Genomic DNA, 57,671 nt, shown 5'->3' on the forward strand with positions numbered 1-57,671 from the left:
AGAGCTCCAGCCTTCCAAGCTGGTTGTCGCGAGTTCGAGCCTCGTCTTTCGCTCTTTGAAGCCGAAACGTAATTGTTTCGGCTTTTTGTATTCAATTTTTCACCATTATTTTATAAAATTCAAATCGGTTCCAGTCTCTAATTCTTCAGGTTCATGATTTTGCCTAAAGAGTCTGGCGGTCAGATTGCCTTTCAAAATAATTGTATCTCCTTTGACATCCAGCCAACTGCCTTCTCTCAACCCTAAAACAGGGACGGAATTAAAAGCATGGTATTCCTTGATGCGGGTTTCTCTGGTTTCGCCCATGTGGTTGGAATTAGTGTCGGGATCTAAATAATGGGGATTTAGATTAAAAGGAATAAGTCCTAGAGTTTTAAAACTTGGCGGATAGACAATGGGCATGTCATTTGTAGTTTGCATGGTAAGTCCACAAATATTGCTTCCTGCGCTTGTTCCTAAATAAGGGGTGCCGTTTTTCACAACTTCAGAGAGGATTTCCATAACATTGTTCTTATGCAATTGCGATACCAGTACAAAAGTGTTTCCACCTCCCGTGAAAATTCCTTCTGCATTTTTTATACCCTGCGCTACATCTTCAAATTCATGAATTCCGATTACTTTTATATTTATTTTGGCGAAAGCCAATCCAACGATTGCGGTATATTCCTGATGTGAAATTCCTCCTGGTCTAGCATAAGGAATAAAAAGAATGGTCTTGCAATTTTTAAAATGTGTTGTTAACGTGGGTAACAAATAATCCAAGTAACTTTCGTTTGCAAGCGTGGAAGTACTTGCGATTAATATGTTTTTCATTTTTAAAGCATGATTTTTGCTAAAGGTATTAAATTGGCCATTTTTATTTCTACTTTTTAATTAACAATTTTTTACCAAGTCATTAGTAATTAATTTGCAGTGCATTAAGATACTTTTACGAGGCGTCTATAATAGATTTTAAAGAGATGATTAAAATTATATATTTATTTTTGGCTTTTACAGTTACTAAAGCCATGTCTCAGGAAGGTTTTCGAACGCGATTGAACGGAAAAGTGACTGCTGAGGTTTCGGCTTTGGAGGGTGTTTATGTAATAAATATAGCAACAGAAAAAGTGGCAATTACGGATCATGAGGGTGATTTTTATGTTCAGGCTGCTGTTGGAGATACGTTGCTGTTTAACGGCACACAGTTCAAAGAAACTAAAATGGTTTTGGTTCAAGATCATTTTGAACACGGAATTCTCTCTGTGAAACTAGCGCCTATCATAAATCAATTAAGGGAAGTGATTATTCGAAACGGTATTAATGCAGTAGCATTAGGGATTGTTTCTAAGGGTCAAAAAGTCTATACCCCAGCGGAGCGAAAGTTGTATACTGCCAGTAATCTTAATGCTACTGCTAATGTGGGTAGTATGATGGGAGGGTCTATCTCAGCAGATCCATTAATTAATTGGATTTCGGGAAGAACTAAGATGCTAAAAAAAGAAGTTGAAGTCGAAAAGAAAGAAGCGTATTTGAGGCAATTAGAAAATATGTTTACCATTGACTATTTTGTGGGTAAACTGAAAATTCCAACTGAATATGTAAAAGGATTTGAATATTACAGTGTGGAAAATGAACAATTTGTAGCAGTTCTAAAATCTAAAAATGTTGCTTTGACTACATTTTTGATAGGAGAATTAGCAGCTAAATATAAAGAAATAATTGCAAGTGAAAATTAAAAGTACCCTACCGTTGCTGTTTTTTTTATTAGTCCAGGTCGCTTTTGGACAGGAAGTAATGGTAAAGGAAATTCGAGGAAAAATCACTGCAGATTCTGTTGCAGTTGACCGCATTACTATTGTGAACATATCCTCTGAAAAAGCAACCGTTTCAGATATTGATGGTTTTTTTACAATACCTGTAAAGGAAGGAGATGTTTTGGTATTTACGGCCGTTAATCTGGAAATACTTCGCAGGAAAATTAACAAACAGGATTTGGTAGGCGTTGTTTTGAATGTGATAATGAATCCTAAAAGTATCGTTCTAAAAGAGGTTGTAATAAGTAAATCTTTGTTAACGGCAGAAAGTTTGGGAATTATTCCATATGGTCAAAAAAAATACTCCCCCGCTGAACGGAAATTATACACTGCTACATCTGGAGGCGGAATAGATGGATTGCTAAACGCGATCTCTGGAAGGAAAGCCATGCTCAAAAAGGAAATTGCAATTGAGAAAAAAGAGAGGTTACTTGCCAAAATTGATATGCTGTTTGATAATCAGTATTACACTGAAACGTTAAAAATCCCATCAAATTATATCAAAGGATTTCAATATTATTGCGTTGATGATGTTGATTTTGCGATTGCACTACACTCAAAAAATAAGACATTAATGATGTATTTAATTGTCAAACTTGCTGAAAATTATAACGATATAATAGTCCTTGAAAATAAATAGTATTTTATCAGGAATGTTGTTTTTTTTATGCAACATTTTTTTTGGACAAACTCCCGACGAAAAGTTATTTTCAGGAAAAGTCAGTGTAGATTCTATTGGTGTAAACGGAATAAACATATTAAATTTAACAAACGGTAAGGCAACGCAAACAAATGAGGCAGGAGGATTTTTTATTTTGGCGAAAGCCAATGATGTACTCCTCCTTACTGATGTAAATCTTAAACCATACAGAAAGATAGTTAGTTCTAATGATTTTAAATTGGAGGTATTGTTAATTCAAATGGTTTCAAAAGCTACAGAACTTAATGAGGTAATTGTCAATACGCATCCAGCAATAAATGCGAAGAACTTAGGGATAATTTCAAAAAACCAGAAAAAATTTACACTTTATGAAAGACGGTTAGCAACTGCGGGGGATTTTAAACCTATTATGCTATTGAGCTTGTTGGGGGGATCAATGCCCCTTGATCCGCTAATAAACGAGATTAACGGAAGAACAAAACGAATTAAAAAATTGGTTGTTCTGGAAAAAAAAGAAAAGTATATCAAATTGATATCTGAATTGTATGGTCAGGAATATTTCACAGACAAACTAGGAATAGCGAGGGATTATGTAAGTGACTTTAAATATTTCATAGTGGAAAATGAAATTTTTTTAAAAACTTTAGAATCCAGAAATGAACAAAGAATTTCTTTTTTTATGGTAGCTTTGGCACAAGAATACAAGGCTATACTAATTAACAAAAATTGATAGCCGAGTTTAAAAAAATAATACTTAAAAAATAATATGAAAACTACAATAAAAATTATTAGTTTACTTTTCTTTTTCCAATTGAGCTTTGGTCAAAATGAAAACAGGAAATCGATGCATGGTCAATTTATAAATGAATCCGCGTTGGTCGATAATGGATATGTTTTTAATTTAAATTCGAAAACGCGAACTTTTATTAGCGATCAAGGATTCTTTGATATTTTGGCCAAAGCCGAAGATACGTTGCTTGTTTCTAGCGCCTCTTTCAGATCTAAAAAAATTGTGCTTCAGGAAAAAGATTTTTTAAAATCATTGTTTGTAGTTGCTTTAGAGTCGCAAACTACCTTGTTGAAAGAAATTATTGTAAAAGGGAAAAAAGAAATAAAGCCTGCTATTGTAGGTTCTCAGAAAATTGTAGACATGCAATTTACTGACGATGCAAAATCTTCTCCCATAAACAGGACGATGCCCTCAGACGGAACCATAGAAAACGGAATGGATTTTGTAAGAGTATTCAAAATGGTTTCGAAATTGTTAAAGAAAGATTCATCAGAAAACGCGAGTTTGAATCAGAATAAGGATTTTTCTGAAGCAGTTTATAAAGGAATCGATGCTTATTTCTTTACCAATACATTGAAGTTAAAAAGTGAAGAAATCAGTCTTTTTCTTGATTATTGTGAGAGTGATCCAAAATCAAAAAACCTTTTGAAACAAGAAGACGAGTTTTTACTGATTGATTTTTTAATAACCAAGAACGAAGAGTTTAAAAAAATCACTACTATTAAAAAATGAAAAAAATAATCTTACTATCTTTTTTTGGGCTATTGTTAGTAACGCTAACATCCTTTGGGGTGCATAAATTTTATGTGGCATTGTATCAGGTTAATTATGCTTCAGATAAAAAAATGCTCCAAATAACAAGCCGAATATTTGTAGACGATTTAAATAGTGCAATTGAGAAAAAATACCAAAAGAAAATCAATTTGGGTTCAGAAAAGGAAACTCCAGAAGACTTAATTTTTTTAAAAAAATACTTCAGCGAAAAATTTTACATTAGGATAAACGGTGAGGCTAAGCCAATACATTTTATAAGCAAAGAAATGGAAGGTGATGTGTTAATTTGTTATTTCAAGATGAAAGAAATTCAAAAAATTAATTCCTTAGAAATTTACAATGCGGTAATCACTGAAGGCAATTCGGAGCAACAAAATATAATGCATTTTAATGTAAGAGGAACCAAAAATACATTGCTCTTTACCGAATCTACCTCCAGTGGAATGTTAAAATATTAATTAATTTGGATACATCTATATAAAATTATTATTTTCACACATTGAAATAACCAGATTTCCACCTATGAAAAAATTATCTTTATTATTATTTCTTCCAGCATTGTTATTTGCACAAGAAAAAACAACACCGGTAACACCAAAACAAACCGGTAAGTACGACACCAATAAGTTTAGCCAAATGTATGATTTGTTAGCCACGCCTAACATGTTTCGGACGGCTTCAGGAGCACCAGGGCCAGCTTATTATCAACAACAAGCGGATTACAAAATTAACATTGAGCTTGACGACAAAAATTCTAGATTAAGTGGTTCGGAAACTGTTACTTATTATAATAATTCTCCTGATACTTTGGAATATTTATGGGTACAGTTAGACCAAAATCAAGCCGCTAAAAACTCCCAAACTCCATTGGCTGAAAGCCAAAGAATGGAGCAGGTTTTTCCGGCGGGTAACTTCACTAATAAGTTTTTGAAACAAGAATTGGAACGTGGATTCAATATTGAGTTTGTTAAAGATGCAAAAGGAAATCCTTTGTCTTACACGATTAATCAAACCATGATGCGTATTAATTTGGCCACGCCAATGAAACCGGGTGAAAAATTCTCTTTCGCAATAAAATGGTCTTATAATATCAACAACTACAGACAAGATGGTGGTCGCTCCGGATATGAATTATTCGAAAAAGATGGAAATAAATTATATGTAATCGCTCAATTCTATCCTAGAATGGCGGTGTATAATGATGTTGAGGGATGGCAGAATATGCAGTTCTGGGGAACAGGAGAATTCACATTGCCTTTTGGTAATTTTGATGTAAACATTACAGTTCCTGCGGATCACGTTATGGAGGCAACAGGAGAGTTGATGAACAGAAGCGAGGTGTTTACTCTAGAACAAGTAAAAAGATATGAATTGGCCTTGAAATCATACGATAACCCAGTCGTTATTGTTACACAAGCGGAAGCAGAAGCAAACGAAAAAGGATTTTCTGATAAGAAGAAAACATGGAAATTCAGTGCTAAAAATGTAAGAGATTTTGGTATAGCCACTTCTAGGAAATTCATTTATGATGCAATGGCCGTTAAATTAAGTAACAAGACGGTACTGGCAATTTCAGTTTATCCTAAGGAAAGTAATCCTTTGTGGGGAGAAACTTCAACAAGAACTGTTGCACATACTTTGAAAAGTTATTCAGCACATACATTTGATTATCCTTATCCAAAAGCAGTATCAGTATCTGCAGAAGATCAGGGTATGGAATATCCAATGATTTGTTGGAATTACGGACGTCCTGACGAAAAAGGAGTGACTAGTGAGCGAACTAAAAATGGCATGATTGGAGTAGTGGTACACGAAGTAGGACACAATTTCTTTCCTATGATCGTAAATTCGGATGAGCGTCAATGGTCATGGATGGATGAAGGATTGAATACCTTCATGCAATACATGGCGGAGCAGGAAATGGGAACCAATTTTCCTTCCAGTCGAGGTCCTGCAAGTAAAATTGTTCCTTACATGAGTGGTGATCAAAAGTTTTTGGAGCCGATTATGTCCAACTCTGAAACAATAGTGCAGTTTGGAGCAAATGCCTATGGTAAACCTGCTACAGGACTCAATATTCTTAGAGAAACTATCATGGGGAGAGAGTTGTTTGACCATGCTTTCAAAGTATATGCCAATAGATGGAAATTCAAACATCCTACACCTGAAGATTTTTTTAGAACTATGGAAGATGCGTCAGCAGTCGATTTAGACTGGTTTTTCAGAGGATGGTTTTACTCTACTGATTTTGTAGATATAGGAGTAAAAGAAGTAAAACAGTATTACGTTTCTGAAACGGCTACTAAAGAATTAAAAGATGCAGTGGTTAAAAGAGGGCGTTTTGGTCAGGAAAAAGGGCCTTTTGTATATTTAGTGCCTGGAACAAGCGAAGAATTATCTTCTAAAGATAAAAAAGCGTTAGCGATTGCAGAGGTAAATTTATTGTCAGATTATGTGAATAAAAACTTTACTGCTGATGAAAAAACAAAATTAAAAGCACCAAAATATTTCTACGAAGTAGAGTTCAATAAACCTGGAGGTATGTTAATGCCAATTATTGTTGAATTGACTTACGAGGATGATTCAAAAGAAACATTCAAATACCCAGCTCAAATTTGGAGAAAAAATAACGATACCGCTAAGAAGGTTTATGCTACTGCAAAGGCAATCAAAAAGATCCAAGTGGATCCAAAATTAGAAACCGCTGATATTGATGTAACCAATAACACGTGGCCTAAAGAAGAAGTAAAATCTAAATTTGATTAAATAAAGATAAAATTTTAAAAAAGACTCTGAAGAGAGTCTTTTTTTTATGAAATAATTAAAAGTCCAAGATTCAAAATTTGATATCTTTGTAGCAATAAAAATAAAAAATATATGTTTGGCATAGGAGGAGGCGAATTAATTTTTATCATGTTTATAGTACTGATGCTTTTTGGGTCAGACAAAGTTCCTGAAATAGCCCGAACAATGGGCAAAGCAATGGCGCAATTAAAAAATGCTACTAACGACATAAAAAGCGAAATTCAAAAAGGAGCTGAAGCGAATGGATTTGACACAAAATCATTGAGCGATATAAGAGGGAATATTACGTCTGAAATCAACAAAGCAAAGGATAATTTATTGGGAGACACTTCTCAATTTAGCGATATAACGGGAAACATTACTTCAGAGATCAATAAAGCGAAAGACAGTTTGCTTGGAGAGGCAACTGCTCCAATAGAAACTACTAAAGAAGTGATTGAAGACATTACAGGTCCGATAAAACGTCAGGTGTAATGGTAGAAAAATTACTCTCTCTAGATACGGAATTGTTTGTTTTTTTAAATGGTTTAGGATCTGAAACGTTTGACGGACTATGGTCATTCATTACGAGGCAAAGCAATTGGATTCCACTTTTTTTACTTTTGCTGTATGTCATTTTTAAAAAACTAGGCGCAAAACAAACACTATACTTACTTTTATTTGTCGCAGTGTTAGTAACGTTTACAGATCAATCTACAAATTTATTCAAAAACGGTTTTCAGCGGTTACGTCCCTGTAATAATCCGCAAATCAATTCCTTCATACGCATTGTACAAATCCGGGGATCTTTTAGTTTTTTCTCAGGGCATGCGTCAAATTCAATGGCTGTTGCAACGTTGGTTTATTTTACGCTAAGACAGTATTTTAACTATTTTTGGTTGTTGTTTTTATGGCCTTTTGTCTTTGCATACAGTAGAATTTATCTCGGATTGCATTACCCATTAGACATTTTATCAGGTTATTTATTTGGTTTTACTTTTGGTTTTTTGATGTTTAAAGTTTACAGAATGGCACAACATAAGTATTTCCCGCAGCAATAATTTTAGAATTGGTTTGGAGGTCTTTCCGGTTCTGTTCTGTATCTTTCTAGTAAACTTGTTTTCGATTCCGAAATGAGTTTTATAACTGGAAAGGATGTCGCTTCTATAAGGGCTAGGAATTTGTATATAAAAAACATTAGAAATTATAAGATTCGGCTAACTGTCAATCCATCCCGAATAGGCAATAGTACTGTTTCTACTCTAGGATCACTTGCTAATATTTTATTGTATTCCAGTAATACTTTTGTGCTGATGTCATTGGGTTGTAAGGGTTCTAAAATTTTTCCGCTCCACAGGACATTATCTGATAAAATAATTCCGCCTTTGTTCATTTTTGGAACAATTAAATGAAAATAGTTGAGGTAATTCTCTTTATCGGCATCGATGAAAACCAAGTCAAATTTCATTTTTAAAGTTGGAATTATGGCAGTTGCTTCTCCTAGATGCTGAAAAATGTGTTTTCCCCAAGGCGATTTGTTAAAGTGCTTACGCTGGAAATCCACCAACTCTTCTTTAATGTCAATAGTATGCAATTGTCCCGTTTCCTGCATGCCTTCGCATAAGCACAACGCTGAATAGCCAGTATACGTGCCAATTTCCAGAATATTTACAGGTCGGATCAATTTAGATAACATACTCAAAACTCGACCTTGAAAATGACCGCTAAGCATTCTTGGCAATAGAATTTTTTGATATGTTTCTTTATTCAACGCTGCTAATAAAGCGGGCTCTTTTTCAGAATGTTGCTCGATATAATCTTCTAATTCTTGGGAAATAAAATGCATTTTTGGAATTTTTTTCAATTGAGAGCAAAGTTATCAAATTATCAAATCAACAAATCAACAAATTGTCATTAAATTTGCACCATGGAAATAGAGAAAAAAGACATACGATCTTTATCAAAAGAACAATTACGTGATTTTTTTGTTACAAATGGAGACAAGGCTTTTCGTGGAAATCAAGTCTATGAATGGTTGTGGAGCAAAGGTGCGCATAGGTTTGAGGATATGACTAATGTTTCTAAAGGAACACGTACTGTGCTGGAAACACATTTTGTCATCAATCACATTAAAGTGGATACGATGCAGCGCAGTGAGGATGGCACCGTTAAAAATGCAGTACGTTTGCACGATGGTTTGGTGGTCGAATCGGTTTTGATACCTACAAATACAAGAACAACAGCGTGTGTTTCGAGTCAAGTGGGTTGTAGTTTAGACTGCAACTTTTGCGCTACAGCGCGATTAAAAAGAATGCGGAATCTGGAGCCTGCTGAAATCTATGATCAAGTAATTGCCATTGATAAAGAAAGCCGTTTGTATTACAATCATCCGTTATCGAATATTGTTTTCATGGGAATGGGAGAGCCACTCATGAATTATAATAACGTATTAAAGGCCATAGAAATGATTATTTCACCGGAAGGCTTAGGGATGTCACCCAAGCGAATTATGCTTTCAACCTCTGGTGTACCAAAAATGATTAAAAAACTCGCGGATGATGAAGTGAAATTTAAACTCGCTGTTTCGTTGCATTCTGCAATCGATGAAATTCGTTCTCGGATTATGCCTTTTAGTGCTAATTTTCCATTAGCAGATTTACGCGAGTCATTAGAATATTGGTACAAAAAGACTAAAAGTAAAATTTCCTATGAATATGTAGTTTGGAAAGATATCAATGATAATAAAGCCTCAATAGATGCATTAGTGAAGTTTTGTAAATATGTTCCCTGCAAAGTGAATTTGATCGAATACAATCCAATTGACGATGGAGAATTTCAACAAGCTTCAGAAGAATCTATAAATGATTATATAAAAGCATTAGAAGCAAGTGGGATTGTGGTAAAAGTTAGACGTAGCCGAGGAAAAGACATAGATGCTGCTTGCGGGCAATTGGCCAACAAAGAAGCATAAAAAAAGCATTAAGATTTTAACGTTAATCGTAATGCTTTTAGTTTTTATTTTTCTAAAACTATTTCTTTAGTAACTCCGCCAATAGTTATAGTTGCAAGATTATCACATTCACCAGTGCCGTAGTCTAATATTCCTTCTGAATCATTTTTAGTAATTTTAATAATACCTTGAACTGGAAAAGGTAATTTGCAACGCATTACATAACGTAAAGGTGCCGTAATTAAAGTGCTAATTGTAGTCCCATTTGGCAACAAAGTACTACCATTACCAGTAACTAGAAAAACATTGTCTTCCCAACTAAGAGGGGTGTTATATCCTTCAATCATTTCTTTGATTTTAGTTCCTGTTCTGGTATAAGTTTTACCATCATCAAAAGTAATTTTCATGTCAACTGTAAAAGTTGACACCGGATGAATCGAAGCCAGTAATTCAGTACTTTTTAAAGAGTAATTAATGGATTTATTACCTTGCAAGAGTTTGTTGTTGTGATAAAAATTCACAAAACTGTAAGACAAAGTTCTTGACATACTCGTGAAATCATTTGAAAAACTAATTATAATTTTTCCTTTCAACACGTTTCCGTTTGGAAGAGCACAGCCCTCTGATCCAAAATCGATAGTTCTGGTCCAAGTTCCGCTTACTAGTACTGTGGTAATAGTTGTACACGCCGGGAGAATGCTCTTGATCGCTACGCTTGACTTATTCGAAGCGCTTTGTTGAACGGAATATTGATCTTCAACAATGTACATAACATCATCTACGGATGCATCAATTTTAGAATCTACTGTAATTTCTTTAATAGACAAAGCTGTAGTATCATCGATTTTTTCACTTGTGTCACAGCTGCTAAAAAACGACAAAGATAAAAACGCAGTAATAAATAAAAATTTTGTTTTCATAATTAAAATTTTAAGTTAATTCTCTTTTTTTTGTGTAAAAATACAATATTATTAGGTTTAATATGCATTGCATCAATTGTTTATGTAAAATTTTTTAATATTTTTTGATTATTGAATTTTAAAGAATTCTACACTTAGGATAAAATACATAACGTTCTTTTATTTAAAATAGTATCTTTGAATTCTAATGAATGTGACTTCTCAAATTAAACAGCCTATTTTCGATGAAATGGAACTTTTTGAAAAAAAGTTCTATGAATCGATGACTTCAAAAGTGGCTTTGTTGAATAGAATTACTTATTATATAGTTAATAGAAAAGGAAAACAAATGCGTCCTATGTTTGTTTTTCTAACTTCAAAAATGGTTTCCCAAGGAATGATCAACGAGAGAACGTATCGGGGCGCCTGCGTTATAGAATTAATCCATACTGCAACATTAGTTCATGATGATGTGGTAGATGACAGCAACCGACGTAGGGGTTTTTTCTCGATTAATGCACTTTGGAAAAATAAAATAGCCGTACTTGTTGGGGATTATTTATTATCTAAAGGTTTATTACTCTCTATTGATAATGGTGATTTTGATTTACTTCGAATTATTTCAGTCGCTGTACGCGAAATGAGTGAAGGAGAATTGCTTCAAATAGAAAAAGCCAGAAGACTGGATATTACCGAAGCTATTTATTATGAAATCATTCGAAAAAAAACAGCCACACTTATTGCTGCTTGTTGTGCTCTTGGGGCTAAATCCGTTATCGAAGATGAAACTCAAGTAGAAAACATGCGAAAATTTGGAGAGCTGATCGGGATGGCTTTTCAAATAAAAGATGACCTATTTGATTACACCGAAGATGCAATTGGTAAACCAACGGGAATTGACATCAAAGAACAAAAAATGACTTTACCACTTATTCACGTTTTGAATACATGTACTTCAAAAGAAAAAAAATGGCTTATCAATTCCATTAAAAACCACAATAAAGATAAAAAACGTGTTAAAGAAGTTATTGCTTTTGTGAAAAACAATAATGGATTACTTTATGCAGAACAAAAAATGGTTGATTTCCAGCAAGAGGCACTTTTACTGTTGAATAATTATCCTAATTCAGAGTTTAAAGAAGCGCTCATTTTGATGGTTAATTATGTAATTGAAAGAAAAAAATAGTTCCGTAATGTCGTTCTAACAAAATAAAAATCTTATTTTTTTATTCATTATGCAACCTTTTTAGGTTGTAACTCGTCTATGATAATAGTAACAGTTTGTAAAGATTTCAAAATTAATTGCCTTACATCCAGCGGGAAAATAAATTTAGCCAGTTAGTTGTCGAGAATAATCGGCAGATAGAACAGTAAATGTACTTCAAATTTTCTTCAAAAATGTAGCGCGTTTGTCATGACTATCATTACTGCTTAAGTCAAAGGCCGTATTTTTATACAATGGTAAAAATATTTTTATTGTTGTACCTTCATTTTCTTTCGAAATTATACTAAAAACACCTTCTGATTTTTTTATAATAATCTTACTTAAAAAAAGTCCTAATCCTAATCCTTGTTGCTCTCTTTCTTCTCGATTGAATTGTTGAGCCGCCCCAATTTTTTTTAATTCTTGTTCATTGAATCCAATTCCAAAATCGCGAATGATTAATTCATAGCTTTCGTCATTATACCGTTCCCCAGAAATAATAACAATTTTATTATTTGGCGAAAATTTCATCGCATTATCGATTAGTTCAAAAAGAATAAAATACAAGTGTGTATCACTTATTTTTAGGTTAGCTTCGTCAATTTCAAAGCTTATTCTTTTCTCTTTATTTTCATAAATTTCAAAAAGTTTTTCTTTTACACTAGAGAAGACATTTGATATTTCACAATGGGATTCAGTGTTAAATTCGAGTGTATTGTTTTTTAGATTTTGATAGAGAATTATATTTTGCATTGTTCTATTTAATCGTTCTCCTGATGTTTTGATAGAATCGTAAAACTTTAAAACTTCCTTTTTGCCAAGGTTTTCTTCATAATCTATTAAAAGTTCAATTGATCCTAAAATTCCACTTAGCGGCGTATTTATTTCATGTAAAAAAGATTTTTTTTCGCCTATGTATAAATTATTATAAGCACTTTTAATTTTTTCGAAGCGCTTTATTTTTGTTTCGATTACCAGTGTTAATTCTTTTATTTTAAAAGGCTTAGACATGAAGGCATCAACACCTTCTAAAAGAGATTTTCTCTTTAAATTATTTTCTTTTTTGGCTGTCAAAAAAATAAAGGGTATTGGACTCAAAGACAGCGTTTCTTTAATTATTTCATATAGGGTATTGCCATCCATGATAGGCATCATTATGTCACATATAATTAAGTCAGGTATCCAATGTTCTAATAAATTTAATGCTTCTTGACCATTATTTGCGGTCCTAACTTCATAATTTTGGTACGTAAGAAGTTCTGTAATAGTTTCTCTTAAATTTAATTCATCGTCTACTAAGAGAATTTTATTTTTGTTCATAAGCAAAGATTAATTTATTTTTGTTTTAGAGTTTTCGTAAATTTATAATTATATTCTTGTGTTAGAAATCTAAAAAATATTTATTGATAGGAAATCCTCTATCTTAATTTTTGTGAGCTCACTGTGCAGCTCTTAAAAAAGAGTATTGCATTCTATTTATTCTGACTCAAAACCGATTTATTTTGAAATAGGCTTAATCTTTCATCTATTCTAACAAATAAGAGACTTTTATGTTTTCAGCACGTAACCTATTTTATTTAATAACTTTTTTATTTTGTAAGTTATAAATGAGCTTTTTATTTATTTTAAACAGAAATGAAAATAATCTACAAAAGTATTTTTAATAAGAATTAAAACATCTTTACTTACTGATAATTTAAAATAAAATGAGGTTTGATTAAAACAGAAAGTATTAATTTAGTAAAATGGAAAAGTACAAATTAAAAATAGTTTTAATAGAAGATGATTTAGCTTTAGGAAGCTCAATTTTGGAATTATTAACTATAAGTGATTTCCAAGTAGAATGGTTGAAAAATGGGATTGAGGCTTTAGAATATTTTCAAAAAAACATACCGGATCTTATCATAAGTGATTTAATGATGCCAATGATGGGGGGGGAGGAATTATTTTTAAAGATTAGAAAAAACATTAAATTTAAAGCCATACCGTTTATAGTAATTACTGCAAATGTAGATGATGAAATTAAATTTAAGCAATTAGAAAATGGAGTAAATGATTTTATAATGAAGCCTTTTAAAGTAAAGGAATTGATTTATAAAATTAAAAATGTAATTGACCTTAAAAAAAATATAGAAAGAAAATATACCCCTGATCCGTTTTCAAAAGTTACAATTAAATTATCAGAGAAAGATTTTATAACTTCACTAAATGAAATTCTTGTAAGGAATTTAAGAGTTAAGATCGACATGGACGAATTGTCCAGTCAACTTTGTATAAGTAAATCTACATTAGATAAAAGAGTAAGGAAACTTACTAATAAAAATGGTAGTAAATACATTAGGGAGTTTAAATTGGATTATGCAGTTAAATTAATTCATTTAGGCGAAAAAAACATTCAATACTTAGTAGATGAAACCGGATTTAGTTCATTTTCTTATTTCTCTACTAGCTTTAAATCATATCTTAATCTTACTCCGAGGGATTATATTAAACTAAGCCAAGCTGAAAAATAATTTTGTTTTAAATAGTGGAGGTTTTATAGGTCATTCTTAAGTTACTTGCTAATTTGTATTGTTGTAATTGAGTCATTTCTAAAACACAAATTATTAGTATTTTTTTTTAACTTACAGCCTAAAATGAGTCTAATCTGATTCTAGGTTTATAATTTTATAAAACAATTTAGGTAATTCTTACCATACAGCTTACTTAAATATTTTGTTAGAATGATAAATTATGATTTGGTAAGGGTAAGCTGTTTTGGATAAGATTTTTTTAATTAATTGGAAAATATGAATAATAACTTCACAAATAAACCTGTAAGAGAAGAAATTTTGGAGGAAAACGTCCTTTATCAAGTTTTAGAATCAAAAGTTATTTTTAAAAATGATAAAGAAAAAGTTAGCTTTAATATAGACCAAATTTCAGGAGTTAGATTAGTCAAAAATAAAGATTTTTCTGGGAATATTATGTTGCTACTTTTTTTGATTTTACTTGACATACTAGTTTTATTTCCTATAAATTCTGTTTTTGATTTCATTAAATTATTTTTCATCACAGTATTCTTAATTTTAGTTTGTAGGATTAAAAAACATTCACATAAAATTCTTATCAATATAGGCTCGTATGGTTTTAACGAAATATTAATTTCTAAAAAAAATCTTTCTTTTGCTAATGTTTTTATTTCTAAGTTTATGATTGATAATAATAAAAATATTAAATTAGAAATCTAATTAGTCTAAAAAATGAATTTTAAATTATCTTAAAATTATTTCAATATAATAGATTACGATTAATTTATTTTAATTTGAATAAGAATAGGTTTGGTATTTTTAATGACCTTCAGTAGCTGATTCTTAATTATTTATTAAAGTGTTTTAATAATTTGTAAAGGAAACTCCATAGTTATTTTAGTTCCTTTTCCTAACTTGCTCTCTAATCGTATAGAGCCAGAATTTTTTTCTATAAAAGTTTTTGCTATATAAAGGCCTAGTCCCGTACCTTGTATTCCATCAGTGTTACTCGCTCTAAAAAAAGTATTAAATAGTTTTAGTTGATCTTCTTTAGGAATACCTATGCCAAAATCAATAATTTCTAGATAAATTACATTTTCTTTAGTGAAAAGATTAAGTGTTACATCTTCACGTTCTTCAGAGTATTTAAAAGCATTATTTAATATATTGAAAATAGAATATTCCATTAATTTTTTATCAGCATTAACAGTGAAAACATTGCCTATAAAATTTGTTATTACCTTAGGATGATTTACTTTGTCGATATAGTAGATGTCTATTACTTCAAGGCAAATTTGTTTTAAATCGAATAGTACAGGATTAAAATCCGTTTTTCCGGAATCTTCTTTTGAAATTGTCAATACCGCATTCATTAATTCAACTATTCTATCAATTTCTTCAGTAATTATAGTAACTCGTTTTTGTAAACGATCCCCATTTACTAAATTCTGATTTTCTAAATACATAGAAATTAACTCAGCACTAGTCCTTATAGTAGTCATAGGAGTTCTGAATTCATGCGAGATAGTTGAAACTAAATTGGTGCGTAATTCATTTAGTTCACGTTCTCGTGTCAATGTATTTATGATTATTCCTTCGGCTTCTTTTTGTTGAGTTATATCACGACTACTGGATTGAAATCCAATTGTAATATCATTATCTGTTATAATGCTAGCCTTAATTTCTAACCAAAGATAATCCCCTTTTTTAGTTAAAAATCTACATCGTACGGGCTCATCTATTTTTTTTTCAAGGAAGTTGTAAAATTTCTCTAGCAGTTCTTTTAAATTTTCTGGATGTACATAATCTAAAGGTGATTTGCCTATTAACTCTTCAGGCGTATAGCCTAAGAGTTTTTTTATGGAGGGAGAAATGTATTGAAAAGTAGTGTTCGGATTATGTACACAAACTAAATCGACTGTATTATCTGCTAATAAGCGATACATGTTTTTGGCTTCGTTAAGCTGAATAGTTTTATTTTTATTTTTTTCCTCTATTAATAATTTATTTTCCTCTTCGATTTTTTTTCTTTCTGTAATATTAATAATTTGTGGAATATAATGCTGAATTTCGCCAATATTATTTCTTACCAAAGAAACGGATAAATGCACCCAAACTAATGATTTGTTTTTATGGATATACCTTTTTTCCTTACTGAAATTCGATATTTCTCCTAAAACTAATTTTTCTTTATTCGCTAAATCTTCAGCTAAATCTTCAAAATAGGTAATTTCTTCAAATGTAAATGTTTTAAATTCTTCTCTAGAATACCCTAACATTTCACACAAGCGATCATTCACTTCTATCCAATAACCATCAATATCAACGATAGCCATGCCCACAGCTGAATGTTGAAAGGCTCCTTTAAATTGCTCTTCACTTTGTTGCAATTCATCTTTTAATTTTTTTTCTTTGGTAATGTCTTGCATGGCACCAATTACACGATTGGCTTTTCCTTTTTCATCTCTGATAATTACAGCTTTATCATTTATATAAGCATATGTGCCGTCAGATTTTAAATAGCGATATTCTGTTGACCATCTATTGTTATCGCTATTTAAGGCATTTGTAAGCGATTCAATATAATATTCTTTATCTGATGCGTGAACAAAGTTTTGGTATTCTTTTACTTTTATAATATTGTTCTCAAATTGATGTCCAAAAAAACCAGAGTAACTTTCTCCTACAAAAATTTCATCTGTCGCTATATTCCAATCCCAGAGCGCATCAGATGTGGCTTCACTAGAATATGTAAAGCGTTCTTTACTTATTTTTAAAGCATCTTCTGCATTTTTTTGTCCGGTAATGTCATTAAAAGAACATATTATATACAGTAATTCATCATTGTTGTCAAAAACAGGTATTGCATCAACCAATAACCAAACTAAATCGTTATACAACGGGCGATGTACTCCCATTACAATATCATTTATTGGTTTTAATTCTTTTACTGCGCGAGGTACTGGATGTTCCTCTGCTGTAAAATCAGATCCATCAAGATGAATAACTTTCCATTGATCATCAAATGATGTTCTTCCAAGCAATTGATCTTCAGTGAGACCAAGCATTTTACATGCAGCTTTGTTATTTTCTAATATTTCAGATTGCTTTCCTTGAACCAGAATACCTACAGCCACGTTATGAATAATACTTTTGGTGAGTTGTCGACTTTTAAGAATGTCTTCTTGAATCCTTTTACTTTCTGTAATGTCAATACCAAAACCTACCATCATTTCAAGAGTTCCATCTTCACGAAATACCGGTGTTAATTTTCGGGTGTGATTTGTTATTTGACCATCGAGACTTACAATTGTATCTTCCCATTCTATAAGGTTTTTAGATTTTAATGCCTCTAGAAATTTAAGCCGTCTGTTTTGTGCAAATGCTAAACTTCGTCCGGTATGTTCTGCATATTCAAAATCATTTTTCCCTATAATATACTTTCTTAGTTCATCATTTTTAATGGCGGCTGGATTTAGATACGAGTATCTATAATCACTGTCAAAAACAGCAACGTCAGTAGGAAGTCTGTCTAATATTTTTTCATAAAACTCTTTTTGAATTACAATTTTTTGTTGTGCTTCAACATATTCAGTGATATCCCTACAATTCCCAACATAAATTTTTTCACGATCTTTTATTAATAGTTTCAAACTCGTTGCATGCCAAACATAATGCCCGTCTTTATGTAAAACTCGGTAGGTCATTTCGTTGGTAACTCCTGTTAAATCGATTGCATTAAAAAGCGCAACAATCCTTTCTACGTCATCTGGGTGTAAGAATAAGAGGTTTTTTTTTCCTATGACCTCTTGGGGATCATGGCCTAAAAGAGTTGTCCAGTTTTTAGAAACATAAGTGATTATTCCATCGGAATTAATTGCATAAATAATTTCTTTTGAATTTTCAATAAAGGAATTAAATTGAGTTTCTTTGGCATTAATTTCTTTTTCTAAAATATAATTTTGTTGCCATAATTTGATCGTAGCTTGAATTTGTGAAACGGAATAATCTAATGTTTTTAATTCTGTTTCGGATAGTTCTTTGGCATTAGAATCCATGATGCAAAGCGTTCCTATGCAATCCTTATTGTTGCTAGATATAGGTAATCCAGCTAAAAATGAGAGATTATTTAATATAGTGTTGTTATCTGGACTTACATTTATATCGGGAAAGATACAAATCCTGTTTTTTCTAACTATTTCGTCATTGTAAAGCTGTAAACCTTTAGGAATAGTAGATGTATAATCTAAGCCTATTTTAGCAATAAAAGAGGGTGTGTCAGTTTTAGTCAGTGTAATAGCAACAAAAGGAACTTTACACAGTTCTGCTATAAACGATAGGATAGTATTTAATTCTTGTTGAAGATTTTTATTGTTAAACAAAATGGATTAGTTTTTTTATTTAGAATTAATGATGCCAATTTACCTGTAATAATGGTTTGTAAACAATAAATTAAATGCTTTATTAGCAATCGAATGTGCAAAATAACGCTTATTTTATTGTAAATAAAAATGTATCAATTGTTAATAATGGATTTAAAAAAAAGAAACATAATTTTCAGTAACTTTTATCGGGCATTAGTACCATAATTTTAAGAATTACAACTGTAAAACATTGTTCTTTTTATTGTATTTTAATTGTTTTAATGAATAATTAGTCTAACTAAACGTTGTAACTTTGGATTTTTAAAATAAATAAATTGATTTCAAAAGCTACAATAGATACTGTTTTCGAAACTGCTCGAGTAGAGGAGGTAATTGGTGATTTTGTACAATTAAAACGTGCCGGAAGCAACTGGAAAGGCTTAAGTCCATTTTCTGAAGAGCGCTCTCCGTCCTTTATGGTTTCACCTGCCAAAGGAATTTGGAAAGATTTTAGTTCTGGAAAAGGAGGGAACTCTGTGGCTTTTTTAATGGAGCACGAAAAGTTCACCTATCCGGAGGCGATTCGCTATTTGGCCAAAAAATACAATATCGAAATTGAAGAAACAGAGCAAACCGATGAAGAAAAAGCCAATACTGATGTTCGGGAAAGCATGTATTTGGTCTCGGAATTTGCAAAAATCTATTTTCATGATACACTTTTAAACTCCGAAGAGGGTAAAGCTATTGGGTATTCTTATTTTAAAGAACGCGGTTTTACGAATGAAACCATAAAGAAATTTGGATTGGGGTATTCTCCTGAAACTTGGGATGCTTTTACAAAAGAAGCTTTGGGTAAAGGATACAAATTAGAGTTTCTCGAAAGTACAGGTTTGACAATTGCACGAGAAGACAGGCCTTTCGACCGTTTCAAAAGCCGTGTAATGTTTCCAATACAAAGTATGTCTGGAAGAGTACTTGGTTTTGGAGGTCGGATTTTGACCAACGATAAAAAAGCCGCAAAATACCTAAACTCCCCGGAGAGCGAAATTTACCATAAAAGTAAAGTGCTGTATGGTATTTTTCAAGCCAAACAATCAATCGCTAAGTTGAATAATTGTTATCTGGTTGAAGGATATACAGATGTGATCCAGTTCAATCAATCTGGAATTGAAAATGTAGTTGCCTCTTCCGGTACTGCATTAACACCAGATCAAATCCGATTGGTCAATAGATTGACAAAGAATATTACCGTTCTTTTTGACGGGGATGCTGCCGGTTTGCGCGCTTCTATCCGAGGAATCGATTTAATTCTTGAAGAAGGGATGAATGTAAAAGTATGCACATTTCCTGACGGAGAAGATCCGGATAGTTTTGCTAAGAAAAATTCTTATGAAGATTTAGTATTGTACTTGGAGAACAATGCAAAAGATTTTATTCAGTTTAAAGCCTCGCTTTTGATGAATGAAGCCAAGAATGATCCAGTAAAAAAAGCGGATTTGATTCGGGATATGGTCGTGAGTATTTCTAAAATACCGGATAGAATTCAAAGAGAAATTTACATTCAGGAATGTTCTCGGATTATGGATATTTCGGAACAAGTTTTATTAAGTACTTTAGCGCAATTAGTTCAAAAAGATGTTGCTGAAGTTGGGAAAAAACAAAAACAAGAACAAAAAGCTTTTGAAATTGTAAAAAATGAAGACCCAATTGAAGCTGAAAAAGTAGATATTTTATATCGATTAGAAAGAAAAATAATTGAGATTCTTTTACTTTATGGAAATAAAAATGAAGAGTTTGAAGATACTTTTTTAAAAACAAATAGCGAAGGGGAGATCGAAACCCTCACAGAAAAAAAAGAATATAAAGTATACCAACGAATCTATCTGAGTTTACAAGAAGACGAGGTTGAATTGGCAAATCCATTATTTCGAGACATATTTAATGATTTAATTAATTATTATCATCAAAATGAGCGTTTCACTTTAGAACAGTATTTGATGCACCTGAACGCTGACTTTGCGCAAGAGGTAACCGATATTTTGATGGAAGATGAGCGGGTTGTTTTACACGATTGGGTGGGACAGAATATTTTTCCGAAATCAAAAAATGATACGATAGGGCAAGATGTTTCAGAAACTATTTTAACCTTGAGATGGTATTTAGTGGGTAAAATAATCGAAGAATTAAAAAGCTCTCTGTCATCTGAACCAAATTCAGATAACACAGAGCCTTTGTCAATGGTAATGGACTATAATACACTAATCCATTCTTTTTCTAAAAAATTAGGAAGGGTAATGTCTAGATATTACTAAACAATTTCTAATTTTTTAGCTTTGTCTACTAAATCCACAAGATTAGTAACATTTAATTTTGTAAGCAAACGCAATTTGTAGGTACTAATCGTTTTTTCGTTAAGGTTTAAAATATCAGCTATTTCATGATTCTTTTTTCCTCCGCTTAAATAACGTAATACTTCTACCTCGCGATTAGATAGTTTACGATACAAGCGCTCACTCTTACTTTGTTTCGCAATCAAGGCTAAGTTTTTCTTTACGGTTTCATTCATGATTATCTTGCCTTGGAAGACTTTGATAATTGAAATACCTAAAGTTTCTAACTTTTCTGATTTATGCACAAAGCCAGATACTCCGGCTTTTATGGCATTTGGCGCATAAATCTGTTCTGAAAGCCCACTGAAGATAATGATTTTTGTTTTTGGAAAATTTTTCAAGACCGCTTTGACCTCAAAAATACTGGAAAGACCTTCCAGCTCCAAATCTAATACTAATACATCAATGTCTTTTGTTTGAAGTATATCCCGTACCATCAAGAAATTGCCCACATTGGCAACTATTGAGATGTCTGCATTATCTTTAAAATAAGATTTTACTCCAAAATGCACAACAGGATAATTATCGGCTATACATACTTTAATCATAATTTTAAATTTTTAGAATTGTTTGTAATTGGAAATGTAAAATTAATAAATAAATTCTGTAATTAATTGTAAATCAATATAAAATGTTGTTACTTTATTCTTTTGTAATTAAACAAACGGGAATTGCTCTCATCTTATGTTGATTGACGGTGTTTAATCGTTTGTAAGTTTCAAAAACAATTTTTTCTCTACCTGAAAAATTATCAGCAGAGTTTCCAGATTCATCCTTTAACATCGCCCATTCTAATTCATCATAACTAGCTCCTAATTGTTGCTCATCAGTTCTGTCATCACCAAATAATCCATCTGTGGGACTTGCTTCTAAAATAGATTTAGGGATTTTTAAATAATTTCCTAAAAGATAGACTTCAGATTTCATTAAATCTGCAATTGGACTTAAATCTACTCCACCGTCACCATATTTTGTGTAAAATCCTACACCAAAATCCTCCACTTTATTGCCTGTCCCAGCCACCAATAGACCGTGAATGCCCGCTAAGTAATACAATGATGTCATCCTCAATCGAGCACGTGTATTGGCAAGGGATAGATGTAATTTTGCTGTATCAGAATCATCAGGTACGGCTTTTTTGAAAGTTTCAAACACAGTAGTCAAATCAGTTACGATACTCGTTACATTAGGATATCTTTTTTTTAACTGTTCAATATGTTCTCGTCCACGGGTTACATGACTTTTGGCTTGATGTATGGGCATTTCTACACACAATACTTTAAATCCTGTTTGGGCGCAAAGTGTGGAGGTGACTGCTGAATCGACTCCACCGGAAATGCCTATTACAAATCCATTTACTTTTGCATTTTCAGCATATGTTTTTAACCAGTTTACAATTTGAGTATTTACTTTTTCAACTTGGATTGTACTTTTTTTAGTCATAATAGTTTAGGTATTAAAACCAGGAATGTATATTTGCAAAATCAATTCGTTATGCATTGGTTTCCTAGGATTCTTTGGTAACAAATTTAATTAATATATATGAAAAAATATCTGTTTCCTGTAGTCTTTTGTCTCTTTATTTTGTCTTGTGATAAGAAAAATAAAGTTGAAAGCACCGTAGCAGCCATTCCTTTGGATATAAAAGTAGAGCGTTTTGATAAAATATTTTTTGAAACTGCACCGCAGGATTTAGAGAATGTAAAAAAACAATTTCCATTTTTTTTTCCTGTTGGAAATGATGACAGTGTCTGGTTGAATAAAATGCAAGATCCCATTTGGAGGGAATTATATTCAGAAGTTCAAAAAAAATATACTGATTTTGAACCTGTAAAAATTGAGTTAGAACTTCTTTTTAAACATATCAAATATTACTTTCCACAAACAAAAACGCCAAAAATAATTACTATAATATCTGAAATGGATTATAATAATAAAGCTATTTATGCGGACAGCCTCGTGATCGTTTCACTTGAATTGTATTTAGGAAAGAATCATAAGTTTTATCAGTTTCCCAACTATTTAAAACAAAATTTTGAACAAAGGCAAATTGCTCCAGATGTGGTTTCCAGTTTTTCCATACGTAAAATCCCCGCTGTAACGGACAAAGATTTATTGAGTCAAATGATTTATCATGGAAAGCAATTGTATTTAAAAGACTTACTTTTGCCGGACTATACGGATGCTGAAAAAATGGGCTATACTCCGGAACAAATAATATGGTGTCAAGAAAATGAGAGCTATATGTGGCGTTATTTTATTGAAAAAGAAATGCTGTACAGCAATGATCAAAAATTAATCCCACGATTTATTAATTCAGCCCCATTTTCTAAATTTTATTTGGAAATCGATAATGAATCCCCAGGACAAGTAGGAGCCTGGATAGGTTGGCAAATCGTACGATCGTATGCTAAGAATAATGAAGTGCCTGTTGCTGATTTACTTCAAAAAAGTGCCAAAGAAATATTTGTTAAATCAAAATACAAACCCAAAAAATAATGTCAGATAAAAACACATCAGAAATTAAATTTCTAATTGAATTAGACGAAAATCGTGTTCCGGAAAAATTAATGTGGTCCGCTCAAGACGGCGGAGTTAAACTAGAAGAGGCTAAAGCCATCATGTTGTCGATTTGGGATAGTAAGGCTAAAGAAAGTATGCGAATTGATTTATGGACCAAAGATATGCCAGTTGATGAAATGAAAATTTTCTTTCATCAGACTTTAGTAGCGATGTCCGAAACATTCAAACGTGCTACAGATGATGAAAAAATGGCGGACACTATGAAGGATTTCTGTGATTATTTTGCCGAAAAATTGGAGTTGACAAAATAACTGGTACCAAAAAATCCCAAAAATTAAATTATTAATTTTTGGGATTTTTTATTTAACTCTAAGATAAGTCGGTTTTTTAAAAACTAGCTGTTGTTTTTGAAGACTTCTTGATTTACTTCGTCTATATAACTCAATAATTCCTCTTTACCAGTAGATTCAGTAGCTGAGGTCACAAAATAGTGAGGCATTTCGGCCCAGTTATTTGCAAACATTTTCTTTTTGTATGCAGCAACATGTGAATCTATTTTTACTTTACTAATTTTATCAGCTTTGGTGAAAACAATACAAAAAGGAATTTCGCTTTCTCCCATATAGGACATGAATTCAATATCGATGGTTTGCGCTTCATGTCGAATGTCAATCAAAACAAAAGCACACACTAATTGTTCTCTGGTTTCAAAATAATCAGTGATGAATTCCTGAAAAATAGATTTTGTTTTTTTAGAAACTTTAGCGTAGCCATATCCAGGTAAATCGACTAGAAACCAATTGTTATTAATCAAAAAATGATTAATAAGTTGAGTTTTTCCAGGTCTTCCAGATGTTTTTGCTAGTTTCTTCTGGTTCGTTATCATGTTTATCAATGAGGATTTTCCAACATTTGATCTACCTATAAAAGCATATTCAGGCAAAAAGTCTTTAGGACATTTAGTTACATCAGAATTGCTGATAACAAATTCGGCGGTATTAATTTTCATTTTTTAGGGGTATAAAATTCTCCTTTTTTAGTTTAGTGTACGGCTAAATGGGTATGGGTTAACCAGTCTTCTAGTAATCGATTAAACTCATCAGGATGTTCCATCATGGCCGCATGCCCGCATTTGTCAATCCAGTATAAGGTAGAATTGGGTAGTAATTTATTAAACTCTTCTGCGACATCCGGTGGAGTAACTTTGTCATTTTTTCCCCAAATAATGCAGGTTTGAACATGCATTTTTGGCAAATCTTTTGCCATATTATGACGAATAGCGCTTTTGGCAATTGTCAGTGTTTTTATCAATTTTATCCTGTCATTTACAGATTCGTATACCTCATCAATAAGTTCCTTGGTAGCTACTTTTGGATCAAAAAATACATCTTCCGCTTTTTTCTTGATATATTCATAATCGCCTCTTTTGGGATAACTGTCACCCATGGCACTTTCGTAAAGTCCTGAACTACCGGTAATAACTAAACCCGAAACTTTTTCTGGATACATTTTAGTATGGTACAAGGCAATGTGACCTCCCAATGAATTTCCTAAAAGTATTACACGTTCTAAGCCTTTGAATGTGATAAAATCCTTAACATATTTTGCGAAACTTTTTACATTCGTTTTCAAAATATTTTGAGTGTATATTGGTAAGTCTGGGATGATTATTTTATATCCTTTCGTAGAAAAGTAACTAGCAACAGCGTCAAAGTTGCTTAGTCCTCCCATCAGTCCATGCAAGATGACTATTGGGGTTCCCTCTCCAGCTTCATAATAACTGTATCTACCTTCTTTTTTATAGTATTTTTCCATTTTTTTGAATCCAGATTTTCAATTTTGACAAATATAGGATTTAATATATAAAAATGAATTTTTACAACAATTTTTAATTGTAAAATTCTCTTAGTTTGTTTATGAATAGAATGGTTTTTTTGAATTAAAATAGATTATTTTAATTCGTTTTAATCTTTATTCATACTCTTTAAAAGACAAAAAAACTTCTGTTTTATTGTCTTTTTTTTATAACATTATGTTTCTTACAAATTAAACAAACTAGAGCTAATGTTCTGACTGTACATAAATTAAGGGTTTTTATCTAAAAGTGGTTAAACTTATTAACAAAGTGGTATATAGTGGTAAATTGTGGTAATATTTTTTATATTTTTGCTTTATATCATTTAATACTTTTTGCTTGGATACAATTGTTGGGACATATGAATGTAAAGTCGATGCTAAAGGAAGGCTGCTTATACCAGCGCCCTTAAAAAAGCAGTTGGCAGCTTCACTTCAAAACGGGTTCGTTTTGAAGCGTTCCGTTTTTCAGCCTTGTCTGGAATTATATCCGATGCAGGAATGGGATTTGATGATGCAAAAAATTAATAAACTAAATCGGTTTGTTAAGAAAAACAATGACTTCATTCGCAGGTTTACCGCTGGAGTCAAAGTAGTTGAAATTGATGCGTTAGGGCGATTATTAGTGCCGAAGGATCTAGTTGCATTTGCTAGTATACTAAAAGAGGTAGTGTTTTCATCAGCCGTAAACATCGTAGAGATTTGGGACAAAGACTTGTACGAAAAATCAATAAGTGGTGAAGATGTTGATTTTGCTGACTTAGCTGAAGAAGTAATGGGAAATATAAATGACGACGACAATGGAATATCATAATCCGGTTTTGCTTCAAGCATCAATAGATGGTTTAAATATTAAGCCTGATGGCATTTATGTAGATGTAACTTTTGGTGGCGGCGGTCATTCAAAAGAAATTTTGAAAAGACTTGGACCAAATGGGAAATTATTTGCTTTTGATCAAGACGAAGATGCTTTGGCAAATGCTTTACCAGACGAAAGATTTACACTTATTAATGAGAATTTTAGATTCATAAAACGTTTTTTACGCTTTTATGGGGTAAAAAGTGTGGATGGAATTTTAGCTGATTTGGGAGTATCCTCACATCAATTTGATGTTGCTGAAAGAGGCTTTTCTACTCGTTTTGATGCAGGATTGGACATGCGAATGAGTCAGAAAAATGATTTAAACGCCTTTCGAGTGGTAAATGAGTATGATGAGGAAAACTTAAAAAGAGTCTTTTTGGATTACGGCGAATTGAAAAACGCACCTGCTTTGGCGCGAACAATTGTAGAAGCCAGAAACGAACAGCCCATCAAGACAACAGATGAATTGAAAGCCGTTTTAGCGAAATATTTGCCGGAAAGAGTTAGGAATAAAATATTGGCACAAATCTATCAAGCTATCCGAATTGAAGTAAATCAAGAAATGGATGTTTTGAAAGAGTTTTTGGAGCAATCATTAGAGGTGTTAAATCCTAATGGGAGATTAAGTGTAATTTCATATCATTCTTTAGAAGACAGATTAGTAAAAAGGTTTGTAAAAAATGGCCTGTTTGAAGGAGAGCCGGAACGAGATTTTTTTGGTAATTTTTCAGTCCCATTTAAAACTATTGGAAAATTAATTGTACCTGATAACGCGGAAATAAAAGATAATAATAGAGCAAGAAGTGCTAAGTTAAGAATAGCTGAAAAGAGATAATTAGTGATGAAAAACGGAGTTTACAGCCTATTAAAAGCAAAATTTCTTATAGATGATGACGCTGTTAAGAACTGGCGTTTTATTGTTTTTATAATTCTTTTGGCGATTGTTATGATCGCAAATACACAACGATTTGAGCAAAAAGTTTTCATGATTGTTGAGTTAACAAATAAGGTCAAAGAATTGCGTTCAGAGTTTGTGGACAGGCGTTCTGAACTAATGAAATTGAGAATGGAGTCTACAGTCTCTGAAAAAATGATAGAGAAAGAAATTTTTCCGTCAACAGTTCCGCCAACAAAAATTAAAGTTAAAAAAGAAAAAGAGAAAAATATCTTAGACAAAATATGGCAATAGAAGATAAATACATATCCTACAGAATTTATCTGGTAGCTTTTGTCATTTTTTTGATGGCCATTGCTATTGCTGTAAAGTTGACAAATATCCAATGGGTTGAAGGGGATTACTACAGGAAGTTAGCTAAAGAAAGAACGGTTAGAAACTTTGTAATTCCTGCTAATAAAGGAAATATTTATTCTGCGGATGGAAGTCTTTTGGCTACTTCTATTCCGAATTATGAAATACGTTTTGATGCTGTTACTCCAAGACCTGAAGCATTCGAAAAAAATGTAAAGTTATTATCCGATTCATTGGCTTTGGTTCTGGGTAAATCATCCAGTTTTTTTGAAAACGAACTTCGAAAAGCCAGAGCAAATAAAAATAGATACTACCTGATAGCCCGTAATTTGAGCTATACTCAATATTTTAAGATCAAAGGTTTTCCATTGTTTAATTTGGGAGCTTATAAAGGAGGAATTATAATAGAGCAAGAAACTGTAAGGGAACATCCCATAGGTAAAATTGCTGAGCGTACCGTGGGTTATGAGCGAACGTCTAACGGTGAGTCACTAGACGGTAAAGGTATCGAATGGGCCTTTAGAAAATACCTGAATGGGAAAGATGGCAAGATTTTAAAGCAAAAAATTGCAAAAGGGCAATGGAAACCCATTCGTGACATTAATGAAGTAGATCCACAAGACGGCTATGATGTCATCTCAACAATAGATGTTTATGTTCAGGATATTGCACATCACGCGTTGCTAAAACAGTTGGAATTGTATCAAGCGGATCACGGTTGTGTGGTAGTTATGGAGACTAAAACAGGGCACGTAAAAGCGATTTCAAATTTAGGAAGAGCAAAAGACGGAACTTACTATGAAACAACAAATTATGCAGTAGCGGAATCTCATGAACCAGGATCTACCTATAAATTAGCAGATTTAATGGCTCTTCTTGAAGATAAAAAAGCAGATACCAGTACTGTTTATGATAGTAAAGGGGGAATAATTGTTTATTCTGGAAAAAAAGTACGGGACTCTCATGAAGGAGGTTATGGTAAAATCTCATTAGCAAGAGGTTTTGAGGTTTCGTCGAATACAATTATGGTTCAAGCAGTTTATGATAACTATAAAAATAACCCTTCACAGTTTGTAAATCATCTTAATAATTTTGGACTAAACAAGCCATTGGGACTTTCGATTAAAGGGGAAGGAAAGCCCTATATACCGCAACCAAGTGATAAGAATTGGTCAAATATTTCGCTTCCGTGGATGGCTTTTGGATATGGTGTTTCTATTACACCTATGCAAACATTGGCATTTTACAATGCAGTAGCCAATGACGGAGAGATGGTTAAACCTCAGTTCGTCTCTGAAATTAAAGAATGGAACAGAACTATTAAGAGATATGAGAAAGAAGTTTTAAATCCTCGAATTTGCTCGCCAGAAACCATTTTAAAACTAAAGGCAGTTTTAGCCAATGTTGTAAAAAAGGGAACGGCTTCGAAATTATATTCTAAGGATTTTTCGATGGCAGGAAAAACTGGGACAGCGGCTGTGAATTACGGAAAGGCTGGTGGAGTTGGAAAATATTATGCTTCGTCTTTTGTGGGATACTTCCCCGCAGATAAACCGATGTATTCTTGTATAGTAGTAGTGCACAAGCCCAGTACTGCACTTAATAATTATTATGGTGCAGACGTAGCAGGCCCAGTTTTTAAGAGGATTGCACAAAAGATTTTTACTGATGCTCCGTCGACCAATGAGATAAAAAACTTAGACAGAAAAATTCCAAAACAAGAGAGCAATTACGATTCGTATTTTGTTATCACTCAAAATAAGCAACAACTTATTCCCAATTTGAAAGGTATGTCAGGAATGGATGCCGTCGCATTATTGGGTAATTTAGGAATGAAAGTAAAAATTATCGGTGTTGGGAAAGTGAAAAAGCAATCGCTTCAAGCCGGACAGAGTTTAGTGAGAAACACAACGATACTATTGGAATTATCATGAGTATACTAAAAGACATATTGTATAAAGTAGCTATCGAAAGCGTAAAAGGATCGACGGATATTGCAATCAACACCATTGATTTCGATTCCAGAAAAATCGGAATAAATGATGTTTTTGTCGCTATTCGTGGCTCTATTTCGGACGGTCATGATTTTATAAATAAAGCAATTCAGCAAGGTGCAGTAGCAGTTGTATGTGATGCCCTTCCTACAGTTATTGAAAAAGGAATCACTTACGTTCTGGTAAAAGATACGAATTCAGCGGTAGCATTTATGGCTGCAAACTATTTTGGAAATCCATCTCAAAACTTGAAATTGGTTGGTATTACCGGAACCAATGGTAAAACGACCATTGCTTCTTTGTTGTATCAATTGTTTAAAAAGGCAGGTTTTAAAGTTGGATTACTTTCCACTGTAAAAATAATGGTTGATGAAAAAGAATATAAAGCGACACATACCACACCTGACTCGATTACGATAAATCATTTTTTGAGTGAAATGGTAGACAATGGTGTTGAATATTGTTTTATGGAAGTGAGTTCTCATGGAATTCATCAAAAAAGAACCGAAGCATTGCATTTTGTAGGGGGTGTTTTTACCAATTTGTCTCACGATCATTTGGATTATCATCCTACGTTTGCAGAATACAGAGATGTTAAAAAATCATTTTTTGATAATTTATCAAAAAATGCCTTTGCATTATCCAATATTGATGATAAAAATGGGCAAGTAATGTTGCAGAATACTGCAGCAAAAAAATTGACCTATGCTTTAAAATCATACGCCGATTATAAAGCACAAATCTTAGAAAATCAATTGTCCGGATTGTTGCTAAAAATAAATGGTAATGATGTTTGGGTAAAACTTATAGGAACTTTTAATGCCTATAATTTATTAGCCATTTACGGTACTGCGGTTGAATTAGGAATGGAAAGCCTTGAAGTATTAAGATTAGTATCTGATTTAGAAAGTGTTTCGGGACGTTTTCAATTTATTGTTTCGGCTTCAAATATCACTGCTATCGTAGATTATGCCCATACGCCGGATGCTTTAGAAAATGTACTAAAGACCATCAATGATATTCGTACCAAAAATGAACAACTAATCACTGTTGTAGGCTGCGGAGGTAATAGAGATAAAGCAAAACGTCCAATCATGGCTGGTATTGCCAGTGATTTGAGTGATAAAGCTATTCTTACTTCAGATAATCCTAGAAACGAAGATCCTGAGGTAATTATCAGTGAAATGGAACAAGGAGTTGCACCTCAAAATTATAAAAAAGTCTTGGCTATTACGGATAGAAAGCAAGCCATAAAAACGGCTTGTCAATTGGCTCAGCCGTATGATATCATTTTAATAGCAGGAAAAGGACATGAAACCTATCAGGAAATAAGTGGAATTCGTCATGATTTTGATGATATGAAGGTTGTGAAAGAGCTGTTAGATCAAATAGGAAAGTAAGTGTTTAAAAAAGATGATTTGATTCTTTGTTTAGTCAAATAGTTTCAAAATCAATAGTTTCAAAATTAACAATTCAACGATTAACCAAATAAACAAACTGTATGCTGTATTATTTATTTGAATATTTAGACAAAATAGTAGATGTCCCGGGAACAGGTGTATTTCAGTACATTACTTTTAGATCAGCACTTGCATTCTTACTATCATTGCTTTTGTCTACCATTTATGGAAAAAGAATAATCAGTTTTTTACAAAGACAGCAAGTTGGTGAAACAGTTCGAGAGCTTGGATTAGCTGGGCAAAATGAAAAGGCAGGTACCCCAACGATGGGAGGATTAATCATTATTTTCGCAACCCTTGTGCCCGTTTTTCTCTTTGCAAAACTGCATAATATTTATATAGTTTTGTTGATTGTTACCACACTTTGGATGGGAACTATAGGCTTTATCGATGATTATATTAAAATCTTTAAAAAAGATAAACAAGGTTTAAAAGGTATTTTTAAAGTGGTGGGTCAAGTAGGTTTAGGATTAATAGTTGGTACTGTTTTGTACTTTCATGCAGGTGTTACTATTCGTACAGATGCCTCAACTTCGGATGTTTTTAAAACGCCAACGAGCACAGTCGTAGTGCCTGCGCCAATTGAAGAAAAATCGACTGCTACAACAATTCCTTTCTTTAAAAATAATGAATTTGATTACGCCGAATTATTGGCTTGGACTGGGGAGGGATATGAAAAATGGGCTTGGTTAATTTTTATTCCAGTAGTAATTTTTATCATTACTGCTGTTTCTAATGGGGCTAATTTAACAGATGGAATTGACGGATTGGCTGCTGGTACTTCAGCTATTTCGGTCCTTGCTTTGGGGATATTTACATTCGTTTCGGGAAATATTATTTTTTCCAATTATCTGAATATAATGTACATCCCTAGTTCTGGTGAAATGACGGTTTTTATTGCCGCATTTGTTGGGTCATTGATCGGGTTTCTTTGGTACAACTCTTATCCTGCATCAGTATTTATGGGAGATACTGGGAGTTTAACAATAGGTGGGATTATTGCAGTTTTGGCGATTGCAGTTCGTAAGGAAATGTTGATTCCTCTTTTATGCGGAATTTTTCTTGTCGAAAATTTATCAGTAGTGCTTCAAGTCAGTTATTTTAAATATACCAAGAAGCGCTTTGGCGAAGGCAGAAGAATATTTCTAATGTCACCTTTACATCATCATTATCAGAAAAAAGGGTATCACGAAAGTAAAATTGTTACTCGATTTTGGATTGTAGCTATTATGCTGGCCATATTGTCAATTGTTACTTTAAAATTAAGATAATATGAGACTAGTTATTTTAGGTGCCGGTGAGAGTGGTGTGGGTACCGCTATTCTGGGCAAGAAAAAAGGATATGATGTTTTTGTGTCTGATTTTGGAAAAATAAAAGAAAATTACAAAGAGGTTCTTATCATAAATGGAATAGCTTGGGAGGAGGAAAAGCATACAGAGGATTTGATACTGAATGCAGATGTGGTTATGAAAAGCCCTGGAATTCCGGATACATCTCCAATAGTGAAAATGCTTTTAAAAAAAGGAGTTTCAGTAATTTCAGAAATTGAGTTTGCGGCCCCTTTTACTGAGGCAACAATTATAGGAATAACGGGGAGCAACGGTAAAACAACGACTACCATGCTCACACATCATTTGCTAAAATCGGCAGGATTGAATGTAGGCTTAGGAGGAAATATTGGAAAGAGTTTTGCCTGGCAAATTGCAGATAATAAATACGATTCGTATGTGCTGGAGTTGAGTAGTTTTCAACTGGACGGAATTGTAAATTTCAAACCGCACATTGCTATTATTACCAATATAAGTCCAGACCATTTGGATCGCTATGATTACAAATATGAAAATTATATTGATGCAAAATTTAGAATTACGACGAATCAAACAGAGGAGGATTATCTCATTTATGATGCAGATGATGAAGCGATAAACCAATGGTTCTTAACACATACCACTAAAGCAAAATTAATTCCTTTTTCATTGAATAAAGTTTTCAGCGAAGGAGCATATATAAAAAATAATAAAATGGAAGTAAAGATTAATCAAGAAGAGTTTATAATGGACACAGAACACATAGCTTTAGAAGGAAAACATAATATGAAGAATGCAATGGCAGCAACCTCTGTGGCAAAATTGATGCAAATAAGAAAGGCTACAATTCGCGAAAGTCTGTCTAATTTTCAAGGTGTAGAACATCGTCTGGAGAAAGTTTTGAAAATCCAGAACGTTCAATATATTAATGATTCTAAAGCGACGAATGTAAACGCTACTTTTTTTGCTTTAGATAGCATGAATACCCCTACGGTATGGATTGTGGGTGGTGTTGATAAAGGAAATGATTATAATGAATTGATGTCACTGGTTCGTGAAAAGGTGAAAGCTATTATTTGCTTGGGTGTGGATAATAAAAAAATTATTGATGTTTTTGGGAATGTGGTCGATATGATGATTGAAGTTTCTTCAATGAATGATGCGGTAAGAATGGCCCAACGATTGTCAGAAAAGGGAGATACTGTTTTATTGTCTCCTGCTTGTGCCAGTTTTGATTTATTCGAAAGCTATGAAGACAGAGGAAAGCAATTTAAACAAGCCGTTAAAAATCTATAAAAGGGTTTCGTAGTTTAAGGTTGCTCTACACTAACTTTTAAACGTAATGAAACTTTAAACCAAAATTAAAATGAAACAACTAATAAACAATTTAAAGGGAGATAAAGGGATTTGGTCATTTGTGGCCTTATTAGCCTTGTTTTCGTTTATGCCTGTTTTTAGTGCAAGTAGTAATTTAGCGTATATAGGTCAAGGAAACGGGAATACTTTGGGGTATTTGGTGAAGCACATCGTACATGTATGCATTGGTTTTACTATAATCTTTATGGTTCATAAAGTGCCGTACCACTATTTTAAAGCCGTTTCTAAAGGAGCTTTGTATATTGTTTGGGTATTATTAGCTTACACATTAATAAAAGGTACAGTAATTGCCGGTGCCAATGCCAGTAGATGGATCCAAGTACCGTTTATAGGTGTTACGTTTCAAACCTCTACATTGGCCTCCATGGTATTGTTTATTTTTGTTGCCCGATATTTGTCTAAAACAAGAGTAGTTCCTATTACATTTAAATCCTCTGTTTGGGAACTTTGGATACCAGTTTTTGTTACGTTACTATTTATTTTACCGGCGAATTTTTCAACAACTGCATTGATTTTTTCAATGGTATTGATGTTGGTTTTTATTGGTAAATACCCGTTGCGTTATATCGGAATCGTTGTGGGTTCCGGAATAGTATTTCTGGCTTTTTTCATACTCATTTCTAAAGCTTTTCCAGATTCTAAATTTTTTAGCAGAGTAGGTACTTGGGGAAATAGAATTGAAAATTTTACAACCGACAAACCGGATGAGGACGATTATCAAATAGAAAAAGCGAAAATTGCAATAGCCTCTGGGAAAATTTACGGTTTAGGTCCTGGGAAGAGTATTCAAAAAAACTTTCTGCCTCAGTCTTCCTCGGATTTTATTTTTGCCATTATCGTTGAAGAATATGGGCTTATAGGAGGTTTTGGAGTCCTGGCATTGTATCTATTATTACTGTTTCGATTTGTTATTGCTTCGCACAAAGCCAATTCGTTGTTTGGTAAGCTAGTAGTAGTGGGATTGGGTTTTCCCATGATATTCCAGGCAATGGTGAATATGGCCGTTGCTGTAGAATTATTACCCGTTACAGGACAAACATTACCTCTAATTAGTAGTGGTGGAAGTTCAATCTGGATGACTTGTTTTGCACTTGGAATCATTATAAGCGTTACAAAAAAGGAAGAAGAAATTGCGCAGGAATTGAAAGAAAACGCTAAAAGAGAAGAAGCACTTCAAAAATTAATAGACAGGGAATTAGAAGAGGAAGAGGTTATAACAGAAAATTATTCAATAGAAGACAAAGCGATGAATCCGATGCGTGCGGTTTTAAATAAATAAGGTGTTTAGAAAATTAGAAATCAGTATTATGAAACAGTATAAATTCATATTGAGTGGCGGCGGAACGGGTGGACATATCTATCCTGCAATAGCTATTGCAAATGAATTAAAATCTCGTTTTCCAGATGCAGAATTCCTTTTTGTAGGTGCCAAGGATAAAATGGAGATGCAAAAAGTACCTCAGGCGGGTTATAAAATTATAGGGCTATGGATTGCTGGATTACAAAGAAGGCTAACATTTGATAATACACTTTTTCCAATAAAATTAATTAGCAGTTTATTGAAGGCTAGAACAATAATTAAACAATTTAAACCAGATGTGGTTATAGGTACCGGAGGGTTTGCCAGTGGTCCGTTGTTGCAAATAGCAGCAATTGCTGGTGTACCAACAATAATTCAGGAGCAAAATTCATATCCTGGAATTACTAATAAGTTGTTGAGCAAAAATGCAAACAAGATTTGTGTTGCGTATGAAAATTTGGAAAGATTTTTTCCAAAACAAAAAATGATTGTGACAGGAAATCCAGTACGTCAGGATTTAATTGATATTGACAGTAAAAGAGAGCAAGCAATACGCAATTTCGGTTTAGACTCCAAGAAAAAAACGCTTCTCGTATTAGGAGGTAGTTTGGGTGCAAGAAGGGTGAATCAGTTAATAGCAAAAGAAGTTTTGACTTTTGCGGCTCATAATGTTCAAGTGATTTGGCAATGTGGAAAGCTGTATATTGAAGATTACAAGCGTTTTGAAGAACATGAGAACATTCAGATTCATTCGTTTATCGATAGGATGGATCTGGCTTACGCTGCGGCGGATATTGTTATTTCAAGGGCAGGGGCCTCTTCAGTTTCGGAATTATGTATCGTTGGGAAACCAGTAATTTTTATTCCGTCGCCCAATGTGGCAGAGGATCATCAGACTAAAAACGCACAAGCAATACTAGATAAAAAAGGAGCTCTATTGCTTAAAGAATCAGAGCTTGATTCGCAATTTAGCTTGGTATTTGAATCCTTGCTGAAGGATCAGGAAAAGCAAAACCAACTGGGAGAAAATATTAAACAGTTAGCCAGGCCAGAAGCAACAAAACAAATTGTTGATGAAATTATAAAATTAGTTGAAAGTCGGAAGTCTTAAGGGCAAAAAAACGGTAGGCTCAATGCCATTAATAATATTGATATGAACTTGAATCAAATACATAACGTTTATTTTATAGGAATCGGAGGAATCGGGATGAGTAATCTAGCTCGTTATTTTAAGAGTTTGGGAAAACAAGTTTCGGGGTACGATAAAACCCCTTCGCCTCTTACGAATGAATTAATAGAAAGTGGTATTTCAATTCATTTTGAAGACAATATTAATGCGATTCCTAAAAATTTTTACATAGAAAATACTTTGGTAATTATTACACCGGCTGTTCCTAAGACACATTCGGAGTGGAATTATTTTTTAGAAAGAGATTTTCAAGTAAAAAAACGAGCAGAGGTATTAGGAATTATTACAAAAGACACTTTTTGTTTTGCAGTTGCTGGTACACATGGAAAAACGACAACTTCAGGGATTTTAGGTCATATTTTATATGAAAGTGGTGCTGATGTTACCGCTTTTATTGGTGGAATAGTCGAAAATTATAATTCTAATTTGATAGGAAACGGGAAAACAGTTACGGTTGTTGAAGCGGATGAATTTGACCGTTCATTCCTGCATTTGCATCCCAATATTGCATGTATTACCTCTATGGATGCAGATCATCTAGATATTTATGGCACCAGTGAGGCTATTGAGGAGTCTTTTATTGAATTTGCTTCTAAAGTAGAGGATAAGCGCCAGCTTTTCATCACTAAAGAATTGCCATTAGAAGGGATAACGTGTGCTGTAAACGAAGATGCTGTTTACAAAGCGTTCAATGTTAGAATAGGAAACGGTAGTTATGTTTTTGATGTGCAAACTCCCACAGAGACAATCAAAGATTTACATTTTGGATTACCAGGAAGGCATAATTTAATGAATGCGTTAATGGCTATTGCAATGGCAAATTTATTCGGCACCCCAACCGATGCCATTGCAAAAGCTATTGCGTCTTTTAAAGGGATAAAAAGAAGGTTTTCGTATCAGATAAAAACAGATACTAAAGTTTATATTGATGATTATGCGCATCATCCTACGGAGATAAGCGCAGTATATCAAGCAGTTAGGGAACTATATCCTGGTCAAAAAGTGTTAGCAATTTTTCAACCGCATTTATTTAGCAGAACCAAGGATTTTGCTGATGATTTCGCCAGAAGTTTGTCCGCTTTTGAGGAAGTAATTTTATTAGATATATATCCGGCTCGTGAATTACCTATGGAGGGCATAGATTCACAATGGCTGATGGATAAAATGACAAATAATAATAAGAAAATTGTTGCTAAAAATAATTTAATTCAAACAATTTTGGCAAGTGAAGCAACAGTTATTGTCACAATTGGAGCCGGAGATATTGGAGAATTAGTACCATCAATTAAAAAAGCACTATATGAAACTCTTTAATTGGACAAATATTCGATTATTATTAATGTTTGTATTGGTTGTTTTTCTTTTTTCTTTCACGACAAAACGAAATGAAAATCGAAAACTGACTAAATCAGTTGTTATTTTTGTAGGAGATGACGCTCCTTTTATGAGGCAAGAAACGGTTAATAAATTGTTAATAGAAAATAATAAAGAGGCATCCAGCATTGAAAAAGTTAATTTAGATTTGAACAAGCTGGAAACTGTCCTTGATTCACAAGAAATGATTGAAAAGTCGGACGTATTTGTGAGTATTGATGGCGTGTTGAAAGCCGTGGTAAAACAAAAAACTCCTATTGCTAGAGTTTTTGAAGGGGAAGATTCCTTTTATATTGATTATAAAGGAAATAGAATGCCTTTGTCAACAAATTTTACAGCAAGGGTTCCACTTGTTTCAGGGGGAATAAATAAAAAAAACACCGAAGATTTAACTGCTTTATTTCGCACAATCTATGACGATCCTTTTTTGAAAAGAAACATTATCGGAATTGAAATTATGCCAAATGGAAGTTTAAAAATGCACAACAGAAATTTTGATTACCAAATAGATTTTGGTACACTATTGAATGTGGAGCGTAAATTTAAAAATTATAAGGCTTTTTTTCAAAAAGCAGTTTTAGATAGTTCGTTGTATAAATATAAGAAAATTGACCTCCGATTTACGGAACAAGTAGTTTGCACTAAATAATAGATAATGGAAAAAGAGAATATTGCAGTAGGTCTAGATATTGGGACAACTAAAATAGTTGCCATGATAGGCAAGAAGAATGAATATGGTAAACTAGAAATTTTAGGTGTTGGTAAATCTAAAAGTCTAGGTGTGGCAAGAGGCGTTGTTAATAATATTACTCAAACCATCCAATCAATACAACAAGCGATACAAGAGGCCGAAAATAATTCAGGCTATAAAATAAAAGATGTAGTAGTGGGGATTGCGGGACAGCATATTCGTAGTATTCAACATACAGATTACATTAGCAGACACAATCCAGAAGAAGTAATAGGAGGAAATGATATCCAGCTTTTAATTGATCAAGTAAATAAATTAGCCATGTTGCCGGGGGAAGAGATAATACACGTTTTGCCCCAAGAATTTAAAATTGATGGGCAATCTGAAATCAAAGAACCGATAGGAATGTATGGCGGAAGGTTAGAGTCTAGTTTTCATGTTGTAGTGGGGCAGGCTTCATCGATTCGTAATGTGGGAAGATGTATTCAGAGTTCAGGTATTGAATTGTCAGGTTTGACATTGGAACCATTGGCTTCAGCTGATGCTGTTTTGAGTCAGGAAGAAAAAGAAGCAGGTGTCGCATTGATAGATATTGGGGGTGGAACAACAGATTTGGCCATTTTTAAAGATGGGATTATTCGTCATACTGCGGTAATTCCTTTTGGAGGGAATGTCATTACAGACGATATTAAGGAAGGATGTTCTATTATTGAAAAGCAAGCTGAATTATTGAAAGTCAAATTTGGATCAGCTTGGCCAGGAGAAAACAGGGACAACGAAATTGTTTCTATCCCTGGATTAAGAGGTAGAGAGCCAAAAGAGATTTCGTTAAAAAATCTTTCTAAAATAATTCATGCCCGTGTGGTGGAGATCGTGGATCAAGTTTTTACGGAAGTAAAAGCCTATGGACATGAAGATCCTCGTAAAAAACTAATAGCAGGAATTGTTCTTACTGGTGGTGGTGCCCAATTGAAACACATCAAACAGTTAGTGGAATACATTACTGGAATGGATACTAGAATTGGATATCCAAATGAACATTTGGCAGGAAATTCTGATGAGGAAATTTCAAGTCCTTTGTACGCAACTGCAGTTGGATTAGTGATGAAAAGCATTGAGAATAAAACACAAAGTGCTATACGAATGGATGCTGTAGAACAGCCTAAAGTTCCAGTTTATAGACCAACAGTCGTTCAGACTCCCGTGTATGAATCTGCTGAAAAAGGAGAAGAACAGGAAGACCAGAATGCAAATGAGAAGCAAAATTCTACTGTGAACAGAATACAACGAAATTTCTTTGATCGCTATGTCGATAAAATTAAAGATTTTTTGGATAATGCAGAATAAGGGCAAAGCCCAAAAAAATAGGAGAATTAATAATATAACAATTTCAAAAACCAAATAAAATGATGAGCAACTCAGAATTTGGAAGTATTTCATTTGATTTACCAAAGAACCAATCAAATGTGATAAAAGTTATAGGAGTTGGTGGAGGCGGAAGTAATGCCATAAATCACATGTTCAAGCAAGGGATTAAAGGGGTTGATTTTATCGTATGTAATACGGATTCTCAAGCCTTACAGAGTAGTTCTGTGCCTAACAAAATTCAGCTAGGAGTACATTTAACGGAAGGACTTGGTGCTGGCGCTAATCCTGATGTAGGGCAACAATCTGCTATTGAGAGTATTTCTGAGATTGAGAAAATGTTGGATCGCAATACTAAAATGGTGTTCATTACTGCAGGTATGGGTGGTGGAACGGGAACTGGAGCGGCGCCGGTAATTGCACAATTGGCTAAAGAAAGAGACATTCTTACCGTAGGAATTGTAACATTACCTTTCTTATTTGAAGGGAAAGTGCGTCAGGAACAAGCCTTAATTGGTATTGAAAAATTACGCAAACAAGTCGATTCTTTAATTGTTATCAATAACAATAAATTAAGAGAAGTGTATGGAAATCTTGGTTTTAAAGCTGGGTTTTCAAAAGCGGATGAAGTTTTGGCTACAGCATCAAGAGGTATTGCCGAAGTAATAACACATCACTATACCCAAAATATCGATTTAAGAGACGCAAAAACAGTATTGTATAATAGCGGAACGGCTATTATGGGATCTTCAGTTTCTTCAGGAGAGAATAGAGCTAAAGAAGCTATTGTCTCTGCTTTAGATTCACCTTTGTTAAATGATAATAAAATCACTGGTGCCAAAAACGTATTGTTGCTTATCGTTTCTGGAACTAATGAAATTACAATTGATGAAATCGGGGAAATCAATGATCATATTCAAGTTGAAGCAGGTCATAATGCTAATATTATCATGGGAGTTGGTGAAGACGAGTCTCTTGGAGATGCAATTGCAGTAACCATAATCGCTACCGGTTTTGATATTGAACAACAAAATGGAATTGTAAACACGGAGCCTAAAAAAATAATTCACACACTAGAAGACGAACAAAGAAGCGTACACAATTTAAGCAGTAAAATCGTGGCTGGATTTGATTTGAATACGGAATCAGCACCGGTTACTAACTCAAACGAAAGAATTGTTTTTGATTTAATAGAAGATGTAGTGGTTGTACCCGAGTCAGTGGTTACAGCTCCAGCAATCAATAAAGAAGAGTTGATGGTTATGTCTGAATTTATTAAAAATTTAGATGTGACTTTCGAAATCGTTTCTCCAATTACAGACATTGATTTTACTATTTCATCTCCATTAGCTGAAGTTAAAGCGGTACAACCAAAAGCAATTGAAAGACAAGAGCAAACTACTTTCTCTTTTGATTTGCCTCTTTTTAAAGCAGAGCCAGTGGTGCAAGTGGAGGAAAGCAAAGTAATGTTTGAGCTTACTAATGAAACGCGTGATATTAAAGTAAATGAAGCTGTTCAGTTTGTTCCAGTAACGGAATTGGCAGATAACGGAATCATCAAATATTCTTTAGAGGAATATATGGAAGTCGAGCCTGATTTTATGGCTAAGCCAGTGGCGAAAATACCAGAAGTTGTTGTTCCTGCAGAATTAAATATTACAATGAAACAAGTGGAAAGATCTATAAATTCACCTGTTGATTTTGAAGAAGTTTCGCCTACCGAAATGACTATCGAAGAATCGTTGCGCATGAGAGCTGACGAAAGAAGAAAAAAATTAAAAGAATTTAATTATAAGTTTCATAACAACGTTTCTAAAATTGATGAGTATGAAAAAGAACCAGCTTATAAAAGATTAGGAATAGACATTTCAAACAATCAAACAAACAACACAAATTCGAGAATTTCTGTTGGAACGGATAGTAACAATGACTTACAGTTGCGTTCTAATAACTCGTATTTACACGATAATGTAGATTAACTTACGCACAACAAAAGAGTTAGCCCGAAAATTATATCTAATTTTCGGGTTCTTTTTTTATGTAGCGAGAAGAAAGTAATCTATTGTTAATTCCAGTAAATTTCTTTAAATTTGTCAAACTTTATTTCAACTATCATTTCAAGTTTCGCAAAAAAATAGTAGGGATTTTTTACTACCATCTTGGGAATTTAAAAAAAAATGAGTTTGCAATATTCAGTTTTTAAGTCTAATACCAATTTTAAAATTAATTAGTAGTATGAGTTTATCAGTACATATCATGGACGAAATGAAAACCGCCATGAGAGCCAAAGATACAGTTGCATTAGAAGCTTTAAGGGCTATAAAATCCGAAATTTTATTGGCTCAAACAGCAACAGGATCAAAAGAAGAAATAACGGAAGATGAAGAAGTTAAATTACTTCAAAGATTAGTAAAAACGCGTAAGGAAAGTGCTAGAATTTTTACAGAACAAAACCGTTTGGATTTAGCTGAACCTGAATTAGCACAAATTGCAGTAATTGAAAAATTCTTACCAACCCAATTAAGCGAGGCAGAAGTTGAAGAAGTGATTGCAAAAATCATCACAGAAACTGGAGCTTCAGGTATTGCTTCAATGGGAAAAGTGATGGGATTAGCTGCTGCACAATTAGGAGGAACTGCCGAAGGGAAAACCATTTCTACTATAGTTAAAAAATTATTAACATAATAAATAGGTTGTTGGTTAACCATTTTAAAACTAGTTAAGCAACAACAATAAAGACTGCGTAGTTCAACTGGATAGAATATCAGATTTCGACTCTGAGGGTTGCAGGTTCGAACCCTGCCGTGGTCACAATTAAATCATCATTCTGAAATATTTTGTAATGGATAGAAAAGAGTTTTTAAAATCTAGCACTTTGTTAGGCGCGGCTTCGCTAATACTTCCTACAACTAATGCATTTGCAAAAAATTTAGCAAACAATTCTATTGATAGGTTGGTCGATGCAAACGGGAATTATATTCAACAAACCTTACCATATAGTGAAACTTTCTTAGAGCCTTATATGGATGCGGAAACCTTGCATTTGCATTACACTTTTCATCATGGTGGTGCGGTAAAAGGGGCTAACAAGGATTTGCAAATGATAAAAAAAGCTTTGGATGATAACAATTTGGAGACGATTGATTTTTGGACAAAAAAACTATCGTATCATTTTTCATCACACATTCTGCATTCTATATTTTGGACAAATCTTACCAATAAAAATACCTTGCCAAAAGGTAATTTATTGAAGCGTATTGAAAAAAGTTTTGGAAGTTATGATAGATTAAAAGTTTTAATTGCTGCCACATCAAAAAATGTAGATGGTAATGGTTGGGGTATTCTTGCTTACCAGCCTTACAGTGATAGCCTAGTAATTTTGCAATGTGAAAATCATGAAAAACTGACGCAATGGGGGGCAATTCCACTATTGGTGATTGATGTTTGGGAACATGCTTATTATTTAAAATATAAAAATAAACGAACTGACTTTGTAGATGCTTTATTTAATATTATCAATTGGGATAATGTAGCACTACGATTAAATGATGCTGAAAATTTGACGAATTAAGTATCTAGTAATCAGTATTTTAAATGTATCTTGCATAAAAAAAACCAAAGACAATTCCTCTTTGGTTTTTTTTATGCAAGATATGGTGAAGACTAAAATGAAGTTAATCTCTTCAAATCAGAAATAGTTGCTGTTGGATTTTCGGATTTAAACACAAAACTTCCTGCCACAAGGACATCAGCGCCTGCCTCTACTAGTTGTTTAGCATTTTTATTGGTAATACCACCGTCTACTTCAATAAGAGTACTGGCCCCTTTTTTGGTGATTAAAGCTTTTAGTTTTTCAATTTTAGCATACGTATTTTCTATGAAGGATTGTCCTCCAAAACCAGGATTTACACTCATGATACACACTAAATCGATGTCATTAATGACGTCTTCCAGCAAATCAATATTTGTGTGGGGATTTATAGCAACTCCAGCTTTCATTCCTTCGGCCTTAATGGCTTGAAGTGTTCGGTGCAGATGTGCACACGCTTCATAGTGTACGCTTATAATATTAGCGCCTAATTCAGCAAAGGTTTTGATGTAACGGTCAGGATCTACAATCATTAAGTGAACGTCAATTATTTTTTTTGCATGTCGATTTATGGCTTCTAATACAGGCATCCCATAAGAAATGTTGGGGACAAAAACCCCATCCATAATATCAATATGAAACCAGTCGGCTTCACTGTTGTTGATTATTTCTATATCGCGTTGTAGATTAGCAAAATCAGCAGCAAGTACTGATGGAGCAATAAGAGTATTCTTCATTTTGTAGTTGAATTGTTTGTACAAAAGTAGTTTTTTTGGAACAACATGCGAAAGTTTTTTATAGATTCAATTGGCCAGTTATTCTGCGATTTGCGTAAAGTATAGAGGTGGTATCCTCGAAGTACAGCGGAGCGATAAAGCCGAAAGCCTGACCCGAAGTTTTACGGAGCGTTGCGTCCAAATGATTTTAAATAAGAATTGGTTTAAGGAATCTGAAATGAATTCAGATTAGAAAAATAAAACTCCGGTAATCAGCCGGAGTTTCAATCATCAATCAAAAAACGAACAGTCAATCAAACTGTTGTTCATTTTGAATTAAAAAAGTTAAGGTTTAAATTTTTTAATTGGGTAATATTATGAATTAACCTAAGTAGGTTTTAAGTATTTTACTTCTGGAAGTGTGTTTCAACCTACGGATAGCTTTTTCCTTGATTTGACGCACACGCTCACGAGTTAGGTCGAAAGTTTCTCCGATTTCCTCTAAAGTCATTGGGTGTTGATCACCAAGACCAAAGTACAAACGAACTACATCAGCTTCTCTAGGAGTCAATGTTTCTAAAGAGCGTTCGATCTCGGTACGCAATGATTCGTGGATTAATTCTCTGTCTGGATTTGGAGACTCACCAGAACGCAAAACATCGTAAAGGTTAGAATCTTCTCCTTCTACAAGAGGTGCATCCATTGATAAGTGACGACCAGAGTTTTTCATACTCTCTTTTACGTCGTTTACGGTCATGTCCAGCTCTTTTGCAATCTCCTCAGCAGATGGTGGGCGCTCGTTAGATTGCTCTAATAAAGCGTACATTTTATTGATTTTGTTGATAGAGCCAATTTTATTCAAAGGCAAACGAACGATACGGGATTGTTCCGCCAACGCTTGTAAAATAGATTGACGAATCCACCAAACGGCATACGAGATGAATTTGAAACCACGTGTTTCATCAAAACGCTGTGCTGCTTTTATCAATCCCAAATTTCCTTCGTTAATCAAATCGGGAAGTGTTAATCCTTGATTTTGATATTGTTTTGCTACCGAAACCACGAAACGTAAATTGGCTTTGGTCAATTTCTCTAATGCTTTCTGGTCACCGGCTTTAATCTTTTGTGCTAATTCTACCTCTTCGTCAGCGGTAATAAGGTCAACTTTTCCAATTTCTTGTAAATACTTGTCTAATGAAGCAGTTTCACGATTGGTAACCTGCTTGGTGATTTTTAGTTGTCTCATGTTTTTTTGTCTCCTAAATTTTAAGTGTACAAATAGTTATACGTATGAAGTTTACAAAAAGTTACAATAGTCTTTAAAATAATTTCATTTAAAATAAAAATCCCGTTTCAAATACATGAAACGGGATTTTCTATAAATAAACCTTTAGTAAACTAAGATCTGATTACTCTTTTCTCTCCTCGCGTAGAGGTCTTGCTTCCTCACGTGGAGGTCTTGGTAAAAGTGCTTTTCTTGACACTTTTTCTTTTCTTGTTTTTGGATCCATACCTAGGTATTTCACTTGAAAAACATCTCCCATTTTCACAACGTCAGAAACGTTTTCAGTACGTTCCCAAGCTAACTCAGATACGTGAAGTAATACTTCATTTCCTGGTGCAGCTTGGTATTCTACCACCGCTCCAAAATCAAGAATTTTAATTACTTTTACTTCATAGGCATCACCTACAACTGGTTTGAATGTCAATGAGTCAATTTTGCGTAACACTGCTTCAATTCCGTCCGGATCAGTTCCAAGAATTTCAACTTCACCTTGCTCGTTCACTTCGTTTATAACGATAGTTGTACCAGTAGATTTTTGTAACTCTTGAATTACTTTTCCACCAGGTCCAATCAAAGCACCAATGAAATTACCAGGAATAGTCACTTTGATAATTTTTGGAGCATATTTCTTAACCTCCGGTTTTGGGGTAGCTAAAACTTCTGTTATTTTTCCAAGGATATGCAAACGACCATCACGAGCTTGAGCTAATGCTTCCTCCATAATGTGGTACGCCAATCCTTCGATTTTGATATCCATTTGACAAGCAGTAATTCCGTCAGCAGTTCCAGTTACTTTAAAGTCCATGTCTCCCAAGTGATCTTCATCACCTAAAATATCAGACAATACAGCAAAACGACCTGTTTTTTCATCAGAAATCAATCCCATAGCAATCCCAGACACGGGTTTGATCATTTGAATACCTGCATCCATAAGCGCTAATGTTCCAGCGCAAACGGTAGCCATAGACGAAGAACCGTTAGATTCTAATACTTCAGATACAATACGAATGGTGTAAGGGCAATCAGCAGGAATCATGTTTTTCAAGGCTCTTTGAGCCAAGTTTCCGTGACCTACTTCTCTTCTTGAAGTTCCTCTCAAAGGTTTTGCTTCACCTGTAGAGAAAGGGGGAAAATTATAATGCAAGTAGAATTTTTCTTCTCCTTGTTGAGATGGGGAATCAATTTGGTTTGCTTCTCTAGAAGTTCCTAAAGTAGCAGTTGCCAATGCTTGAGTTTCTCCTCTTGTAAAAAGGGCAGATCCGTGAACAGAAGGTAAATAATTAACTTCAGCCCAAATAGGTCTGATTTCTGTAGTTTTTCTTCCGTCAAGACGGGTTCCTAAATCTAACGTTACATTACGAACCGCTTCTTTATTAGATTTGTAGAAATATTTAGAAATCAAATCGCCGTTTTCAGCTAATTCTTCTTCAGTAAATAAAGACTTAACTTCTTCTTTTACCGCTGCAAATTGAGCGGTTCTTTCGTGTTTAGCTGTACCTTGTTTGGCAATAGCGTAACACATATCGTATGAAGCTGCATTTACTTTTGCATAAATAGCCTCATCTTCTTTTTCTTGCTCGTAGGTTCTTACTTCTTTTTTACCAAAAGCAGCAACCAATCGTTCTTGAGCAGCAATTTGAATTTTGATGGCTTCATGTGCAAATTTAATCGCTTCTACCATTTCTGCTTCTGAAATTTCTTTCATTTCGCCTTCTACCATTGCGATAGAATCTTTTGATGCGCCAATCATCATGTCGATATCAGACAATTCTAATTGTGTACGGCTTGGGTTGATGATGAATTTACCATCAACTCTGGCTACACGCACTTCAGATATTAATGTAGAAAAAGGAATGTCAGATAAAGATAAAGCTGCCGAAGCTGCTAAACCTGCTAACGCATCTGGCATTACGTTTTCATCATGAGACATCAATTGAATCATGACTTGCGTTTCGGCATGATAATCTTTTGGGAAAAGCGGACGTAAAACACGGTCTACTAATCTCATGGTTAATATTTCATTATCACTTGGTCTTGCTTCTCTTTTGAAGAAACCACCTGGAAAACGTCCGGCAGCAGCAAATTTTTCGCGATAATCTAGTGTCAAAGGCAAGAAATCAATTCCTGGACTTGCTTTTCTGGCAGATACCACTGTTGCAAGCAACATGGCATCTCCCATTTGTACTACTACAGAACCATCAGCTTGTTTGGCTAATTTTCCTGTCTCGATTGAGATGCTTCTGCCATCTCCTAAATCGATAATTTCTTTTGAAACTTTTGGAATCATAATTTTAAATTCTCTTTAGATTAAACAATGGGTTCTAGTTGTGTTGTAGTTGTTGTCTTGCGTAGTTAATGCCTAAAACCCAATGAAAAACGAAACTTTTTTTATTGCCTATACTAGTTGGTAAAGACTTTATGGTATAGTCTTAGTTTTAATCCCTTTTGTGTCAGGATCAAAAAAAGAACATATATATTCTAAATTGTAAAATAAAAAAAGAGGCACTTTCGCACCTCTTTTATATTGATTATTTTCTGATATTCAATACTTTGATAATTTCACGGTATCTGTTGATTTCTGTTTTCTTTAAATAATCCAACAAAGATCTTCTTTTACCTACAAGCAATACTAATGAACGCTCTGTGTTATAATCGTGACGATTTTTTTTCAAGTGCTCAGTCAAGTGGCTGATTCTGAAAGTAAACAAAGCAATTTGAGCTTCTGATTTTCCAGTGTTTGTTTTTTCTCCGTGTTTAGCGAAGATTTCTTCTTTAATCTCTTTAGTTAAATACATTCCAATATTTGTTTAATGATTTTTATGTATGTCATACAGCTATTGTAGGACGGATGCAAAGGTAATCTTTATTTTTAAACAGACAAGTTTTAGTTACTATTAGTATTTAGATATTTTTTTGGAATATTAATTCATGGTTTTGTGTAAACTATTTTATCGATGTTGATACTGAAAATAGTGCGGGTCTATACATACCTCTTGTTTTACTGTCACTTCATTGTGTATAAGGTTTGACTACTCAAGTAGCCTCCTCCTCAATGCCAAAACCTAATTTACTAATACTTTTAATATCAACTGCTCTACCGTCTTTTCAATAATAATATTTAAATAAATGGTATCTTATGCGTTATGTAAAGTAGTTTCTTTTGGTTTAATAAAATTATTTTGTAAAAAACTATAAAAAAGTTTAGGCCCTTCTTGGATTTAGGTAAAGTATTTATTGAAGTATAATTACCTGTTTAAGAATAGGGTGGGGAATTAATATTCCCTTCCCATATTCCGTTTTTTACACCATTAATGATTTTTCCTTTTCAGAATATCCAGTTTCTTTAATCTCATAATTTTCAGTCCCATCAATTACGGTATGAATATTTTTAGCATCCTAGAATTGGTTAATTTTAGATTGTGATTTAGATGAATCTAGGTTTTTAAGATATTTAATTTCAAATTTGAGATGTCCGTTTTCATACCAAAAGTATTCTTTACCTGTAATTCTTGAGTTGGTATAATTGCTAACGGACTCTTTATTTCCATTTTTAAGATAAGTAACAAATTCTCCCTCTTTTTGAATAGTATCTTTATTCTTTGACGTGCCTGCGGCCTTCAAAACACCCGATTTGTAATACTCATAAAAAGCCTACGTATCTTTGGTAGCGAAGTAATCTTTAATCCCTGTAATCTTTATGATTACTACCGTAGCCTCATTTTATAATGAATCGAAATAAATTATAGCGGGTACTGGAGCTTTAGTTTGAAAAAAAAGTGCTATTGGTATTAGTCAAAGGACTAATGAATAAAAAATGGATTTCATAATACAGATAAAAAAAGCTACAAAAAATGATAATTATTTTAGTACAATTTTGCTATTTCGCTATTCACAAATTCCAAAAATAATTCGTCCTCTTTGGTAAATGGATCTATAATGTGACTGTCAATATCAATTTGTCCTATGTTTTCTCCATTAACAAAAAGTGGAACAACAATTTCCGATTTTACGGTAAAACTGCAAGCAATATAATTGTCTTGTGCGGTAACGTCTGGGACAACAAAATTTTCGTTAGAAACAGCTACTTGTCCGCAGATTCCTTTACCAAAAGGGATTACGGTATGATCTGTTTCTGCTCCTACGTATGGTCCTAGGTGTAATGTTTTAGATTCTTGATCTGCAAAATAGAACCCTACCCAGTTATAATATGCAATGGAGTTACTAAGGAGCTCGCAAATGGCTAAAAGTTTTTCGTCTCTTGTTAGTGTTGTATTTAAAGTGATTTCGGTTACTTTTGGTTGTAGTTCTTGAAATGTCATGTTTTTTATATTTTATTTATACAAAAGTATTTAAAGCCGGTTTTAAAAATTACATAAATTTGTTAAAAAATAGATTTTGAAAAAATATTTTATTCTTTACAAGCCATTTCTTGTATTTCTAGCTACTTTTTTCTTGGCTTATCTGGTTCTTACGTTTTTCTATCAGCGCTATCTTATGAGTTTTGAAGAAAACAAAATAGATTCTTTTACAAGAATGGTGAGTGAAAATACGGTGCAGGTATTACAATTGTTTAATGATGGATCTAGACTAGAAGAAACTAGAGGGGATTCTTATATTAAATTGTTTTATAATCAACAATATGTAGCCCGAATAGCCGAAGGGTGTAATGCAATCAGTGTGATTATTCTTTTCATCTCATTTGTAGCAGCTTTTTCTGGAAAACTAAAGACCACACTGCTTTATATATTGGGCGGAAGCCTACTTATTTACGTTTTAAACATCTTAAGAATAGCAATGCTGAGTGTATTAATCTTTTATTTTCCAAAACAAGGACCTTTTTTGCATGGAGTAATTTTCCCATTATATATTTATAGTGTAGTTTTTATTTTGTGGTTAATTTGGGTGCGTAAATTTTCAAAATATGCTTCATAAGCTATTAAATAACAAAATGAGGTCAATGCAATTACTTTTTCTTATTGTGTTGTTAGTGCTTGTTCGGGCATTTGAGGATCAGTTGTTTTATGACCCCTTTCTAGATTTCTTCAAAAAGGATTTTGCTGCCTTAAGATTGCCAACTTTCAATTCATTCCAATTGTTTTTAGGGCTGTTATTCCGTTTTACATTGAATACCATTATTTCATTGGGTATTATTTATGTACTTTTCAAAGAGGCGGCATTAATAAAATTTGCTTTTGTTCTGTATTATTTTTTCTTTATAATTCTGATTATTGCTTTCGCATATATAATTTATTTTGCAAATGAGCACAATAATTGGACACTTTTTTATGTTCGAAGGTTTTTAATTCAACCTATTTTTGTATTGCTATTTGTTCCAGGATTTTATTATCAAAAACAAAATAAGTAGCCTTTTTTCTGTATCTTTAGTAGTGATTTTAAGTTCCTTGTTTTTAAACTAATAAGGCTATGAAAATTATCAAAAATTCTGGAGATATTGTCGAGTTTAGTCCTGATAAACTTAAAAAATCACTTCTAAAATCTGGGGCAAGTGTTGCTGCCGTTACCAATATACTTGATGTTATAAAAAAACAAATCTATGAAGGTATTGCTACAAAGCAAATTTATAAAATGGCCTTTTCATTATTGAAAAAGACAGCTAATTCTCATGCAGCACGTTATAATTTGAGGGAAGCAATACGATTGTTAGGCCCTGCTGGATTCTTTTTTGGAAAATATATAGCCCGTCTTTTTGCCTCGGAACACTATCAAACCAAAACTAATGTAAGTCTTAAAGGTACATGTGTTTTACATGAAATTGATGTTGTAGTAAAGAAGAACCAAGAGGTTGCTATGGTTGAGTGTAAATATCATGTGAGTAGAGCTGCCGCTACTGATGTAAAAGTTCCCATGTATATTTTGTCTCGTTTCAATGATTTGAAGGAAAGGAAATATGTCATCTTTGAAAAAAAAGAGAGTATATCAAAATGTTGGATCGTTACAAATAACCGTTTTACAGCAGATGCGGTCAATTTTGCAAAATGTTCCGGATTGAATTTATTGAGTTGGAATTATCCGGAGAATAATAATTTAAAAACAAAAAACGATACGCATTATCTTTATCCGGTAACTTGCCTAACTACATTATCAATTGCTGAGAAAGATAAGCTGTTGGTATTAGATGTCATCTTGGTAAAAGAAATAATAAATCATTCGGATTGCTTAGTAAAAATTGGATTGAGTCCAAGCCGTGTAAAACACGTCTTAAAAGAAGCGTCCGAATTATGTTTTTATATTTAAAAGGATACTTTCTTAATATTCTAAATTTAAATCAAATGAAAGTTAAATTTATAGGTGGCGCTGGAACGGTAACTGGATCTAAGACATTGATTGAGAGTAATGGCGTACTGATTTTGATTGATTGTGGTTTATTTCAAGGCATCAAGCCGCTACGGGAACTGAATTGGGATTCGTTGCCTGTTCTTCCGTCTACTATAGATTTTGTGTTGTTGACCCATGGTCATTTAGATCACTGTGGCTGGCTGCCAAGACTTGTTAATCAGGGTTTTTCAGGAAAAATTTATTGTACAAGCCCAACGAAAGATATTACAAAACTGATTCTTTTAGATAGTGCTAAAATTCAGGAGGAAGAGGCTAATAAAGCCAATGAAGGTGCGTATTCTAAGCATGAAATTGCTGAACCACTTTATACCGTTAAGCAAGTAAGAGAAGTTTTTCCTTTTTTTAGAGTTATCAAAATAAATGAACCTATTGCTTTAGACGCTCAAATAGAAGCGGTATATTTTAATGCAGGACATATTCTTGGCGCTTGTAGTATCGCATTGTCGTTGGAAGGGAAAAAATTAGTTTTTTCGGGTGACTTAGGTAGGGATAATGATGTGCTTATGTATCCCCCAACCAGGCCTAAAAAAGCAGATTATATTTTTCTAGAAAGTACCTATGGGGATCGTCTCCATCCCTATTCTGATACTAAATTTGAACTGGAAACTTATATTAATAATGCCTTAAAAAGCGGGGGGACTATTATTATTCCCAGTTTTGCGGTAGAGCGAGCCCAAACCATCATGTACTTGTTGTGGCAATTAAAAGAAGAAGGAAGAATCCCCTCGATTCCCTATATTATTGATACCCCGATGGGGATTAGTGCATTGGATATTTTTACGGATAATCCAAAATGGCACAAATTGTCACCGGAAGAATGTGCCGGAATGAGTAAAATGTTTTTATTGGTTTCGGATTATCAAGAAACCATTGAAGTGATTTTTGGTAAAAAACCCAAAGTGGTAATTGCCGCTAGTGGCATGGTCACTGGGGGAAGGGTATTGAGCTATTTAGAACATTATATTGGTCTTCCAGAAACTACTATAATTATTGTAGGTTATCAAGCAGAAGGAACAAGGGGTAGAAAATTACTCGAAGGAGCTAAGGAAGTTAAAATTCATGGGCACTATTATCCAGTTCAAGCAAAAATAGTTGAGATTCAAGGCTTGTCAGCACATGGGGATCAAAAGGATTTACTCAATTGGTTGTCTGAACTGAAAATTAAACCTACAAAAGTATTTCTAGTACATGGTGAAAATATACCATTGGATGAACTGCGTATAAAAATTGAGAAAGAATATGGTTTTGACTGTAAAGTTCCTTTAATGGGGGAAGAATTTGAATTATAGATCATAAATGTTATTTTGCTTAAAAAAGAAATCAAATCAGACAAGTTTCGTTCGTTGAATAACCGTTAATAAAACTTTAAAATAGAGTAATAAATTGGCTTTGAGAGATATTATATGTACTTTCACACACGAATAATTTTAGCATAAAAAACCTAAGAATGAACGATTTTGATTGGAAGAATTTAATTGACCCGCTTTTTTATATTCATTTTGATGTTAATGGAATTAAGCTAGGGATTTATATAGTTTTGTTTATTGTTTTTGCTGAAACGGGTCTTTTTGCAGGTTTCTTTTTACCAGGGGATAGTTTGTTATTTTTAGCGGGTATTTATAGCCGAGAATTAATAGAAAACATTTTATTTATTAGTAATGATTTTCTAAACGTAGTACTGCTATCAACGCTTGTCGCTTTGTCAGGGATTTTAGGAAATGTTGTTGGATACTGGTTTGGGTCAAAAAGCGGGTATTATTTGTACAACAAAGAAGATAGTTTTTGGTTTAAGAAAAAATATTTGGTACAGTCTAAAGATTTTTTTGAAAAATACGGGGGTAAAGCTATCATCTTTGCACGATTTCTCCCAATATTAAGAACATTTGCTCCAATAGTGGCTGGAATTGTATCTATGGATAAACAAAAATTCATGTTTTATAATATCCTAAGTTCATTTATCTGGTCGTTCACATTAATTTTTGCCGGACACTATTTATATGGTTTTTTACTTGAAAATTATCAAATTGATTTAAAAAAGCATATTGAATTAATTGTCTTGATTCTAGTTGGAATTACTGTTTTGCCAGTAATATATAAGTTCAGTAAAAAATCTAAAATCAAAGAATAAATAAACATTAAACTTCATAAAAAAACCGTCCCGATATAAATTGGGACGGTTTTTTATTTAGACTGAAATAATATTACATCATTCCTGGCATACCACCACCCATTGGGTTTCCGCCATTATCTTCTTTGATATCTATCAAAGCACACTCAGTAGTCAATATCATTCCAGCAACCGAAGCTGCGTTTTCTAATGCTACACGAGTTACTTTTTTAGGATCAATAATCCCTGCTTTAAGCATATCTACGTATTCATCAGTCTTTGCGTTATATCCAAAGTCACCGCTACCTTCAGCCACTTTTGCAACAACTACAGACCCTTCAAGACCTGCGTTTTCTACAATAGTTCTCAAAGGAGATTCCACTGCACGCGATACGATTTGGATACCAGTTGCTTCATCAGCATTGTCCGCTTTTATAGCACTAAGTGCATTTTTAGCTCTTAGAAGCGCAACACCTCCACCAGCAACAATTCCTTCTTCAACAGCAGCACGTGTTGCGTGAAGAGCATCATCAACTCTGTCTTTTTTCTCTTTCATCTCTACTTCAGAAGCAGCGCCTACATATAGTACAGCAACTCCGCCAGCTAATTTAGCCAAACGTTCTTGCAATTTTTCTTTATCATAATCAGAAGTTGTAGCTTCCATTTGACCTTTAATTTGATTGACACGATTTTTGATCATGTCCGCTTCGCCTGCACCACTTACAATTGTTGTATTGTCTTTATCAATGGTCACTTTTTTAGCAGTACCTAACATTTCGATAGTGGTGTTTTCTAAAGTGTACCCTCTTTCTTCTGAGATTACAGTTCCACCAGTTAATATAGCGATATCTTCCAACATTGCTTTTCTTCTATCTCCAAAACCAGGTGCTTTTACAGCTGCAATTTTCAATGCTCCGCGTAATTTATTTACTACCAATGTAGATAATGCTTCACCATCAACATCTTCAGCAATAATCAGTAATGGTTTTCCAGATTGAGCAACTGGTTCCAAAACGGGTAATAATTCTTTTAAAGAAGAAACTTTTTTGTCATATAAAAGGATGTAAGGATTTTCTAATTCTACTTCCATTTTTTCTGAATTGGTAACAAAATAAGGCGAAAGATAGCCTCTGTCAAATTGCATCCCTTCAACAACATCAACGTAAGTATCTGTTCCTTTAGCCTCTTCAACAGTGATCACACCTTCTTTTCCAACTTTTGCGAAAGCAGCAGCGATTAACTCACCAATTACTTCGTCATTATTAGCAGAAATGGAAGCAATTTGTTTGATTTTTTCAGAATCACTTCCAACAACTTTAGCTTGTTTTGCTAAGTCAGCTACAATAGCTTCAACCGCTTTGTCGATTCCACGTTTCAAATCCATAGGATTTGCTCCAGCAGCAACGTTTTTTAATCCTTCTTTTACGATAGCTTGTGCCAAAACAGTTGCAGTTGTAGTTCCGTCTCCTGCTAAATCATTAGTTTTAGACGCTACCTCTTTTACCATTTGCGCACCCATATTTTCCAAAGGGTCTTTTAATTCAATTTCTTTTGCAACAGTAACACCGTCTTTAGTAACTGTTGGTCCACCAAAAGCTTTTCCAATAATTACATTACGACCTTTTGGTCCAAGAGTTACTTTTACTGCATTTGCCAATGCGTCAACACCACGTTTTAATCCGTCACGTGCTTCAATATCAAATTTTATATCTTTTGCCATTTTTATTTTTATTTGTTAATTCGTTTATTTGTTAATTCGATTATATTATTGCTAAAATATCGTCTTCACGCATGATCAAATAGTCTTTACCTTCTAGTTTTAATTCAGTACCAGCGTATTTTCCGTAAAGAACAGAATCACCAATTTTGACAGTCATTGTGTGTTCTTTTGTTCCGTTACCAACGGCTACTACGGTTCCTTTTTGTGGTTTTTCTTTGGCTGTATCTGGAATAAAAATCCCTGACGCAGTTTTGGTTTCAGCAGCAACTGGTTCAATAAGTACTCTGTCTGAAAGTGGTTTGATGTTTAAAGCCATGATTTTATATTTTAGTATTATTTAAGGTATTAAAGGTATAGCATTTCAGAAATTATGCCATGCTGTTTAAACTGACATATTTTCTTATAAAAAATGCCAGCTTTGACAAGCTGGCATTTTTAAAATAGGAATTGTATTTTTATTTTGCTGGATTTGTTGCAGCAGGTGTATTTTGAACAGGAGCTACTGGTGCACTCGTTGCTGTATTGTCAATTATTTTAGAATCAGTGTCACTTAATGTTCCTGTAAAGCTCAAACTTGAAAGCAGTATAAGTGCAATTAATATAGTTGCTAATGTCCAAGTACTTTTATCTAAGAAATCAGTTGTTTTTTGTACACCACCTAGCATTTGTGAGCCACCTATTGTTGAGGATAATCCACCACCTTTAGGATTTTGGACCATGATAACTACGATTAATAGAAAACAAACTATAGTTATTAAAACTAAAAAAATTGAAAATGTGCTCATTGTTTAATTATTATTATGTTGTAAAATCTTAATATCCGATATGCGGTCTGCAAAGAAACTACTTTTTTCTGGATATTTCAAAATTAATATTTCATAAGCTTGTATCGCTTTTTGATATTTTTTTTGTTCCAAGTAAACTCGCGCTAGAGTCTCAGTCATTAAGTATGAATTATCATCTTTGTTTAAGTCGAAACTGACTGTAGAAGGTACACCATGTTTTACGGGAGAAATTTTGGGACTCGTTTCAATAAATTTATCAATTAATTCCAGTTTTTTTCTTTTGTCCGCATCTGTTATGGTTGAGGGTAAAATGATTGACTCCTTATTAGTTCTAACAATTGGCTCGTTACGAGAAAGCTGAAGCCATTCCTGAAAAGAATGTTGTTCCTTTTTAGAGAAATCCAATGGTTCTCCAATGGCTAGTTTTTCTTCAATCGTTTTAGAATAATCCTCAATTTCAATTGTAGACGCTTCTTTTATTGAGGTAAGGATAGATTGTTGTAACGAATCTATTTTAAGTGCTGATTTTTCTTCAGATACAAGAATTTCATTGCCCAATACGGGAATGTCAAGAATTTCTAATGCTTTACGATCGTATAAATTTTTATCAATAGCAGTAAACGTATCTGAAGTGATGAAATCAAATAATACTGATCTGTCTGTTGAATGGGCAGCAGTAGTTTTTAAAGCCAGATTGTATTTGTAACTATTTTGATTGAAAAGGCCTTTTAATTGAATCGCTCTCGCACTTTGAAAATACGGAAATTCTTCCAATACTTTGTCCAAAGACTCTGTTTGCTTTTCGTGAATAGCATCAGGTTTGTTAATCAAATACGAATAGTCGTTTACGTTCATCTTTTTAAGGTTCTGAGTTCGGTAATCAGTTTGAGGTTGTTCTAGCTAACTTAAAACGCTCATTTGAGTGTTTTTTTACCATTTCGCAAGAGACTCGTTAAAGATGTCTTGTGTTATTCTTTCAAATATATCTTTCAAAGCGGCGTTTAATGTAGCTCCAGTCAATTGTTGCTCTGCGGGATAATCATAGAAAAAAGTAAAGGGTTTTTCAAAATCATCCGCTTCTTTTTTCTTATTGCTAAAACGAACATTTATACGAATCGTTAATCGATTTTGAGCTGCCCGCTGATCAGCCGTAGCAGTCATTGGGCTAATTCTGTAATCTACGATTTCTCCTTCATACGATAAGTCAGCGTCATTTTTGACTAAGTTTAGATTGGTTTGGTTCTGAATCAGATCTTGGAGTTCCAATGTAAATGTGCGGTCAATGCCAGGTTCAATTAATTCTGCATTATTTTGAAAAAAGCCAACTTGAAATGTTTCGGCATCAATTTTACCAGTTCCTGTAAAATTGTAGACGGAGCAACTATTGGTACTCCATATAATTATTAAAAGAAGGAAGTGTTTTAGGTATTTCATTTTCTATTTTAAA

General features: G+C 33.4%; 55 protein-coding genes and 1 tRNA gene. 36 read left to right on the forward strand and 20 right to left on the reverse strand.

Annotation, left to right across the window (positions count from 1 at the left end; translation table 11 throughout):
* Positions 1–105 precede the first annotated feature (105 nt).
* Entirely contained in the window at positions 106–813 is a 708-nt protein-coding gene (gene pepE / locus AC0608_RS09410; RefSeq protein ID WP_478288892.1) for a dipeptidase PepE, read from the reverse strand.
* A 146-nt stretch (positions 814–959) separates the two neighbouring features.
* On the opposite strand from pepE, the gene AC0608_RS09415 reads away from it, so the two are divergent.
* The 8 genes from AC0608_RS09415 to AC0608_RS09450 all read left to right on the forward strand — a co-directional run bounded on the left by AC0608_RS09415 (position 960) and on the right by AC0608_RS09450 (position 7,863).
* Positions 960–1,715 carry a hypothetical protein gene (locus AC0608_RS09415; protein ID WP_478288893.1) on the forward strand — a complete coding sequence of 252 codons (756 nt, stop codon included), beginning with the start codon at positions 960–962 and terminating at the stop codon, positions 1,713–1,715.
* Complete coding sequence (locus AC0608_RS09420) at positions 1,705–2,433, forward strand: hypothetical protein (protein WP_478288894.1); 729 nt, start codon at positions 1,705–1,707, stop codon at positions 2,431–2,433. The genes AC0608_RS09415 and AC0608_RS09420 overlap by 11 nt, the downstream gene beginning before the upstream one ends.
* Positions 2,434–2,446: 13 nt before the next feature.
* Positions 2,447–3,184, forward strand: coding sequence for a hypothetical protein (locus AC0608_RS09425; RefSeq protein ID WP_478288895.1), 738 nt, complete (start codon positions 2,447–2,449; stop codon positions 3,182–3,184).
* Between the two features lie 36 nt (positions 3,185–3,220).
* Positions 3,221–3,976 (forward strand): BamP family beta-barrel-assembly machinery protein, encoded by a 756-nt coding sequence (bamP, locus tag AC0608_RS09430; RefSeq protein WP_417958562.1) that lies wholly within the window; start codon positions 3,221–3,223, stop codon positions 3,974–3,976.
* Positions 3,973–4,476 (forward strand): DUF6702 family protein, encoded by a 504-nt coding sequence (locus tag AC0608_RS09435; protein ID WP_417958561.1) that lies wholly within the window; start codon positions 3,973–3,975, stop codon positions 4,474–4,476. Before bamP ends, AC0608_RS09435 begins: the two co-directional genes overlap by 4 nt.
* A gap of 64 nt (positions 4,477–4,540) precedes the next feature.
* Positions 4,541–6,784 carry a M1 family metallopeptidase gene (locus tag AC0608_RS09440; RefSeq protein WP_478288896.1) on the forward strand — a complete coding sequence of 748 codons (2,244 nt, stop codon included), beginning with the start codon at positions 4,541–4,543 and terminating at the stop codon, positions 6,782–6,784.
* A 111-nt stretch (positions 6,785–6,895) separates the two neighbouring features.
* Complete coding sequence (locus tag AC0608_RS09445) at positions 6,896–7,297, forward strand: twin-arginine translocase TatA/TatE family subunit (protein ID WP_417958559.1); 402 nt, start codon at positions 6,896–6,898, stop codon at positions 7,295–7,297.
* Entirely contained in the window at positions 7,297–7,863 is a 567-nt protein-coding gene (locus AC0608_RS09450) for a phosphatase PAP2 family protein (RefSeq protein WP_417958558.1), read from the forward strand. The genes AC0608_RS09445 and AC0608_RS09450 overlap by 1 nt, the downstream gene beginning before the upstream one ends.
* Before the next feature lie 143 nt (positions 7,864–8,006).
* Here AC0608_RS09450 and AC0608_RS09455 read toward each other — a convergent pair whose 3' ends face one another.
* Positions 8,007–8,648, reverse strand: a complete 642-nt coding sequence (locus tag AC0608_RS09455; protein ID WP_417958557.1) for an O-methyltransferase — start codon at positions 8,646–8,648, stop codon at positions 8,007–8,009.
* Positions 8,649–8,729: 81 nt separating this feature from the next.
* Here AC0608_RS09455 and rlmN point away from each other — a divergent pair, with 81 nt between their 5' ends.
* Entirely contained in the window at positions 8,730–9,773 is a 1,044-nt protein-coding gene (gene rlmN / locus AC0608_RS09460) for a dual-specificity RNA methyltransferase RlmN (RefSeq protein ID WP_478288897.1), read from the forward strand.
* A gap of 44 nt (positions 9,774–9,817) precedes the next feature.
* On the opposite strand, the gene AC0608_RS09465 is transcribed toward rlmN, so the two are convergent.
* Positions 9,818–10,672: a hypothetical protein gene (locus AC0608_RS09465; protein WP_417958555.1), complete on the reverse strand. Its 855-nt coding sequence runs from the start codon at positions 10,670–10,672 to the stop codon at positions 9,818–9,820.
* A gap of 187 nt (positions 10,673–10,859) precedes the next feature.
* Between AC0608_RS09465 and AC0608_RS09470 the strand changes: the two genes are divergently transcribed.
* Positions 10,860–11,837, forward strand: a complete 978-nt coding sequence (locus AC0608_RS09470) for a polyprenyl synthetase family protein (protein WP_478288898.1) — start codon at positions 10,860–10,862, stop codon at positions 11,835–11,837.
* Positions 11,838–12,032: 195 nt separating this feature from the next.
* Here AC0608_RS09470 and AC0608_RS09475 read toward each other — a convergent pair whose 3' ends face one another.
* On the reverse strand, positions 12,033–13,175 hold the full coding sequence (locus AC0608_RS09475; RefSeq protein WP_478288899.1) for an ATP-binding response regulator: 1,143 nt from the start codon (positions 13,173–13,175) through the stop codon (positions 12,033–12,035).
* Positions 13,176–13,600: 425 nt separating this feature from the next.
* Between AC0608_RS09475 and AC0608_RS09480 the strand changes: the two genes are divergently transcribed.
* Entirely contained in the window at positions 13,601–14,368 is a 768-nt protein-coding gene (locus AC0608_RS09480) for a response regulator (RefSeq protein ID WP_478288900.1), read from the forward strand.
* A gap of 276 nt (positions 14,369–14,644) precedes the next feature.
* Positions 14,645–15,085 carry a hypothetical protein gene (locus AC0608_RS09485; RefSeq protein WP_478288901.1) on the forward strand — a complete coding sequence of 147 codons (441 nt, stop codon included), beginning with the start codon at positions 14,645–14,647 and terminating at the stop codon, positions 15,083–15,085.
* Positions 15,086–15,219: 134 nt separating this feature from the next.
* Here the strand turns inward: AC0608_RS09485 and AC0608_RS09490 are convergent, their stop codons facing one another.
* Positions 15,220–18,747, reverse strand: coding sequence for a PAS domain-containing protein (locus AC0608_RS09490; protein WP_478288902.1), 3,528 nt, complete (start codon positions 18,745–18,747; stop codon positions 15,220–15,222).
* Between the two features lie 317 nt (positions 18,748–19,064).
* Between AC0608_RS09490 and dnaG the strand changes: the two genes are divergently transcribed.
* Complete coding sequence (dnaG, locus tag AC0608_RS09495) at positions 19,065–21,041, forward strand: DNA primase (protein WP_417989512.1); 1,977 nt, start codon at positions 19,065–19,067, stop codon at positions 21,039–21,041.
* Here dnaG and AC0608_RS09500 read toward each other — a convergent pair.
* Together AC0608_RS09500 and nadE are read right to left on the reverse strand one after the other, a co-directional pair.
* Complete coding sequence (locus tag AC0608_RS09500) at positions 21,038–21,667, reverse strand: LuxR C-terminal-related transcriptional regulator (RefSeq protein WP_417958549.1); 630 nt, start codon at positions 21,665–21,667, stop codon at positions 21,038–21,040. The genes dnaG and AC0608_RS09500 overlap by 4 nt on opposite strands.
* 94 nt (positions 21,668–21,761) lie before the next feature.
* On the reverse strand, positions 21,762–22,562 hold the full coding sequence (gene nadE / locus AC0608_RS09505; protein ID WP_478288903.1) for an NAD(+) synthase: 801 nt from the start codon (positions 22,560–22,562) through the stop codon (positions 21,762–21,764).
* 99 nt (positions 22,563–22,661) lie between these two features.
* On the opposite strand from nadE, the gene gldB reads away from it, so the two are divergent.
* Positions 22,662–23,618, forward strand: coding sequence for a gliding motility lipoprotein GldB (gldB, locus tag AC0608_RS09510; RefSeq protein ID WP_478288904.1), 957 nt, complete (start codon positions 22,662–22,664; stop codon positions 23,616–23,618).
* The gene (gene gldC / locus AC0608_RS09515) at positions 23,618–23,953 is read left to right on the forward strand and encodes a gliding motility protein GldC (protein WP_478288905.1); all 336 of its coding nucleotides are present in this window, start codon (positions 23,618–23,620) and stop codon (positions 23,951–23,953) included. The genes gldB and gldC overlap by 1 nt, the downstream gene beginning before the upstream one ends.
* Before the next feature lie 83 nt (positions 23,954–24,036).
* Here gldC and yihA read toward each other — a convergent pair whose 3' ends face one another.
* Together yihA and AC0608_RS09525 are read right to left on the reverse strand one after the other, a co-directional pair.
* The gene (gene yihA, locus AC0608_RS09520) at positions 24,037–24,651 is read right to left on the reverse strand and encodes a ribosome biogenesis GTP-binding protein YihA/YsxC (protein ID WP_417958545.1); all 615 of its coding nucleotides are present in this window, start codon (positions 24,649–24,651) and stop codon (positions 24,037–24,039) included.
* Between the two features lie 32 nt (positions 24,652–24,683).
* A complete protein-coding gene (locus tag AC0608_RS09525; protein WP_417958544.1) occupies positions 24,684–25,457 on the reverse strand; it encodes an alpha/beta fold hydrolase in 774 nt (257 codons plus the stop codon).
* Between the two features lie 379 nt (positions 25,458–25,836).
* Here AC0608_RS09525 and mraZ point away from each other — a divergent pair, with 379 nt between their 5' ends.
* From mraZ to AC0608_RS09605, 16 genes are all read left to right on the forward strand, one after another.
* A complete protein-coding gene (gene mraZ, locus AC0608_RS09530) occupies positions 25,837–26,310 on the forward strand; it encodes a division/cell wall cluster transcriptional repressor MraZ (RefSeq protein ID WP_478288906.1) in 474 nt (157 codons plus the stop codon).
* Positions 26,285–27,193 carry a 16S rRNA (cytosine(1402)-N(4))-methyltransferase RsmH gene (rsmH, locus tag AC0608_RS09535; RefSeq protein WP_478288907.1) on the forward strand — a complete coding sequence of 303 codons (909 nt, stop codon included), beginning with the start codon at positions 26,285–26,287 and terminating at the stop codon, positions 27,191–27,193. Before mraZ ends, rsmH begins: the two co-directional genes overlap by 26 nt.
* A 6-nt stretch (positions 27,194–27,199) precedes the next feature.
* Complete coding sequence (locus tag AC0608_RS09540; RefSeq protein WP_417958541.1) at positions 27,200–27,547, forward strand: FtsL-like putative cell division protein; 348 nt, start codon at positions 27,200–27,202, stop codon at positions 27,545–27,547.
* Positions 27,538–29,541, forward strand: coding sequence for a PASTA domain-containing penicillin-binding protein (locus AC0608_RS09545; RefSeq protein ID WP_478288908.1), 2,004 nt, complete (start codon positions 27,538–27,540; stop codon positions 29,539–29,541). The genes AC0608_RS09540 and AC0608_RS09545 overlap by 10 nt, the downstream gene beginning before the upstream one ends.
* Positions 29,538–31,001, forward strand: coding sequence for a UDP-N-acetylmuramoyl-L-alanyl-D-glutamate--2,6-diaminopimelate ligase (locus AC0608_RS09550; protein WP_478288909.1), 1,464 nt, complete (start codon positions 29,538–29,540; stop codon positions 30,999–31,001). The genes AC0608_RS09545 and AC0608_RS09550 overlap by 4 nt, the downstream gene beginning before the upstream one ends.
* Before the next feature lie 101 nt (positions 31,002–31,102).
* Positions 31,103–32,332: a phospho-N-acetylmuramoyl-pentapeptide-transferase gene (gene mraY / locus AC0608_RS09555; protein ID WP_478288910.1), complete on the forward strand. Its 1,230-nt coding sequence runs from the start codon at positions 31,103–31,105 to the stop codon at positions 32,330–32,332.
* 1 nt (position 32,333) lies between these two features.
* Positions 32,334–33,665, forward strand: coding sequence for a UDP-N-acetylmuramoyl-L-alanine--D-glutamate ligase (murD, locus tag AC0608_RS09560; RefSeq protein ID WP_417958537.1), 1,332 nt, complete (start codon positions 32,334–32,336; stop codon positions 33,663–33,665).
* Positions 33,666–33,735: 70 nt separating this feature from the next.
* Positions 33,736–35,025 carry an FtsW/RodA/SpoVE family cell cycle protein gene (locus AC0608_RS09565; RefSeq protein ID WP_478288911.1) on the forward strand — a complete coding sequence of 430 codons (1,290 nt, stop codon included), beginning with the start codon at positions 33,736–33,738 and terminating at the stop codon, positions 35,023–35,025.
* Positions 35,026–35,053: 28 nt separating this feature from the next.
* Positions 35,054–36,157: an undecaprenyldiphospho-muramoylpentapeptide beta-N-acetylglucosaminyltransferase gene (gene murG / locus AC0608_RS09570; RefSeq protein WP_478288912.1), complete on the forward strand. Its 1,104-nt coding sequence runs from the start codon at positions 35,054–35,056 to the stop codon at positions 36,155–36,157.
* Positions 36,158–36,199: 42 nt separating this feature from the next.
* A complete protein-coding gene (murC, locus tag AC0608_RS09575) occupies positions 36,200–37,549 on the forward strand; it encodes a UDP-N-acetylmuramate--L-alanine ligase (protein WP_478288913.1) in 1,350 nt (449 codons plus the stop codon).
* Positions 37,536–38,258: a cell division protein FtsQ/DivIB gene (locus AC0608_RS09580; RefSeq protein ID WP_478288914.1), complete on the forward strand. Its 723-nt coding sequence runs from the start codon at positions 37,536–37,538 to the stop codon at positions 38,256–38,258. The genes murC and AC0608_RS09580 overlap by 14 nt, the downstream gene beginning before the upstream one ends.
* A 6-nt stretch (positions 38,259–38,264) precedes the next feature.
* Positions 38,265–39,647 carry a cell division protein FtsA gene (gene ftsA / locus AC0608_RS09585; RefSeq protein ID WP_417958532.1) on the forward strand — a complete coding sequence of 461 codons (1,383 nt, stop codon included), beginning with the start codon at positions 38,265–38,267 and terminating at the stop codon, positions 39,645–39,647.
* 59 nt (positions 39,648–39,706) lie between these two features.
* Positions 39,707–41,644: a cell division protein FtsZ gene (gene ftsZ, locus AC0608_RS09590; protein ID WP_478288915.1), complete on the forward strand. Its 1,938-nt coding sequence runs from the start codon at positions 39,707–39,709 to the stop codon at positions 41,642–41,644.
* 256 nt (positions 41,645–41,900) lie between these two features.
* Complete coding sequence (locus AC0608_RS09595) at positions 41,901–42,350, forward strand: GatB/YqeY domain-containing protein (protein WP_417958530.1); 450 nt, start codon at positions 41,901–41,903, stop codon at positions 42,348–42,350.
* 52 nt (positions 42,351–42,402) lie between these two features.
* Positions 42,403–42,476 (forward strand) — tRNA-Arg (locus AC0608_RS09600).
* Positions 42,477–42,507: 31 nt separating this feature from the next.
* Complete coding sequence (locus tag AC0608_RS09605) at positions 42,508–43,236, forward strand: superoxide dismutase (RefSeq protein ID WP_417958529.1); 729 nt, start codon at positions 42,508–42,510, stop codon at positions 43,234–43,236.
* 92 nt (positions 43,237–43,328) lie between these two features.
* Here AC0608_RS09605 and rpe read toward each other — a convergent pair whose 3' ends face one another.
* The 6 genes from rpe to AC0608_RS09635 form a co-directional block, all read right to left on the reverse strand.
* The gene (rpe, locus tag AC0608_RS09610; RefSeq protein WP_478288916.1) at positions 43,329–43,991 is read right to left on the reverse strand and encodes a ribulose-phosphate 3-epimerase; all 663 of its coding nucleotides are present in this window, start codon (positions 43,989–43,991) and stop codon (positions 43,329–43,331) included.
* A 361-nt stretch (positions 43,992–44,352) separates the two neighbouring features.
* Positions 44,353–45,216 (reverse strand): sigma-70 family RNA polymerase sigma factor, encoded by an 864-nt coding sequence (locus AC0608_RS09615; RefSeq protein ID WP_007137700.1) that lies wholly within the window; start codon positions 45,214–45,216, stop codon positions 44,353–44,355.
* A gap of 163 nt (positions 45,217–45,379) precedes the next feature.
* Positions 45,380–47,542 carry a polyribonucleotide nucleotidyltransferase gene (locus AC0608_RS09620; protein ID WP_478288917.1) on the reverse strand — a complete coding sequence of 721 codons (2,163 nt, stop codon included), beginning with the start codon at positions 47,540–47,542 and terminating at the stop codon, positions 45,380–45,382.
* Between the two features lie 241 nt (positions 47,543–47,783).
* On the reverse strand, positions 47,784–48,050 hold the full coding sequence (gene rpsO / locus AC0608_RS09625) for a 30S ribosomal protein S15 (RefSeq protein WP_066079886.1): 267 nt from the start codon (positions 48,048–48,050) through the stop codon (positions 47,784–47,786).
* A gap of 601 nt (positions 48,051–48,651) precedes the next feature.
* Positions 48,652–48,876: a toxin-antitoxin system YwqK family antitoxin gene (locus AC0608_RS09630; protein WP_478288918.1), complete on the reverse strand. Its 225-nt coding sequence runs from the start codon at positions 48,874–48,876 to the stop codon at positions 48,652–48,654.
* 242 nt (positions 48,877–49,118) lie between these two features.
* Positions 49,119–49,574 (reverse strand): XrtF-associated fRMsr-like GAF protein, encoded by a 456-nt coding sequence (locus AC0608_RS09635; protein WP_478288919.1) that lies wholly within the window; start codon positions 49,572–49,574, stop codon positions 49,119–49,121.
* A gap of 76 nt (positions 49,575–49,650) precedes the next feature.
* Here AC0608_RS09635 and xrtF point away from each other — a divergent pair, with 76 nt between their 5' ends.
* The 5 genes from xrtF (at position 49,651) to AC0608_RS09660 (ending at position 53,740) form a co-directional block, all read left to right on the forward strand.
* On the forward strand, positions 49,651–50,187 hold the full coding sequence (gene xrtF / locus AC0608_RS09640; protein ID WP_478288920.1) for an exosortase family protein XrtF: 537 nt from the start codon (positions 49,651–49,653) through the stop codon (positions 50,185–50,187).
* Complete coding sequence (locus AC0608_RS09645; protein ID WP_478288921.1) at positions 50,177–50,620, forward strand: exosortase F system-associated membrane protein; 444 nt, start codon at positions 50,177–50,179, stop codon at positions 50,618–50,620. Before xrtF ends, AC0608_RS09645 begins: the two co-directional genes overlap by 11 nt.
* Positions 50,621–50,679: 59 nt before the next feature.
* Complete coding sequence (locus AC0608_RS09650) at positions 50,680–51,510, forward strand: ATP cone domain-containing protein (protein WP_478288922.1); 831 nt, start codon at positions 50,680–50,682, stop codon at positions 51,508–51,510.
* Between the two features lie 35 nt (positions 51,511–51,545).
* Positions 51,546–52,901, forward strand: a complete 1,356-nt coding sequence (locus AC0608_RS09655; RefSeq protein ID WP_478288923.1) for an MBL fold metallo-hydrolase — start codon at positions 51,546–51,548, stop codon at positions 52,899–52,901.
* 158 nt (positions 52,902–53,059) lie between these two features.
* The gene (locus AC0608_RS09660; RefSeq protein WP_417958520.1) at positions 53,060–53,740 is read left to right on the forward strand and encodes a DedA family protein; all 681 of its coding nucleotides are present in this window, start codon (positions 53,060–53,062) and stop codon (positions 53,738–53,740) included.
* Between the two features lie 73 nt (positions 53,741–53,813).
* On the opposite strand, the gene groL is transcribed toward AC0608_RS09660, so the two are convergent.
* The 5 genes from groL to AC0608_RS09685 form a co-directional block, all read right to left on the reverse strand.
* A complete protein-coding gene (gene groL, locus AC0608_RS09665) occupies positions 53,814–55,439 on the reverse strand; it encodes a chaperonin GroEL (protein WP_478288924.1) in 1,626 nt (541 codons plus the stop codon).
* Between the two features lie 40 nt (positions 55,440–55,479).
* Entirely contained in the window at positions 55,480–55,755 is a 276-nt protein-coding gene (locus tag AC0608_RS09670; RefSeq protein ID WP_007137725.1) for a co-chaperone GroES, read from the reverse strand.
* A gap of 139 nt (positions 55,756–55,894) precedes the next feature.
* On the reverse strand, positions 55,895–56,224 hold the full coding sequence (gene secG, locus AC0608_RS09675) for a preprotein translocase subunit SecG (protein WP_417958518.1): 330 nt from the start codon (positions 56,222–56,224) through the stop codon (positions 55,895–55,897).
* A gap of 3 nt (positions 56,225–56,227) precedes the next feature.
* Entirely contained in the window at positions 56,228–57,079 is an 852-nt protein-coding gene (locus AC0608_RS09680; protein WP_478288925.1) for a tetratricopeptide repeat protein, read from the reverse strand.
* Between the two features lie 75 nt (positions 57,080–57,154).
* Complete coding sequence (locus AC0608_RS09685; RefSeq protein ID WP_478288926.1) at positions 57,155–57,658, reverse strand: LptE family protein; 504 nt, start codon at positions 57,656–57,658, stop codon at positions 57,155–57,157.
* Positions 57,659–57,671: the final 13 nt, after the last annotated feature.

Source organism: Flavobacterium sp. GNP008, assembly GCF_056428965.1.

Bases quoted from the DNA above. Each gene is read 5' to 3' on its own strand.
- pepE (WP_478288892.1), bottom strand. From the start codon at position 813: ATGAAAAACATATTAATCGCAAGTACTTCCACGCTTGCAAACGAAAGT.
- AC0608_RS09415 (WP_478288893.1), top strand. From the start codon at position 960: ATGATTAAAATTATATATTTATTTTTGGCTTTTACAGTTACTAAAGCC.
- AC0608_RS09425 (WP_478288895.1), top strand. From the start codon at position 2,447: ATGTTGTTTTTTTTATGCAACATTTTTTTTGGACAAACTCCCGACGAA.
- bamP (WP_417958562.1), top strand. From the start codon at position 3,221: ATGAAAACTACAATAAAAATTATTAGTTTACTTTTCTTTTTCCAATTG.
- AC0608_RS09435 (WP_417958561.1), top strand. From the start codon at position 3,973: ATGAAAAAAATAATCTTACTATCTTTTTTTGGGCTATTGTTAGTAACG.
- AC0608_RS09440 (WP_478288896.1), top strand. From the start codon at position 4,541: ATGAAAAAATTATCTTTATTATTATTTCTTCCAGCATTGTTATTTGCA.
- AC0608_RS09445 (WP_417958559.1), top strand. From the start codon at position 6,896: ATGTTTGGCATAGGAGGAGGCGAATTAATTTTTATCATGTTTATAGTA.
- AC0608_RS09450 (WP_417958558.1), top strand. From the start codon at position 7,297: ATGGTAGAAAAATTACTCTCTCTAGATACGGAATTGTTTGTTTTTTTA.
- AC0608_RS09455 (WP_417958557.1), bottom strand. From the start codon at position 8,648: ATGCATTTTATTTCCCAAGAATTAGAAGATTATATCGAGCAACATTCT.
- rlmN (WP_478288897.1), top strand. From the start codon at position 8,730: ATGGAAATAGAGAAAAAAGACATACGATCTTTATCAAAAGAACAATTA.
- AC0608_RS09465 (WP_417958555.1), bottom strand. From the start codon at position 10,672: ATGAAAACAAAATTTTTATTTATTACTGCGTTTTTATCTTTGTCGTTT.
- AC0608_RS09470 (WP_478288898.1), top strand. From the start codon at position 10,860: ATGAATGTGACTTCTCAAATTAAACAGCCTATTTTCGATGAAATGGAA.
- AC0608_RS09475 (WP_478288899.1), bottom strand. From the start codon at position 13,175: ATGAACAAAAATAAAATTCTCTTAGTAGACGATGAATTAAATTTAAGA.
- AC0608_RS09480 (WP_478288900.1), top strand. From the start codon at position 13,601: ATGGAAAAGTACAAATTAAAAATAGTTTTAATAGAAGATGATTTAGCT.
- AC0608_RS09485 (WP_478288901.1), top strand. From the start codon at position 14,645: ATGAATAATAACTTCACAAATAAACCTGTAAGAGAAGAAATTTTGGAG.
- AC0608_RS09500 (WP_417958549.1), bottom strand. From the start codon at position 21,667: ATGATTAAAGTATGTATAGCCGATAATTATCCTGTTGTGCATTTTGGA.
- nadE (WP_478288903.1), bottom strand. From the start codon at position 22,562: ATGACTAAAAAAAGTACAATCCAAGTTGAAAAAGTAAATACTCAAATT.
- gldB (WP_478288904.1), top strand. From the start codon at position 22,662: ATGAAAAAATATCTGTTTCCTGTAGTCTTTTGTCTCTTTATTTTGTCT.
- gldC (WP_478288905.1), top strand. From the start codon at position 23,618: ATGTCAGATAAAAACACATCAGAAATTAAATTTCTAATTGAATTAGAC.
- yihA (WP_417958545.1), bottom strand. From the start codon at position 24,651: ATGAAAATTAATACCGCCGAATTTGTTATCAGCAATTCTGATGTAACT.
- AC0608_RS09525 (WP_417958544.1), bottom strand. From the start codon at position 25,457: ATGGAAAAATACTATAAAAAAGAAGGTAGATACAGTTATTATGAAGCT.
- rsmH (WP_478288907.1), top strand. From the start codon at position 26,285: ATGACGACGACAATGGAATATCATAATCCGGTTTTGCTTCAAGCATCA.
- AC0608_RS09540 (WP_417958541.1), top strand. From the start codon at position 27,200: ATGAAAAACGGAGTTTACAGCCTATTAAAAGCAAAATTTCTTATAGAT.
- AC0608_RS09545 (WP_478288908.1), top strand. From the start codon at position 27,538: ATGGCAATAGAAGATAAATACATATCCTACAGAATTTATCTGGTAGCT.
- AC0608_RS09550 (WP_478288909.1), top strand. From the start codon at position 29,538: ATGAGTATACTAAAAGACATATTGTATAAAGTAGCTATCGAAAGCGTA.
- mraY (WP_478288910.1), top strand. From the start codon at position 31,103: ATGCTGTATTATTTATTTGAATATTTAGACAAAATAGTAGATGTCCCG.
- murD (WP_417958537.1), top strand. From the start codon at position 32,334: ATGAGACTAGTTATTTTAGGTGCCGGTGAGAGTGGTGTGGGTACCGCT.
- AC0608_RS09565 (WP_478288911.1), top strand. From the start codon at position 33,736: ATGAAACAACTAATAAACAATTTAAAGGGAGATAAAGGGATTTGGTCA.
- murG (WP_478288912.1), top strand. From the start codon at position 35,054: ATGAAACAGTATAAATTCATATTGAGTGGCGGCGGAACGGGTGGACAT.
- murC (WP_478288913.1), top strand. From the start codon at position 36,200: ATGAACTTGAATCAAATACATAACGTTTATTTTATAGGAATCGGAGGA.
- AC0608_RS09580 (WP_478288914.1), top strand. From the start codon at position 37,536: ATGAAACTCTTTAATTGGACAAATATTCGATTATTATTAATGTTTGTA.
- ftsA (WP_417958532.1), top strand. From the start codon at position 38,265: ATGGAAAAAGAGAATATTGCAGTAGGTCTAGATATTGGGACAACTAAA.
- ftsZ (WP_478288915.1), top strand. From the start codon at position 39,707: ATGATGAGCAACTCAGAATTTGGAAGTATTTCATTTGATTTACCAAAG.
- AC0608_RS09595 (WP_417958530.1), top strand. From the start codon at position 41,901: ATGAGTTTATCAGTACATATCATGGACGAAATGAAAACCGCCATGAGA.
- AC0608_RS09605 (WP_417958529.1), top strand. From the start codon at position 42,508: ATGGATAGAAAAGAGTTTTTAAAATCTAGCACTTTGTTAGGCGCGGCT.
- rpe (WP_478288916.1), bottom strand. From the start codon at position 43,991: ATGAAGAATACTCTTATTGCTCCATCAGTACTTGCTGCTGATTTTGCT.
- AC0608_RS09615 (WP_007137700.1), bottom strand. From the start codon at position 45,216: ATGAGACAACTAAAAATCACCAAGCAGGTTACCAATCGTGAAACTGCT.
- AC0608_RS09620 (WP_478288917.1), bottom strand. From the start codon at position 47,542: ATGATTCCAAAAGTTTCAAAAGAAATTATCGATTTAGGAGATGGCAGA.
- rpsO (WP_066079886.1), bottom strand. From the start codon at position 48,050: ATGTATTTAACTAAAGAGATTAAAGAAGAAATCTTCGCTAAACACGGA.
- AC0608_RS09635 (WP_478288919.1), bottom strand. From the start codon at position 49,574: ATGACATTTCAAGAACTACAACCAAAAGTAACCGAAATCACTTTAAAT.
- AC0608_RS09645 (WP_478288921.1), top strand. From the start codon at position 50,177: ATGCTTCATAAGCTATTAAATAACAAAATGAGGTCAATGCAATTACTT.
- AC0608_RS09650 (WP_478288922.1), top strand. From the start codon at position 50,680: ATGAAAATTATCAAAAATTCTGGAGATATTGTCGAGTTTAGTCCTGAT.
- AC0608_RS09655 (WP_478288923.1), top strand. From the start codon at position 51,546: ATGAAAGTTAAATTTATAGGTGGCGCTGGAACGGTAACTGGATCTAAG.
- AC0608_RS09660 (WP_417958520.1), top strand. From the start codon at position 53,060: ATGAACGATTTTGATTGGAAGAATTTAATTGACCCGCTTTTTTATATT.
- groL (WP_478288924.1), bottom strand. From the start codon at position 55,439: ATGGCAAAAGATATAAAATTTGATATTGAAGCACGTGACGGATTAAAA.
- AC0608_RS09670 (WP_007137725.1), bottom strand. From the start codon at position 55,755: ATGGCTTTAAACATCAAACCACTTTCAGACAGAGTACTTATTGAACCA.
- secG (WP_417958518.1), bottom strand. From the start codon at position 56,224: ATGAGCACATTTTCAATTTTTTTAGTTTTAATAACTATAGTTTGTTTT.
- AC0608_RS09680 (WP_478288925.1), bottom strand. From the start codon at position 57,079: ATGAACGTAAACGACTATTCGTATTTGATTAACAAACCTGATGCTATT.
- AC0608_RS09685 (WP_478288926.1), bottom strand. From the start codon at position 57,658: ATGAAATACCTAAAACACTTCCTTCTTTTAATAATTATATGGAGTACC.